Genomic DNA, 47,268 nt, shown 5'->3' with positions numbered 1-47,268 from the left:
GAGCGCCCCGAACACCAGCAGCGCGGCCAGCTTGAACACCTCCGCGATCAGCTCGCCGAAGTGCTCGAACGATGCGCGCTGCCGCTCGCCGAAGGTGGCCACGGTGATACCGGCCGCGAACGCGGCCAGGAACAGGTTGCCGTGGGTGACCTTGCCCAGCGCCAGCACGAGCAGGCCGATGGCCAGGGCGTTGAGCGGCTCGTACTGGGTCGAGGCGGCGAACCAGCGGGTCTGCTCCAGTTTGATCGCCAGCCAGGGCACGGCCACGCCGATCACGATGCCGATGCCCAGCTCCAGGCCCAGTTCGCCGAGATGCAGGTCCGCCGAGCCGGCCGCGACGGCGAGGAAGAGCACGACGAACGGCAGCGCGAGCCCGTCGTTGACGCCGGACTCCACGTTCAGCAACTGGCGTAGCCGCGGCGGCACCTTCTCGTTGCCGACCAAGGCCGCGGCGAACACCGGGTCGGTCGGTGCCAGAACGGCGCCGACCAGCAGCGATTCGACCCACCCGAGGCCGATCAGATAATGGGCCAGCAGCGCGGTGATGACAAGCGTGAGTGGCAGCCCCCAGCCCAGCGCCCGTCCGGGCAGCCGCCAGGCGGTACGCAGGTCCTTCCACCCGACCCGCATGCCGTCACTGAACAGGACGGCGAACAGCGCCAGCTCGGCCAGGCCGCCGACCAGCTCGTCGCCGGGGGTCAGGGACAGTACGCCGAGCGCGCCGTCCCCCAGGACGAATCCGGCGACCAGGAACAACGCCGCGGTCGACAGCACGGTGCGGTGGGCCAGGCTGGACAGCAGCACGGCCAGCAACAGCAGCCCGGCGAAGGCGGTGAGCAAGGTCATCATCATGGCGTCTCCGCGTGATCGGTGCCGGTCATGCGAGGTAGCGCAGCCACAGGTACGGCACGCACAATGCGATGGTCACCGCGGTGACGACCAGGCCGTAGCGGGTGAACTGCCAAAAGCCGATCGGTGTGCCGTTGCGGGCCGCGATGCCCAGCACCACGACGTTGGCCGCCGCGCCGACGGCGGTGGCGTTGCCGCCGAGGTCCGCGCCGAAGGCCAGCGCCCACCACAACACCTGAGCAGGTCCGTTCCCGCCGCCGTCTGCGACGAGTTCGGCCACGATGGGGCTCATCGTGGCGACGTAGGGGATGTTGTCCACGATCGCCGACAGTCCCGCCGAGGCGCCCAGCAACCCCATGGTGGCAACGCCCAGCCGCCCCTGCGTGGCGTCGGCCGCGGCCTGGGAGATCTGCCCGATCACGCCGGTGTGCACCAGCGCGCCGACCATGACGAACAGCCCCGCGAAGAACGTCAGTGTGGGCCATTCGACCTCGCCGAGCGCCTGCGGGGTGGTCACCTTGGTGGCCGCCACCAGAACGCCCGCGCCCAGGATCGCCACCACCGAGGGCTCATAGTGCAGTACCGGGTGCAGTACGAACGCCGCCATCACCAGGGCCAGCACGACCAGGCTTTGGGCCAGCAGCCGCCGGTCGTTGATCGCCTCCCGCTCGTTCAGGCTCATGATCTCCGCGGCCCGGTCCGGGTCGTAGCGGAACGACCTGCGGAACAGTACCCGGCACAGGGCGATGAAGACCGCCATCAGCACGATCACCATGGGCGCCATGTGGATGAGGAAGTCGTTGAAGCCCAGGTTCGCGCGGCTGGCGATGATGATGTTCGGTGGGTCCCCGACCAGCGTGGCGGCGCCGCCGATGTTGGAGGCCATCGCCTCGGCGATCAGGTAGGGGGCCACCGGCAGGGCCAGTCGTTCGCACACCAGGAACGTCACCGGGGCGATGAGCAGCACGGTGGTGACGTTGTCCAGCAGCGCCGAGGCCAGGGCGGTGATGACGACCAGCAGGACCATGAGCGGGTAGGGGCGGCCGCGGGCGCGTTTGGCCGCCCAGATCGCCAGGTACTCGAACACGCCGGTCTGCTTCAGCACGCCGACAATGATCATCATGCCGAGCAGCAGGAAGATGACGTTCCAGTCGATGCCGGTCGCCTCGTCGAAGAACGCGGCGCGGGCGTCGGTTGCGTGGATGAGCAGCATGATGCCCGCGCCGCCGAGGGCGGCGGCCACCCGGTGGATCTTCTCGGTGGCGATCAGCGCGTAGGCTCCCACGAAGACGACCGTGGCCGCCCAGGCGAGCAGGTTCACAGGCTGGTCACCCGGTCCAGCAGCGCCTGGAGGGTGACCGCGCCGAGCAGGCGGCCCTCGTCCATGACCGCGACGAGCGGGCTGTGCGTGCGTGCCATCAGCGCGGCCAGTTCCAGTACGGTCGCGTCCGGGTCGGTGACCGGCAGTTCGCGGGGGCGTGGGGGGAGGGCCTCGCGTACGGTACGGCCGGCCAGCGCGTCAAGGAAGTGGTCGGCGTGTTCCTCGTCGATCACCCGGGCCAGCGCGGGATCGTCTTGGCAGTATCCGGGTACGGCCAGGCGCAGCACCTGTGTGCCGGGCAGGATGCTGGCCGGTCGCCCGTGCTCGTCGATGACGATGAGGCCGGGCAGGTCCTGTTCGGCCAGCAGCCGGGCGGCCTGCGACACGGGGGTGTCGATGGTGATGGTGGGGAAAGCGGCGAGCAGGTCGCGTGCGCGCATGGCGGCGGCCCTTTCCGGGATCGGCGGAAACGACTGCCGACCAGGCTTCCCGGCGCACCTACATGGAACCTATCAAGAACCGTCAAGATCGGGCAGAGGGGAGGGAAGTGGTACCGGCCATCGAGCTGAGAGGCACGGTCAAGCGCCCCTGCGACGTTCGCGGCACCGATGGGCTCGGCCGACGCATCCAGCCGGACGAGGCGCAGCGCATGCAGCCGCTCCGAGGCCGAAGGTGAGCGCTACCTGCTGAGCGACAGGCCGTGCTCGTCGGCGAAGGCTCGGCGGCACAGGCCATGGCAGAAGCCATACAAAACCCCTTCGTGGAACAGGGTGAGGGTGGAGTCGTCGAGATCCACGCCCATGCCGCAGATCGGGTCGATCAATCCGCCCTGCGCCGTCCGCGGTCCCGGCCCCCCGGAGGTCTGGTCACGGTAGGGACGGGAGAGAAGTTCGGTGAGGTCCAGGCTGCTCATGGCCCTGCCCTGGATCCCGATACCACCCTCGGATATCCCCTCCACGAGTATCACCGCGTGTGGTTCGCGCCGCAGTCGTCCGGGCTCGCGACCGGCGGATCGTTCGGTTTCGGTCAGGACGTCGGTGACGATGTCCACGATGTGTTCGCACATCTCCTTACGCCACGACGCGGGCACGGTCACCCGTACCAGGTAGCGCGGCGGGTCGGCGGGGTCCTGCGCCGGGCGTTGGCCGAGAACCCAGGTGGTGGGCTCGTGCAGGAGGACTTGGGTGATGGTGCGCTGGGCGTCGAGGATCTCGATGGCATGGCTGTCGTCTTCGACCATCAGTGTGTCGATGAGGCGGCGTCCCAGTGCTTGGCGTTCTTCTTCGCTCAGTGCTCCCCGGGGAACGAAGACATCGATGAGCAGCATCTTCCGGTCAACCTCTCAGAACCGACTTTCCAGGTGCGTGTCCAGCATGCCCGGGAGGGGTATGGCCGGGCATCCGGCGAGCGGAGGATCTGCTGCCTACCACGTGGGGAGTAGCCCCCGGCGTGATCCCGTGATGTCAGTCGCACCGCTGATCTGTGCAGGGGCGCTGGTGTTTCGTCGCCGACACGGCCGATGATCGCCTGTGCGGGGCATTTCTGATCATCGTCGTTCTTCCTGCCCGGCAGCCTGCCCGGACCGCTGATGCTGCTGCCAGCGGTGCAGCAGGCCGGGCAGTTCGGCGAGCAGGAATTGGTAGAAGTCGCGCATCCGGCTCAGCCGCTCGTGCGCGGGATCGCCGGTCCGGGTGACTGCGATCCCGGCCGCGGCGGCGTCCAGCATGGCCTGGACGGCGGTGTTCTGGCTGGTGAACAGGAGGGCCCAGGCGTCTTCGCGGAGCCGGTAGTGCTCGCGGCGGCTGCCGGGGGCCGGTAGTCGTTCGATCAGGCCGACCGCCAGCAGGGATTTGATCGCGCCGGAGACAGCGCCCGCACTGGCCGCCAGCCGCTCGCCGATCTCACCCGCGGTCACACTGTGCAGGTCGGTGAACAGGAACACCGCGAGCGTCCGTGCGGCCATCCGCTGCAGCCCGCCTTCTGTGAGCACCAGCGCCAGCCGCTCGGCCGCCTCCCACTGTTCATGCTCACCGTCCACACGCCACTCCAAATCACCGAGCCTTCAGGAATTTCTGAAAACATGCTAGCTTCAAGCCATCGGATCCCCCGCCATGCGGGGTGCCGATGGTGTGCCGGGAAGCCTGGTCGGCGATGTGCATCCAGCCCACGCCAACAAGGAGCCCTCCGCGATGACCCTGCTCAGCCGCCTGCTCAGCCTGCGCCCCGCCGTCCGCCACCCGGTCCGGGTCCGGCGCAACGTGCCGATCCCGGCCGCCGACGGTGTGCGGCTCATGGCCACGCACTACTACCCGGCGGGCGTCCAGACGCCGCCGCTGGTCTTGATGCGCACCCCGTATGGCCGGGGCCGCCTGGTCGACGCGCTGCCCAGGCTGCTGGCCGAACGCGGCTACCAGGTGCTGTGTCAGAGCCTGCGCGGTACGGCCGGCTCACAGGGGCGATTCGACGGCTTCGTCATCGACCCCGCGGACGCCGATGGAACGCTGACCTGGCTGCGCTCCCAGCCGTGGTTCGGTGGTGTCCTGGCCACCTGGGGCGCCAGCTACCTCGGATACGCACAGTGGGAACTGGCCGCCCGGCAGATCCCCGAGTGGAAGATCGCAGTGATCCAAGACGCCCCGTCGGCGTTCGCCGGTGGCTTCATGTACCCGGGCGGCGCGTTCGCCCTGGGCAACGCGCTGGGCTGGGTCCAGTTGGTCGACACCATGTTCCGCAGCGACAATTCCATGCTCCGGCAACTACTGGCCGTGTTCGGCGCGAGCCGCCGACTCCACCGCGCCGTACTCACCCTCCCGCTGACCGACGCGGACCGGGCGCTGACCGGACACCGGGTGAGCTGGTACCAGGAGTGGCTCACCAACCCCCCTGGCAGTGAGTCCGGCCAGGAGTACTGGGCGCGCATGGACCAGCGCGGCAACACCGAGCGGATGCCGCCGATCGTGTACCTGCAGGGCGGCTGGTACGACTTCTTCCTCCCCGGCATGATCGAAGACCACGCCAGGCTACTGGCGGCAGGCCGTAGCGTCCGGTTACTGATCGGCCCCTGGAGCCATGGCAAGGGCCTGAACACCCGCGCCGCCCTGAGGGACGCCCTGACCGCGCTGGACGCCGCCCTGGCCGGTCGGCAGGCCCCCACCGGGGTGCGGGTGTTCATCACCGGCGCGAAACAGTGGCGAGACCTGCCCGGCTGGCCGCCCGCCCACCGGCCCACCCCCTGGCACCTGCATCCCGGTGGCGGGCTGAGCCGCGAGCAGGCCGCACCGGGCGCGCCGCCGAGCCACTACCGCTATGACCCCACAGACCCGACCCCCACCGTCGGCGGCACGATCGTGGGGTTTTCCGCGGGCCCTGCCGACAACCGCGCCATCGAGGCCCGGTCCGACGTGCTCACCTTCACCACCGCCCCGTTGACATCGGACGTGGAGGTGATCGGCCCGGTCCGGGTCCGCCTGTACGCCCGCGCCTCCCTTCCGCATGTCGACTACACCGCACGGTTGTGCGCGGTGGACCCGCGCGGCCGCTCGGTCAACCTCTGCGACGGCATCATCCGCCTGCCCGCTCCCGGCACCGGCCAGGAGAAGACGGAAGGCGTGCGCACGGTGGACATCACGCTATGGCCGGTGGCCCACCGCTTCGCCCGCGGCCACCGGATCCGGCTCCAGGTCGCCGGGGGCGCCCACCCCCGCTACGGCCGCAATCCCGGCACCGGGCGGCCCTTGGCCGCAGAACGCGAACTACGTGCATCCGACAACGAGATCCTGCACGACCCTGACCACCCCTCGGCCATCTGGCTGCCCGTTTCGTCGGCTTTTTCGCAGGCGTCGTGAAACCGCTCGCCGCCGGGCCGGCCGGCGGGTGGTGTCAGCTGTGGACCGGTGGGGCCGGCAAGGAGGGGGGCCGCCAGCGCCAAGTGGCGTTGCCGTCCGGGTTCAGGCCCTTGCGCCACACCGGGCCCGGCACCAGGCGGATCATGGTGGTCATCAGCTTGTGTAGGGCAGGGGAGGTGCTGCGGCGGCCATCGGCGCGGGCGCCGCGTACGGTCGCCTGGGTGCGCGGGCGGCGTTCGGCGTCGTAGCGGCGCAGCGCTTCGTCCAGACCCGGTTCGCCGGCCAGCGCGGCGGCGAGTACGACGGCGTCCTCGATGGACTGCCCCGCGCCCTGCCCACGGTCGGGGCTCATCGCGTGCGCGGCATCCCCGAGCAGCGCCACCCGCCCGCGTACGTACGTCGGCAGCGGGTCCAGATCGCAGATGTCGACATGGATCACCGCCTCCGGCGGCGTGGCGGCGATCAGCGCCGGGATCGGGTCGTGCCAGCCGCGCACCCGGTGGGCGGCCTCGGCCTTCTCATCGTCATAGCGGACGGCCGGTTGCGGGCTGGTGGTGACGTAGGCCCAGTAGGCCCGGTCACCACCGAGGGGGTGGATCAGGAAATAGGCGCCGGGGCCCATGGTGATGCTGCCGGGCAGATCAACGGCGCTGGTGACGCCCAGCCAGGCGGTCCGGCCGAGGTAACGCGGCGAAGGCGCGTCCGGCCACAGCAGCCGGCGAACGGTGCTGTGGATGCCGTCGGCCCCGATCACCAGGTCGGCGGTGGCCTGGCCGCCGTTCCAGGTGACGGTCACCGCCCGCTCGTCCTGCCGGACGCCGGTGACCTGCGCGCCCGTGCGCACCCATCCGGGCGGCACCGCCTCCAGCAGCACCCGGTGCAGGTCCGCGCGGTGGAAGGCGAGCAGCGGCGTCGCCTCGCCGGGGCGGGCCCGTTGCAGGTGGCGGCCGTCCGGCAGGAGCAGGTTGGTGGCGGAGTAGGTGGGCACCCCGGCGGCGCGGGCCTGCTCACCGACCCCCAGCGCGTCCAGGGCGCGCATCGCGTTCGGCGCCTGGGACATGCCCGCGCCGATCTCGCGCAGTTCGGGGGCGCGCTCCAGTACGGTGGCCTGCCATCCGATGCGGTGCAGCGCCACGGCCGCGGCCAGCCCGCCGATGCCGCCGCCGGTCACGATCGCCCGCCCGGTCATCGCGTCTCCGTGTCCTGGTGTGGCCCGGCCTGGACGGGGTCCAAGGGCGGCGCGGCCTCGAACACCTCTGCCATCCACTGGAACGCGGCGTGCGCCCGGCGGATACGCGCGGCCCGCTCGTTGTCAGGGCCGATGAGTGTCAGGCCGTCGCGGGTGACGTCCAGGAACGAGGTGATCCCGGCGATCTGGCGTCGCACGACGGCCGCCCAGGCGTCGTCGGCCATCCGGTAGTAGACGGTTCGCTCTCCCGGCCGGGTGCGCCAGGCCAGAAAGCCCATGCTGGACAACAGGCGCAGGTTGGAGGTGAGTGAGGCGCGGCTCGCGCCGATGGCCGCGCTGATCTGCCCGGCGGACTGCTCAGGCGGATCGCAGATCATCAGCCAGCCCAGGACTCGTCCGGCGATCGGCGGCACTCCGTCGCCTGCCAGGTGCATGGCGATGCGCTCTACCCACTCCAGCAGCGGTTCGTGGTCGGTCACACGGCCTCCCTTCTTTCTTACAGTTATTTCAGTATGAGCTAAAACTGGTGTATCGATCAAGACGGTGTGCTGAAGGAGAGCCGGGAGGTCTGGTCGGCCCGTGGCCAAGGCCACGATCCACCGGCTGCCGTCGTGCCGTGACATCCCGCTGTGGGAGAAGGCGCTGTCTATCTGGACTGGTCTGCTGGTTGTCAGGGACGTCAGCCACATGACCGTGTGAGTTGGTCAGGCTTCTGTAAATGACACCTCGCTTTGATCCGTGTTCATGACACGGTTTCTCCTCCTAGTCGGTGGTCCATGGGGGGACTGAAGTGCGCGTACGGCGGGTGGTCGGTAGCGGGAAGAGGCAAGAGACCTATGCCGTCGTGGACGATGACGGACAGGTCGTTGAAATCGTTGACGACTATCTCGCGGTCTGCACGGATCGGGAGTACTCCCCGAATACGATCCGTGCCCGCGCCCACGATCTGAAGATCTGGCTGGTCTTCCTGCGCATGCTGGGCATCGACCTGCTCGAAGCAACGCCCGAGCATGTGGACCAGTTCGCTGGCTGGCTGAGACGTCCGATCCCGGCGGGCGGGCTACGAGCGGTCGAGGCGGATGATCTGCCAGGGCGGGAGGCCTCGACGGTCAATCGAGCCCTCGACAGCGTCTGGATGTTCTACGAGTTCCTGGCCCGCCGGGGTCTGGGCATGGGCCTTCATACGGGTCGTGTCCGGCCCGCACGAACGGGGGATCACAGGGGTTTCCTCGCTGGCATCGCCGCAGGTTCGGTTACCGAGCGCCCGACCAGGTTGAAGGAAACGAAGAGACGGCCCTCCACCCTCACCGACTCCGAGGTGCAGCGGATCCTTGACAGCTGTGCGCATCTGCGGGACCGGCTGCTGATGTCGATGATGTTCGAGACCGGCTGCCGCGTCGGCCAGGCGCTGGGCCTGCGGCACGAGGACGTCAACACCGACCAGCGAACCATCACGCTGCGACCGCGAGACAACAACGTCAACCGGGCCCGAGGCAAGAGCCGTGATCCCAAGCAGATCCCGGTCCGGCAGACCCTTCTCGAGCTCTACACCGACTATTTGTTCACCGAGTACGGGGAGCTCGACTGCGACTACGTGTTCGTGTCCTTGTGGGACGGGAACGGCGCGACCCCGATGAGCTATTGGGCGGTGATGAGCCTGGTCAAGCGGCTCCGCCGCAGGGCCGGTATCGACTTTCATCCCCATCAGTTCCGCCATACGCACGCGACCGCCCTGCTCAGAGCGGGAGTGCGGCTGGAAGTTGCCGCGGAGCTTCTCACACACTCCTCAACCCGCACGACCTCCGACATCTATGGGCATCTGGACACCGACGACGTGGTCGACGAGCTGGAGCGCACGGGCTTCTGGGGCGCGCGATGAGCAGCTCGGCCAGTAGCCGCGTCGCACGCTTGATCCCGGCGGATCCTCGGGTCGCGGCTCTGCTGCGTGTCCTGCGCCCGGAGTTCCGAACCGAACGCTTCATCCCGCCTCCCGGGCATTTCCTCGCCCCGGTCCGATGCCGGGTCGAGGGCTGTCCCCGGGAAGACAGCGCCGAAGGGATGTGTCAGCAGCACCGGCGTGCGTGGCGGCGAGACGGTGTCCCTGAACTGGCCACCTGGGCGGCCGAACGGCGCAATCAGAAGATCGGCCTGCTGGCGGATATCCGGTCGTGCCTGGTGCCGTCCTGCTTGTTCGCCGCCGGGTGGGCTGGTCTATGCGATGGGCACCGCACCCAGTGGATGTCTCGTCCGAATGCCCGCCGCAAGGACACCAGCGTCGCGGAGTTCGCGGCCAACGCCGACCCCGTGGAACGACTGTCGGCTGGTCGCTGCCGGTTTCCTGACGGCTGCGGCTATCCCATCAGCGACGATGATCTGTGTGATGGGCACCGCTTCCGGTGGCAACGTCTCGGCAGGCCGGCGCTGGAGGATCTTCCTGAGGCGCTGAGAACGTGGCTGTCGCCCGGGTTCTCGGTGACGGGCCTGCCACCTCTTCTCACCCTGGAGCTTCAGTACCTGCTGCAGGTTCGCACCGACCAGCGGACCGCGCGGATCCTGCAGTCCACCTGGGGCTGTGCCATCAAAGTCGTCCTTGCCGAGGGCGTGGAGTCCCTGCGGGAGCGAACTCTCGACCAGTGGCGCAAGCGAATTGCCCGGGACCCCACCGTCCGAGCCTTGTTCGGCACCGCTCTCGCGGCGCTCGATGATCTGGACGGTCCTGAGGACGAATACGAGCGGGACGTCTGGCGACCCGAGCGTCTCGGCTTCACTCTCGAGCAGCGGCGGAACGTCTCCCCGCTGAAGTTCACCGCGATCACGCAGGCGTGGCTTCGGGAGCGAGTCAAGCGCTACACCAAAATCACCCTGGGGCGCGTAGAGCTGCGGACCATCGCCAGCGTGCTGCCCGCCTTCGCCTACTTCTCCCGGTTCCTGACCCAGGTCCTTCCAGACCGGCAACACGATCCTCTCCTGCTCGAGCGGGAGGTGCTGGAGGCTTACCTCGGCTGGTTGCAGCGCCAGGTAAACGAGAACAAGGCCGGCCGCAACCGCGGCCAGCCGCTCAGCGTGGCAACCCGCATCCGCCATCTCTCCGCGCTCGCGGGATTCCTCGATCACTGGCACCGCTACGGCTGGGATCCGCTCCTACCGGCCACGGCACGTATCTACACCGAGGACTATCCCCGGCGGAGCGGGCTGAAGGCCAACTTCATCGACGAGTACCTGATGGACCAGATCGAGGCCGAGGAGAACCTGACCCTGCTGGAGCCAGAAACCCGCGTCATGCTGCTCATCTGCCGCGATGAGGGGCTGCGGATCGGGGAAGCCCTGACCTTGAAACTCGACTGCCTTCAGCGAACCCCGTCGGGCCGATGGGCTCTGGTCCACTACAAGAGCAAGGACAAGAGCTACCGGGCGATCCCCGCCTCACGCGTCGTCGTGGAAGCGATTCGCGAGCAGCACCGTCGCGTCACGCAGGTGTTCGGCGACCGCTGCCAGTGGCTGTTCCCCCGCGTCCAGGCCAACCACGACGGCCGCCACCACATGACCTACACCACCATCACCCGACGGTTCGACGCATGGCTGAACGAGATCCGCCTGATCGACGCCCACGGCGCCCCGGCCCGGGTGACTTGGCACCAGTTCCGGCACACCCTCGGAACCCGGATGGCCAACGCCGGCGTGTCCGGACGCACGATCCGCGAAGTCCTTGGCCACACCTCATGGGAGATGCAGGAACACTACTCCCGCATCTCCGACGATACGCTCCGCCGGGAATACGAGGAGAAATACGAAGTCCGTTTCAACCTCAAAGGCCAGGCCGTCCGGATCCGCCCAGACACCGACCTGTCGGCCGTCGAGTGGCTGGCCGAGAAGATCGGCCGTCGTCTCCATGCGGTCTCGGGCGGCTGGTGCGGTCGACACATCTCCCGGCCCTGCCCCAAGACCGCCGCCGACGGCTGCTACACCTGCGAAGACTTCCAGACTGACCAGCAGTTCCTGCCGATCCACGAAGACACCCTCACCCGGACCCGCGACATGCAGGCCGCGGCCCAGGCCGCCGGCCGGTCACGCGCCGCCGAGGTCAACGCTCAGCTCGCCACCAAGGTCGAGCACCTCATCGAGAAGATCACCGACCAGGCAAGCCCCACCCCGGGACCACAGAAGCTCACACACACCGGTGACGGACCGCCAAACGACCAGTACGAGGTCGTCGCCGATGCCAGCTGACAACTCCCATCACCTGATCGAAGCAGCACGCCAACGCCACCTGGCCTGCATCGCCCGAGTCCACCACATCCTGGACAACCTCGAACGCAACGGCGGAAAGATCACCGTCGCTGGCGTCGCCGCCCAGGCTGGCGTCTCCCGCACTTTCCTCTACCATCCCGACCAAGCCGACCTGCTGAAACGACTCCGTGACCTCGCCGAACAGCAGCCCAGCGCCGGCCGTCCCGCCGCTCCCATCCGGCAGCGCCTCAGCACACGATCACACGAGACCATCGTCAAAGCCCTCCGCAAGGCCAACCAGACCCTCCGTGAAGAGAACCAACGCCTCCACAACGAACTCGCTGTCGCTCTCGGACAACTCCGCGACTACCGCAGAGGCATGCAGAATCCGACCTCACCCCAGACACAACCCTTCGTAGCTGACACTGTCAGCCACACAAATAGCCAGGTCAAAGGCCAGAGTTGATCATCAAGGTCCAGATATCGCTGTAGCGGATGCTGTACGAAACGGCGGCCAGAACGGCCGAGATCCTCGCGCTCAACGCCGAAGACCTCGACTTGGAGCATCGGCGCGCCCCGTCCGCTCCGAGGGCGGTGCCATCGAACGGGTGTATTGGGACAGCGGCACCGCCTACCTGCTGCCTCAGCTCCCGGACGGCCGCGCCCGCCCCGGCTATGACCGCGTCCGCGTCCTGCTCGACAAGTACGCCGGCCTCGACCTGCACCAGCTACGCCACAGTGCCGCCACCCACCTCGGCGAGGCCGAAAGAGACCTGATTCGCTTGCTAGTGTCATCCGCCTGGAATTCGTCGGATAGATCCATATGGTGATTGGTATGGCGCACCCAGGCCCGCCCGCGGTCGAGATCCGCTTATCCGAGACCGAGCGTGCTCGACTGGTCGGCATGTCAGCGGAGCCGTCGAGGGTGGCGGCGCGGGCAAGGATCGTGCCGGCGTGTGCCGTGCCAGGGATCGGCACGGCGCGGGTGGCGCGTGATCTGGGCCTTGCCGCCAGCACGGTGCGCAAGTGGCGTGCCGCTTTCGCCCGGGGCGGGCTGCAGGCGTTGGCCGACGAGGCGCGCACGGGCCGGCCCGAAGCGGAGTTGACGGTGTCGGCCGCCGAGCGGGTGGTGCTGCAACGGTGGGCACGAAGGGCCAAATCCGCGCAGGTCCTGGCGATGCGAGCGAAGATCGTGCCGGCGTGCGCGGACGGTGAGGACAACAAGCAGATCGCCGAGCGGTTGCGGGTGCATCCGGACACGGTGTCCAAGTGGCGGCATCGGTTCCTGCGCCTGCGGCCGGCGGGCTGATCGACGAGCGGCGGCCTGGCCGCCCGCCGTCGATCGGGCTGGACCAGGTCGAGCGGGTGGTGGTGGCCACGCTGGAGGAGGCACCGGCCGGTGCCACGCACTGGACTCGCGCCTCGATGGCGCGGCGCAGCGGGTTGTCGGAGTCGACCATCGGCCGGATCTGGCGGGCCTTCGACCTCAAGCCGCACCGCACCACGACGTTCAAGCTGTCGGCCGATCCGTTGTTCGTGGAGAAGGTCGTCGATGTGGTGGGGCTCTATCACGATCCGCCGGAACGCGCGGTGGTGCTGTGTGTGGATGAGAAATCTCAGTTCGTGTGCCACGAACGCTGAAGGAGGCGTTGATGTAGCTGCTTCTGGAAGCGGTGCTGTGCAGGAGATGGAGGTAGGTCCTCCGGGGTCGCCCTGCAGGGGGAGGCTCCAATCCACCACAGGCTGCGTCGGTTAAATGCCGGAATGGTGAGCGCTGCGGGAAAAGGCGCGGCAGCGATCGCGTCAGGAATGGGTCAGGAAGGCGAGCGCGAGCGAACCGCTGATGACGTGTCGTAAATTTTCTCAGTGGCGTCGAAACCGGGGCATGATCTGGGCTCCGGGACAAGTCCGGGGGGAGCCTGCCGACTGCCCGGACGGCGTCCGGCATGGAGGCGGCGCGAGCCTGGCCCGGGCTCTTGCACGGAACGTGGGAACCTGTCGCCCCGATACTGCCAACCGGCCGGTTGAGCCGGCGGCGAGAGAGAACCTCAAGCGGACAAAACCGCGAGGGGCCGAGTACCGATGCGGGGCACGGGGGCGGACCGTCTCGTAGTAGCGATGAGGCCCGGTAATGCGGGTGGAGCGAAGGGGACGGATCGTCCGGATCTGCTTGGTGGCCAACCGGAGTGCCCGGGATGAACCAGACGAGCGGATCGAAGTCGTTCGAGATCTCGAAACACCTCGTGTTCGAGGCGTACTTGAGGGTCAAGGCCAACAAGGGCGCGGCGGGCGTCGACGCGGTGTCGATCGAGCAGTTCGAGGCGGACCTGCGGGGCAACCTCTACAAGCTGTGGAATCGAATGTCGTCGGGCTGCTACCTTCCGCCGCCGGTACGGATGGTGGAGATCGACAAGCCGGGAGGACGCGGGGTCAGGGTCCTCGGTGTGCCCATCGGTCGCGGACAGAATCGCGCAGACGGTGGTGGCGATGGTGCTGGAGCCGCTGGTGGAGCCTGTGTTCCACCCGGATTCCTATGGCTATCGGCCCCGGCGTAGTGCACTGGATGCGGTTGCGGCGTGCCGGGAACGGTGCTGGAGAACGGACTGGGTGATCGATATGGACATCCGGGGCTTCTTCGACAACCTCGATCACGACCTTGTGCTCAAGGCGGTCGCCCACCACACCGACCAGCGGTGGGTCCTGCTGTACGTGGAGCGGTGGCTGAAGGCCCCGCTCCAGCGGCCGGACGGCAGCCTCCTCGCCCGGGACCGTGGCAGCCCGCAGGACTCAGGGGTCTCACCCGTGTTGTCTAACCTGTTCATGCACTACGCGTTCGATGCCTGGATGGACCGGGAGTACCCCGGCATCCAGTTCGAACGGTACTGCGACGACGTGGTGGTCCACTGCCGCAACGAGGTCCAGGCGCATCATGTGCGCCAGGCCATCGCCGAGCGGCTGGCCGAGTGCGGGGGCCTGGAGTTACATCCCCAGAAGACCCGCATTGTGTACTGCAAGGACAGGAACAGGCGCGGCTCGGCTGAGCACACCTCGTTCACGTTCCTGGGGTACGGGTTTCGCGTGCGCAGGCTCCGGACGAAGCGCGGGGAGTACTTCTTCGGCTTCAATCCGGGCGTCAGCGACGAGGCCGCCAAGCTGATCAGAGTGCAGATTCGCCGCTGGCGGCTGCACTTGCGCAGTGACACGACCCTGGAGCAGCTCGCCCGGGAGATCAACCCGGTCGTGCGGGGCTGGATCAACTACTTCGGTCGGTTCCATCCGACCGAAGTAGTTGATCCAGCCTCAACCGCATCAACGACTATCTGGTGCGGTGGCTTGTCCGCAAGTACAAGCGGTTCCGGCATAAGCGAGCGCAGGCGCGAGAGGCGCTGGGCCGTCATGCTAGACGGTTCCCAGGACTCTTCGCCCACTGGAAGCTCGTAAAGCCGTGACCGTGGACGACTGGACGATGGGAGCCGTGTAAGCCGAGAGGTTTACGCACGGTTCTGAGTGAGCGTTTGGGTCGAAAATAGGGCGGCTTGCGCTGTCTTTGGTAAGCGGCCAGAAGCGCAGAGGGTGAGGCGCTCGGGGAAGCTGCTATCTACAGTGACTTTGGGTCGAGTGTGGCGGTACTCGGCGGCTTTCCTCCTGTCTGATTCCAGAGCGCCCTGCTTGATGATGTTCTGGAAGTGGCGGTGGCGTCGCAATTCGCTTCCCTGGCCCGTGGGCTGTAGGCCAGGCAGCCTGGTCGGCGGTAGGCCGGGGCCATGGCAGCATCTACCCCCTACCCCAGTGATCTGTCCGACGCCCGCTGGAAGCTGATCGAGCCCGCCCTGGCCTCCTGGCGTACCCGCCGCCAGGCGACCGCCCCCGGCTTCGGGCGCCCGCCCGGACACGACTTGCGCGCCATCATGAACGCAATCGTGTACGTGGACCGCACCGGCATCGCCTGGCGCTACCTGCCGCACGACTACCCACCCTGGCAGACGGTCTACTGGTACTTCGCCGCCTGGCGCGATGAGGGCCTGTTCACCGAACTGAACGGCCTGCTGCGCCGCCTGGCCCGCGCCGCCGAAGGGCGCAACCCCGGAGCCTCCGCGTGCGTGATCGACTCCCAGAGCGTCAAGACGTCCGCCAACGTGCCCTTGAGCAGCCAAGGTACGGATGCGGCCAAGAAGATCATCGGCCGCAAGCGTCACATCGCCACCGACACCCTCGGCCTGCTCCTGGCCGTTGTGGTCACCGCCGCAAGCGTTCAGGACTCCGCCGCCGGCACCCGTCTGCTCGACCAGGTCGCCACCGGCCATCCCGCCATCGCCAAGGCCTGGATCGACGGCAGCTACCGCCCGTACTTCATCGAGCACGCCGCCGCTCGGGGCATCGATGCCCAGATCGTCCCCCGCGACCCGCGCGTCCGCGGCTTCCTAGTCCTGCCTCGCAGATGGGTGGTCGAGCGGACCTTCGGCTGGCTTATGCACCACCGCCGCCTGGCCCGCGACTACGAGTCCCTGCCCGCCACCAGCGAAGCCGTGATCCATCTCGCCATGATCGACAACATGACCCGCCGACTCACCAGCGAAAACACACCAAACTGGCGCGGAACCTGAAAACAGGAACCAGACAGACCTCTCTAGACCAAACGCTCACTGAGAGCATGCCCCCGCTGAGCCCGGGTCGGCATCGCGTGTGATTCTTCCTTCCGCCGGCATGATCGTGCTGGCGGAAGGCCTCGACAAAACCCGGTCCTCTCGCTCCAGCGCATGCTGTGACCATACTTGCTGTCTTCGGCAGACCCTAGGTCCACGCCACCGAATGCGGTGTGGACCTAGGGTCATCGTTGGCAGAGACCGGCATGTTGCGGCTGTGTCAGAGCCGCTTGCGCCGTCTCTGGCATGACTTCGGTCAGGCTGTTCTTTGCTCAGGGCAGATCACGTGGGTGCACTCTTGCTTGCACCTGAACCAACTGCTGGACGGAGTTCGTCGTATTCGGCTGTGGTGTTGAACGATCAGCCTCCCCACCACAGTGGGTCCGGGAGGTAGTTCCATATGTTCAAGGTGAACAGCGTGATCCATGTGAACATTGGTCGCCTTTCTTCGCGTGTTGGTGATCGGCTGAAGTTATGGGCACGGCTTACGCGATGATGTGCAGAGTGCTAGGGCAGGTGCCGGCCGATCGAGGGGTGCGAGGTTGTGACCAGTGGGTTGAGGGCGAGCTTTGCGTACATGTGAAGCTCCAGGTCCGGAACGAATCCTGCTTGGCTTCTGGTTTACTCGGCGCCTCAGAAACGGCTCAGATGAATCAGGCCGCACGCGCTCAGAAATTTCTTAGACGCCCTTCCGTACGCCTTCGCTGGCCGTGCCGCAGCCACCTTGGTGCCGCGTCAGCCAACGTGGCCGAGCCCAGCTCGCCGACGGGTGGGCGTTGCGGCAGGCATCCTGCCAGAAGGCCGTCAGCGGGTACAAAAGGACCGCTCGCGGGAGCCATGTCTTGTTCGAGGTAGCCGGGCGGGCCGGTACGGCGGCTGTAAAGCGGGCGGCGCGCCCGCGTGGGAATGGCGTGCTCGGCTAGCGGGCCGGGCAGGCGACATGCTTTGTGGTCATCTGGCCCACTGCGTGGCGAACCCCTGATCCTGCCAGCCGAGCTGGTTCCAGGCCTGCTGGTCGAGGTGTCCGGGGGCGCAGGCCGGTCTCGGAGAACCGCATCGGCGGCGCGCCTAGGTTCGAGCGGCGGGCGGTGGTGACTGATGACCTCGTTGTGCCGGGCGTTCAGGTGGCGGTGCGGGGGAGTTTCGCCGAGTGCAGCAATGGCCGGTCCTGGATGGTGATGGTGATGTGCTCGCGTGGGAGGCCGAGGTATTCGGCGGCGTGGTCGGCCAGTGCGTGGGTGGAGGGAGGGCTGATGGGAGTGAGGAGGTGGACGGTGGCCTGGTCGGGGGATGGGTGGCGGATCATGGCACAGTGGTGCCCGAGGAGCGGTCCGAGTGCGTTGGGGTGTCGCGTGGCCACCGGCCTGCGATGGGGTGATCGTCGATGCGGCCCAGAAGGCGGAGGCGACCATTGTGGTCGATCTGGCCGAGGTCGGTGGTGCGCAGTACCGGACCTGGGAGAGGTTCGGCAAGGTCGAGGGGGACGGCCAGGGCCGGGGTGTTCCATGGTCCTCCCGAAAGGCGTCCAGGGTGACGGTGGAAGGGCCGAGTGGCGCGAGGTCGAACGCCGGAGACGGGAGCACCGTGGTCGTCTACAGGCAGCGATCCGGCAGCAGTTTAGGAATCAGGGTTGGGGACGGGTCCCGGCCCGTCGGCGGCGCGCGCAGGGTCTTCGTGAAGGATGTCGCGGCCGGACATCCGCTCGCCGGGTGGTATCGATGTGAAGTGGTGGTCCTCGCGGGCCTGCTCGCAGTGGTGGGTCTGAGCTGTGTTCTCGGTTTGGTTTCGTCCCTGGAGCCCGGGGAACTGCGACCGAACTCGCGTGGCAAAGCGGATCTCGGGTGCCGTCATGCTCGCCTGCCGCAGTTTTGACCTCTCCGGCGGAAGGGCTGAGACTTCCGGGCCAAAGATCATGGCAGCGCAGGCTGTGCCAGTCGAGTGAAGGCCGAGCTTCACTTGACAGCAGGAGACTTGGTCCCGCAGAAAGTGATGGGCTGATACTTCTAGGGAGGGATCAAATGTGGGCCTTAATGGTGTAAGCGGTCGAATGGTGGCACAGAAGTAGGTTAATTCTGATTTCGGTTCGAAGGGGTGATGATGAGCATCGACGCGTTGGCGGGCGCTCGAAGGCTGTGATAGGAGGGATGTGCCATCGCGAGCAAGATCATTGCCAGACTCCTCTTTGATAAGGGCAAGGGCCGAAGTGAACCATCCCTGGCTGAGTTATCTGCAAGCGCTCCTCGGCGTGCATGTCAACCGTGCGCGTACCGCCCCCACTCGTGGCGCGTCGGCGGTCGAGTGGGTGATTATCACAGCCATCATCGCCGGTGTTGCTATGGGACTCGCCACGCTGATAAAGACGCTGGTCGAGCAGGAGCAGGCGGACATAGAGAAGTCTTTCGGAGGCGGAAGGGGGTAACCTCTCCTTTGGAGAAGGTGACCCCCGGTCGGGATGTTGTCATCCCGACCGGGGGTCACAATCGCCCTATTCTTTAGTTCGGGATAACTAGGGCGGCTTGGGTCGGTATCGGTGGGCTATTTCACCCAAACGCTTGCATTACATGTCTTCAAGACTATGTTGCCTCCGCCGTCTACTCGCCCGTAGCAGAGCTTGAAGACCTTAACGGATCCGAACAGAGAACTATCAGTGGCGCAGCCTCCTTGGGGCGCCTGCACGTGGAATGCGGGACGGGCATCCATGGGGTTATTGTTGTGCCATATCGCCTTGTAGGCGATGTCGTCGTTCTTGTTGTCGCATACCCTGATTCGGGCGCGATCGGCGGATACGGTCGCGCTTCCATCGCCGTATACGTCTCGCCAGCCCGAGTTCGGCGCCGAGGCTGCTGCTGGTGAGATCGGCATTGTTCCTACGGCCAGCCCGACGATGAGCATCCTGGCGATCTTGTACGCGTTTGACACCATTGCGTGTCCTCTCGATGATCGACTGATCGCAGAGAGTAGCGCCAAGAGCACGTAAAGTGAAACCGTCGGCGCTGGTGTGGTGGGCCGTCGCGCCGGCCGGGCGACGGTGTGCCCGCCACCCACGGCGCAGGGGTGTCTGGAGCTCCCCGCTGCCCCTGGGCGGGCCGCTGATCGGGTGGTCGCATGAGCTCTGGGGGCCGTGGCGCGGGCTTGGCACGGGATCAAGCCGGTTCGGGTGTTCGCGATCCACCGACTCGCTGAGCCCGACCCCTCCTCTCTCGGTATTTGTTGAACTATCTGGCTCAGTGCCACGAACCGATTGAATATGCAGGATTTGAAGCACCCCGTAAAGTCCATTTTGGGATCTATGTATTAACTTTGGTTACTATATTACGCACTGTGATCAATTGGTTGGGTGGGTGATGCTTTTCTGTCTTGCTTGGCCGGTAGGTAAGAATGCTGTGTCCAAATCGACAGGTGACTTGGCTGCAATCTTCCCTCTAGCCTGTCGAACCGCCTTATTGTTTTAGTTGTGAAGGTTGCTTCTTGGTGAGGGATCAGCTAACAGGCCGTGCCCGGATTGCCCTTTATTTCGGGGTCCTTGTGGTTGCCGCCCTGGCACTCACTGCATGCCGGGCGAATCATTCGTCCAGCGGGCAAGCGTCGTCAAGTGGACACCCGACACCGACGGCTTCGCGTGCCACGCCAACGCCCGAAGAAGCGATTGCCGCGGCTTATCGCGGGATTTACACCGCCGGCCGGCGTGCTGAGCAGTTGGCTGCCGAGGAGCGCAAGTCGCTCCTCGCTGACCATGCCACGCAGCCGCTGTTGGACCGTATGATGCGCGGCATCTTCGCACTGCGAGCCAGTGGCCGCGTGACGTGGGGAATGCCGGCCTTTCACCCCTTCGGCGTGCGGATCGAGAAGAACAAGGCGACCGTGCATGACTGCCAGGACGCCCGAGAGACGGGGCAGGCCGACGCCAAGACCCTCAAGCGGCTGACGTACGGCAGTGAGCGCACCCACCTCGTCGCCACCCTGCTCAAGGGTGAGGACGGAGTGTGGCGCGTCTCCACCCTGGAACAGGCGGACAAGCCATGTACGCCGTCGGCCTGAACCTCATCGTGGCGGCGGGCCTGGCGACCCAGGCGTACGCGTCGCCGCCAGATGACAGAGTCAACGTTTCTACCGAAGCCTGGGGATATCTCCTCACAGGATTGAAAAGCGGACGTTCTGGAAGCGCCACGCCGGGGAGCGCCTCGGCCTCGAGGTTGCCGGTGACGTGTTCTTACACAAGGTCGCCCATCCGGATGCGGCACGGCGGCCTCGGGGACATCACGCCAGGCAGCCGCGCAAGCAATACCAAAGACTCAAAGAAGGGTGCGTACTACCTGGTTCAGTGCTCCGATGGCTTTCGTGACGTTATCTGGCTGAAGGATAATGAAGCAGCCGGTGTCACGCCGTACGAGCTTGCCCGCAGAGCATTCGCGTCGATCCCCATCGAACGCCCCAAAGTAAGCACTGCGCCCCCTCGAGGCTCTGACGGCGTTGTCGGGATAGCGCACTGGTTCTACCTGCCAGAGGGCGTATGGAAAGCGCGCTCCAAGCGCCTGGAGGTCGGCGGCGTTTGGGCGGAAGCGACGGCTGCTCCGCTGAAGATGACCGTCAGACCGGGGGATGGCCGGACGATCGTCTGTAATGGCCCGGGCACCCCCTATAACGTCACCGTGTCCGCCGATCAGCAGCGCTCCGCCTGCTCCCACCGATTCGCCGGCCCCAAGGACTCTTACCAGGCCACCGTCACCGTGGACTGGGGCGGGACCTGGCGTGGGTCAGGTGGGACCGGCGGCGACCTGCCCGCCATCAGTCGATCGGTGACCTTCCCGATCCGCGTCATCGAAGCCCAGTCACTCGTCACGAAGGGATAGGCCCGTTGCTTCAGCGTGCCGCGCCGGGTAAGAACCAGGCCCCGCCGCCCCCCCCGTCCGCTACCCGGCAAGCGGCGCCCGGTGATGCTCTCCGCAGGAGTGGCGCTGACCGGCCTCGGCGCCTTGATCGGCTGGGAGGTCTACGCCGCCGCGACCCGGCACACCCCGGTGCTGGTCATGGCGCGAGATGTGTCCGTGGGCCAGGTGTTGCAGCTACAGGACCTCAGAACCGTCTCCATGGGCATGGATCCTGGCGTCGCTCGCTTCGATGCCTCCGACAAGCCCATGGTGATCGGAAAGCGGGCCGCAGTGGGCCTGAAGTCCGGCACCCTGCTCGCGCCGAGCCAGGTGACCGATCAGGTCATTCCCGGCCCCGGAGAGGTGGTGGTGCCGCTGGCGCTCAAGCCCAGCCAGCTCCCCGCGCGGGGCCTGCGGCCAGGTGATCAAGTGACCATCACAGTGGCGGCGGACGCCGGTGCTCAGCGCGAGGTCCTTTACCACCACGGCCGCGTCGACCGGGTCAGTCCGATCGACGCGGACGGGTTCGTCGTCGTCGACGTCATCGTTCCCGCGGCGGACGGCCCTGCCCTCGCGCGCCAGGCGGCTGCCGGAAAGACCGCCTTGGTCCTGCGGTCCGCGGTGGGGTGAGGAAGGTGATGATCGTACTGTGTTCCGCAGGACACAGCCCCGGTGTGACCGTGTCCGGGCTCGCACTCACGCTGGCCTGGCCGCGGCGGATCCTGTTCGCCGAGTGCGATCCGGCAGGTGGCCAGGTGCTCTCCGGCTACCTGGTCGGGCAGCCACGGGGTCGAGGGCTGGCGGAATGGGCGGTACAACTCCGACGCGGCGTGGACCCGCAGCAGGCTCTGCGCACGCAGATACTCCTGTTGTCCGATGTCGAGTCGCGTGCCGTGCTCGCGGGCCTCGCCGAACCCGCGCAGTTGTCGTCTGTCGAGCCGCTGTGGCCCTCCGTCGCGCAGACCTTCGCCGGCATCAGTGATGATGTGATCGTCGATCTCGGGCGGGTGGGCGGCTCTGACACCGCGCTTCCGATCCTGAACCGCGCCGACCAGGTACTCATGGTCACCCGCCCCAACCTGCCGGAACTGGCCGCTGCCGCGCCGCGCCTGAAGAAGATCAAAGAACTGCGTGGCCCGTTGCCCGGGCCGCGGATCCTGCTGACCGGACGCGGTCCCTACAGCCGGAAGGAGGTCGCCCGGACATTGGACACCGAGGTCGCCGCCCACCTGCCGTATGACCCGCGCGTCGCGGCGGTCCTGTCACACGGGACCGGAAACCCCCGCAACATCGGGCGGTCCCTCCTGATCAGGGCGGCGCGCTCGGTGGCGGGCGGACTGCTGGCGTATGCCGAACGAGACGAGGTGCCCACGCCATGAACTGGCGGCATACCGTGCAGGAGATCCTCCCGAAGGTCACCGCCGCGTTGGATCGTTCCGAGGTGGGCGGGGATGACGCGGCCCGGGCGTACGCGCAAAACGTGATCACCGAGCAGGTCCGGGAACATGTCGATGCGCGCTCCCTGGCCGGAAAGGGCGTGCCCGACCTGGCGGAGGAACGCGCGCTGGCCGAGGCCGTGTTTGATGAGATCTTCCGGCTGGGTTCGCTGCAGCCGTTGGTGGACGACCCCGACGTCGAGAACATCGATGTCAACGGATGTGACCAGGTCTGGATCACCTACGCCGACGGCAGCAAGACGCTCGGCCCGCCCATCGCCGACAGCGATGAGGAACTGGTGGAGAAGGTACGGCGCTGGGCCGCCTATCAAGGCCAGACCGCCCGCGACTTCTCCGTCGCCCGGCCCCGCCTGCACATCTCGATCGCCGGTGGACAGAGCCGGACCAGGATGGGCGCGCTGATGGGCGTGACTCCCCGGCCGTGCCTGTCCATCCGCCGTCACCGGCTCCTGGACGCCGACCTTGACGACCTCGTCTACAACGGCACCCTGGACCGGGGCATGCGGGCCTTCCTCGGCGCCGCCGTGCGCGCCAGGAAGGACATCGTCATCACCGGCGGGATGGGCGATGGGAAGACCACCTTCGCCCGGGCTCTGGCCGGTGAGATCCATCCTGACGAGCGGATCGCCACGGTGGAGAAGGAGTTCGAGCTCCTGCTGCACGAGCAGCCCGACCGGCATCGTGACGTGCTCGCGATGGAGGCCAGGGCGGAGAACTCCGAAGGGCTCGGCGCGATCACCCTGCACCAGCTCATCGAGGACGCATTGCGCTTCAACTGCCGACGGATCATCGTCGGCGAAGTACGCGGCGACGAACTGGTGCCGATGCTGGAGGCGATGAACACCGGCGGAAACGGGTCGATCTGTACGCTGCACGCCGACTCGGCCGATCAGGTGTTCCAGCGGATGCTCATCCTGGCCGGCTCCGGCGGGCTGGACATCGCGGCGGACACCCTGTTCCGCACCATCGGCATGGCCGTGGACTTCGTGGTGCACCTCGGCCATGAACTCCGCCACGATGCCGACGGGCCGGTCAACCGCCGCTACGTGTCCGCTATCAACGAGGTACTTCCGCCCGGTGACACCACAGAACCTGCGGTGAACCGCGTTTATGTTGCCGGGCCGGACGGGCGTGCCGTACCGAACACCATCCCGCAGTGCATCGACGACCTCATCAGAGTCGGATTCGATCCCGGCCACCTGACCGGACACGCCTGGACGGGAGGGCGCACGTGATCACCTGGCTCGCCGCGCTGGCAGGAGCCCTGCTGGTCGCCGGGCCGCTGGTCGCCGTCGCAGGGTTTCGCGCGATGCCACCGATACGGCTGCCGCGGCCGGCGAGGCTGCGCCTCCCGGCGATCTCCCGGTTGCAACTCGTGTGCGCCCTCCTAGCGTTCGCCGCGAGCTGGTGGCTCACCGGATGGCCGGTCACAGCGGTCGGCGCGGCCGTTGCGGTCGTGACCCTGCCGCGCATGCTCGCCGGGCGGGATGTGGTGCGGCAGGTGCAGCGGCTGGAGGCGTTGGAGGCATGGACACGCTACCTGGCCGACGTGCTCGGCGGCAGCGCCGGCCTGGAGGAAGCCCTGCAGTCCAGCGCCCAGGACCCGCCGCCGCCGATAGCCACGGAGGTCCGGGCGCTGGCACGCAGGCTCGCCTTCCGGGTGCCGACCGAGCAGGCATTGCGCGCCTTCGCCGACGACCTGAACGATCCCATCGGCGACATGATCGCCGCCGCGCTGATCCTGGCCTGCCGTGCCCGGGGGAAAGGGCTGCGCGAAGTACTGCGTGACCTAGCCCGCACCGTCGCGAAGGACATCGCCGCGCGCCGGGAGATCGACGCCGAGCGCGCGACACACCGCACCACCGCCCGCTGGGTGGTCGGGGCACTGCTGGGCTACAGCGGCTTCGCGTTGTTCAACCAGGAGTACGTCGCCCCGTTCGGCAGCTTGAGCGGCCAGCTCGTGCTCGCCGTCGTCATCATGCTGTACGCGGGCGCCTTCACCTGGCTGCATCGGCTGTCCTGCCCGCCGAAACGCCACCGCTTCCTCAACGCCGAGGCGGGCACGCGGTGACCGGGCTCGTCTTGGGCGGTGGCGCGGCGCTGGGCCTGGGCGCGTTCCTCATGGTGGCTGCCTTCCTGCCTGCGCCTCCGGCGCTCGGCCCGGCGATGGAGCGCCTGCGCCCCGGAGCTGGCGGTACTTCGCGCGAGCGGCTGAGCGCTCGCGCGCGTCTCGCGGGAAGCCTCATCGGTGCGCGTGTACCGCGCGCCGACCTTGCGATGATCGGCAAGACCGCCGACGATTACCTGGTCAAAAAGGGCCTGGTGATCGCCCTCGGCGCGGCCGGGCCGCTCCTGCTGTGGGCGTGGTGCGGCGTGCTGGGCATCGCGCTACCGTGGCCGATCACCTGGGGAACGTGCGCGGCCTTCGCGGTCGCGGTGTTCTTCGCGCCCGACTTCTCCATCCGCAAGGACGCCGCCGACGCGCGTAAGGCGTTCAGGCAGGCCATTGTCGCCTACCTCGACCTGGTCGCGCTGGCTCGCGCCGCCGGATCGGGCCCTGCCGAGGCATTGGAGGCATCCGCGAAGATCGGCGACGGCTGGACGTTCCAGCGGCTCGCCATCGCCCTGGACCCGACGCGGCGTGGTGCCGGCAGCGCCTGGGACGAACTCGCCCGCCTGGCCCGCGAAATCAACGTTCCCGAACTCGGAGACCTGGCCTCCATCGCCGCGATCGCGGGAACACGCGGGGCGGGGATCCTCGACACCCTCATGGCCAAGGCGCAGTCGCTGCGCGAGGTCGAGCTGTCGCGGGAGATCGCCAAAGCGAAATCGCGCACGGAGACCATGACGGTCCCCATGGCCCTGTCCGTGGTCGGGTTCCTGCTCCTGCTCGGCTATCCCGCCTTCGCCCGGATGGCCGGCGGCTGAATCACCATCAATGACGGAGGACTCTCGTGTCGATCTATCGGTTGTGGCTTGCGATCGATGCCTCGCTGTCCCGTTCCTGGGTCGCCCAGCGGCTTCGGCTGTGCCGTGACCAGCCGCCGGAAAAGGGCGGCGGAACCCTGGAGTGGGTGGTCATCGCGGCCATCGTCTTCCTGCTCGCGGTGGCGGTCGGAGCGAAGATCACCCAGGTGGTTAACGAGAACATGAACAAGATCGGGTGACCATGAGCCGTGATCGTGGCTCGGCGACGCTGGAAGCGACGGTGATCTACCCGGGGATCCTGCTGCTGCTCCTCCTGGCGATCAACACGGCGCTATGGTTCCACGCGCGCAGCGTCGCTCTGGCCGCAGCGCAGGAAGGGCTCAGAGCCGGACGGTCCTACGGGGCCGGAGCGGTGGCCGGGAAAGCCGTGGCCGATCGCTTCATCAAGAAGGCGGGTGGAGCCTTCCTGAAGTCGCCGGTGGTGCGGGTGACCCGAGCCGGCAACACGCTGGTGGTCACCGTACGCGGGGACGCGATCAGCCTGGTTCCGCTGATGCCGAGGACGGTCGAGCAGGTCGCCCGGGCACCGGTGGAGAGGTGGACGACGGGGTGAGCGACCGCGGCTCCATGACGCTGGAGACGGCCATCCTGGGACCCGCCCTGATCGCGATGTTCGTCGTAATGATCGCGGCGGGGCGGATCGCCATCGCCGCGGGCAGTATCGACGCCGCTGCGAGGGACGCCGCACGGCAGGCGTCCATCGCGCGAGGTCCGAACGCGGCCCACCGGGCCGCGCTCTCCAGTGCACGCCAGGCCCTTGTGAGGGAGGGACTGAAGTGCTCGCCGTCGGTGACGGTGAGCACCGGTGGATTCTCCCGGTCCGTCGGTACGTCGGCGAATGTGTCGGCGACCGTGGTCTGTGACGTGGCCTTGGCCGATATCGCGCTGCCCGGTATGCCCGGGTCCAAGACACTCAGGAGCACCTTTGTCAGCCCGCTTGATCCTTATCGCGGACGTGACGACTCGTGAGGCCGTCGGGGATCGGTGAGAAGGGTTCCATCACGCTGTTCGTGGCGGTGTTCGCCTTCGCGCTGCTGGTCTGTGCCGGGTTGGTCGTGGACGGCGGCGCGAAGATCCAGGCGTATCGCGAGGCGTACGCAGTCGCGGAGGAGGCCGCGCGGGCGGGCGCGGGCCAGGTGAGCCTGGATCACGCCTACCGCCACGGGGGACGCCTTCAGATCGATCGGGCCAAGGCGATGGCAGGCGTACAGGCCTACCTCCGATCGGTCGGTCATAGCGGCGACGCGTCCATGCCCGCGGGCGGAGCCGTGCAGGTCTCGGTCACCGTCTCCCGGCCCACCGTGCTGCTTTCCATGATCGGAATTGGCGAGGTGACGGCGACGGCCACCGCCACAGCCGCACTGCTTCAGGGAATCGACCAGGGAGAACAATGACGACCTTCGAGGTGCGCCACCCGGTTGCCGCCGCGATCGCGGCGGGAGTGGCTCTGGTCACCCTGCTCGCCGGGATCCCGGCCGTGCTGCTGACATTCTTCTGGCCGATCGAACTACCGAGGGTGGAAGACCTGGTCACCCCGGCGGAGCCGCAGGTGCTCAAGCCGCTGCTGCTACTGGTGGTGTGGGGCTTCTGGGCATTGTTCGCCTGGGCGGTTCTGCTGGAACTGGTCGCCATGGCACGGGGAAGGACGCGGCAGGCCGGCCACGCGCCATTCCAGCGCTTCGCCGCCTATCTGGTCGCCATGCTCACCATTACGACCGCCTCGCCGGTCGCAACCGCGAGCATCGCGAACGCGGCCACGGTGTCCACTGCCGATGTCTCGTTCACCGGCGGGGAGGAGGCCGCGGCGGAGTCCGTCGAAACCGCCCCCCAGCCGTCTGGAACGTACGTGGTCAAGCCGCGCGACACCCTATGGTCGATCGCCGAGCGGCATCTGGGCGACCCTTCGCGGTACCAGGAGATCGCCCGGCTCAACGCCGGGCGGGTGATGACGGACGGGCACACCTTCGCGGAAGGCGACTGGTTGCGTCCGGGCTGGGTGCTTCGTATGCCGCCGGACGCCATCGAGTTGGATGCCGGAGGCAAGCCGTCCGGCACCATTCACACGGTGGCCGACGGTGAGACTCTGTGGGATATCGCTGACAGATATCTGGGGGATGGGAAGCGGTATCGGGAGATCATCAAGTTCAACAAGGGGCGGGTGCAGCATGACGGTCGCCGCCTGACCGATCCGCGTACCATTGTGCCGGGGTGGCGGCTGGCCATTCCCGATAAGTCCGCGGGCAAGCCGGTCTTCCTTGAGCCGGCGATGATGCCGCCCATGCGGTTCGCCGCGGCCGACGCGAGCGAGCTGACGGAGATCGCCGCGGTCGCACAGCAGGCCGATTGCCCGTCGTCCGCCACCAGTTCTCCTGCCCTCGTGAAGCTTCCCGGCAACGGCTTGGTGGCCCTTTCGTTCGCCGGTGGAATCGTGATCGCGCTCGCCTCCGCGCGCTTGTACTACCGGCGTCGCCTCAAAGCCCCTGAGGTTGACGAGCGCGTGAGCGTACACGCGGAGCAGCCGCTTCCCCCAGCGGTGCAGGCCCTGGTGCGGGCACATACAGAAGGGAGCACACCTCACGGCGAATCACCGCCGGATGACTTCAGCCTCGTCAAAGGCGCCTTCTCTGTCACACCACCAGGCAACGTGCGAATCAGTGAGCATGTAGAGCTGGAACTGTCGGGACTGAGCCTGGGACTGACCGGAACCGGGGCCGCCGGCTGCGCCCGGGCGATGATCCTCGATCTCCTGACAAAAGCCGACCAGCACCGCGCCGAGATCATCATCCCGCGAGACGACTGCGTGGAGCTGTTCGGCGAGCCGATCGAATCGCTGTTGGACCAATTGCCCGGCCTGCGACTCGTCCCGTCGGTGAGCGACGCGATCGACCGGCTGGAGGAGCAGTTCGTCACCCGGCGCCGGTTGCTTCGCGACTACGACGCCGAAGACATCCCGGCACTACGCACCGCCGAACCGGACGAGCCGCTGCCCGCTCTCCTGCTGGTCGCCCGGCTTCCGGAGGGCGATCACTCCTACCTTTCCACGCTGATGGAGCTGGCTCCTCGATTCGGGATCGGAGCGCTGGTGCTCGGTGAATGGCCACCGGGCTCTACCTGCCACCTCGATGGAAACGGCAAGGCCGAACGTACTGTCGGCGAACAGAGCGAACGCCTCGATGGGGCGTCCCTGATCCGTGTGTCGAAGACCGATGCGACGTCCCTCCTGAGACACCTGGCCGCGGGAAACGGCCTCGCCGACAATCGGCCGCAGCGGAACGCGGACCTGCCGTTGCCAAGATATGTGTCCGACGGGCGGCCGGTACGGTTCGGCATCCTCGGCGAACCGAGCATCGAGGCGAACGGCGAAAATGTTGATATCTCGGGGCGCACCAAGGCGTTGGAGCTTTTCGTCCTTCTCGCGCTGCGCCCCACGGGACTGGAACGACAGGAGATCTGCGCCTACCTCTGGCCTGATGTGGATGAGCCGCTGGCCGGCTATCGGTTCCACAGTGCGCTGAAGGACATCCGTGCGGCCTTGCGTGAGGCAACGGGAATGAGCGACAAGGAGGCGACCTTCATCGAACTCGAAGGCAAGACCTATCGCATCGAAGCAAAACAGGTGACGGTCGATCTTTGGATCTTCGAGCGGGCGATGACAGCCGCCCGCGAAGCTCCTGACGAGGAGGCCAAGGTCGCAGCGTTGGAGGCGGTGGCCGGGCAGTGCCGGGGGATTCTCGCGAACGGGCTGAAGTACTGGTGGATCGACCAGGAGTTCCGCTGGCCGATGACGGTCGCCAGCGTACGCGCGCTACTGCAGCTCGGACGGCTCCATGAGAATGCGGGCAGGACCGAACGCGCGCTGGATGTGTACGAACAGGCCGGCACACTTGACCCGGACATAGAGCAGGCGGCCACAGCGGCGATTCGGCTCCTGCTTCAACTGGGACGCCGTGATGAGGCCCGCCTACGGGCCCGCCACTTCAAGAGCCGGCTCGCAGCCTTGGGAGCCGCTCCTTCGGCGGAGACCATAGCGATCATCAACAAGGCCCTTCCACGCAGCGTCCGGGCGGCCAAGTGACTGTCATGAGGTGAGGTCGAGGAAGTCCCTGATCACACCTGCGTGCCGGTGGACGGGCCAGTTTGCCCCGCAGATCATCCAGAGTCGCCGAGGATCTGGCCGATTCCACCCTGCTGAGGCAAGGTGAACTCAGCCATGGCCAGGTCGCGCAACTGGGCGCTACCGAGGGCGTCGTTAAGGCGGTGTTGGACGACAGGACCGTGACAGCGCTTCGCGACATGAAATGTCAGTAACGCTATGTGACGGGCAATCCGCTGACAGGGTCGAGTAGGCCCTTCGCTCGCAACCGAACGTGTCCCCAGCCGCCGACTAGTACTCCAGTGACATACGACCGCCACGTCCCGACCCTCCGCTCCGATCACGCTCGGATACGCCCGCACCGTCCTCGGCCAGAGCCCCGCCCCGCAGATCAACGCCCTCATCGAGGCCGGCGTCCCAGCAGAGAACATCCGAGCCGAACGAGCCAACGGCCACAAAGCGATCTGGCCCGAACGCGACCTCATGCTCAAAGACCTCCGTCGCGGCGACACCCTGAAAATCACCCGGCTCGACCGGTTGTTCTACTCCCTCCAGAACCTCGTCGTCCTTGGCACCGAACTCACCCATCGCGGCATCCGACTCCAGGCCATTGAGCAGAACATCGACAGCGAATCCTTCGAAGGCCGCGACCTGTTCACCATGCTCAACGCTCTCGCCGACCTCAACAAGGACTTCGTCATCGCCAACACCAACGACAGCCTGCTGATGGCCAGAGCCCGTGGAGGGGCATGGGTGGCCGTCCGCCAGCCCTCACTCCCCAGCAGATTGAGCAGGCCCGACAGCTACGCGACTCCGGCATCTCGATGACCATCATCGCCAAGAGATTCAAAGTCTCCCGCGCCACCCTCTACCGTCACCTCGACTGGAACGGCGAACCGACCGCCGCCAACAACGTCAAGTGAGACAACCAGCCCGAAACCGAGCTGGCCGACAACGTCAAGTGAGACCACCGCCGCCAACGGTCTCACTTCACATTCCATCGCCCCAGCTCACAGCCCACCACCGGAAGAAGATCGTTTGAGACGGGACACTGGTCAATCGAGCAGGTGCAGAATTCTCTCGGCCTGCCGCTCCAGGGTGCCGGCTGGGTTGTGAGGTGTCGCCGGCCCGCCGGGGCCGAGCTGGAGGAACCAGCCCAGCGCGATCAGGAGACGGAAACTGCGCACCCGCTCGGCTTCTACCGGGGTCAGTTCGAGGTGAGCCAGGAGTTGCTCGGCGTCCAGGATGCCGTCGAGGCGGGAGATGTGCTCGCAGACCTCGCCGAGCTCGAAGGCTCGGTCATTGCGGCCGGAGTCTTCCCAGTCGATCAGCCGTACCCGGCGCTCGTGCTCGTCCCACAGGTAGTTGGCGCGGTTGCCGTCCGCCAGTCCGAGGACGGGCGGCAGCGGATTGCTGATCAGCTCGTCGGGGGCGGTGGAGGCCAGCCAGGCGGCTCCCGCGCGGAACGCCTCCTGCGCGAGGGGATCGTCGCCGAGGTCGGGCTGTTTGTCGGCCCAGGCGCGGGTCTTTGCCACGGCCGCCGCCGGCCCCCAGGGGGCGGGCTCGACTTCATCCACCACACGGGCCGGGATCTGGTGCAGCCGGTTCAGGGCGGCGGCCATGGCTTTGATCTGCTCGCCGGTGGCGTGCCGACCGCGCAGAACCGTACCGTGCAGCCTGCTCATCACGATCATGGGCGGGTCCGCGTCGAGTGCGGCCTCGACGGGCGCGGGCGCGAGATCGGGCGCGTGCTCGGCGAGCAGGATGAGCGCCGCCCACTCCCGGTGGGGCTCTCCTCGTCCCCAGGAGGTGTAGCGCTTGATCACGACGTCGTCTCGAATGTCGAGGCTGTGGGTGCATCGGCCAGCCGTCATGCGTCCGCTTCGCCCTTTCTGTGCCTTGGCCGCTGGGCGGCATGTCCTGCGGCCACGTCCCTGGTGAAGGGGAAGGAAAGGGCTGAGACTATCGCAGGCCGCGGCCTGTTCTCAGGGCGAGCGGAGATCGGGCGCGGGAGTTAGTGGTTGCGTCGTCGTCCGGTGTCGGCGGCTGCGAAGCGGGCGTGGCCCAGCGCGGTGTCACGCAGATCCGACAGGCGTGGCACCAGGGTGAGCGGCAGTTCCTCGGCGGGGTGAAGCAGCCCTTGACTGATGTCGGCGGTCCAGACGCGGGCGCCGGCGGGCCAGGCCATGTTCAGGCCGATCTCTCCCTTGGGGATCACCCCGTTGAACGGCGCGGGGATGCCGTGGGCGTTCCAGTAGGCGGATGCGCCGCTCGCCTTGGGCTGCTCGAAGGCCGGGTACAGCTGCGGGTAGCGGGGGTTGGCGCGCAGCATCCGAAACAGCATCTGGCCCAGCAGCCCGGGGGCCGTGCAGGCCAGCGTGTCGAACGTGGTCTGGGCGAAGGTGACGGCGGCGGCGTCTTGGGAGGTGTCCAGCGCCGCGCAGGCGAACAGGTGTGCCAGGCGGCGGCGGACGTATTCGGCCGCGCCGTCGACCAGGCCGGGTTCGACCTGCCCGATGAGCTCGCAGAGCCGGGCGTGGCCGGGCCGGAACAGCGCCAGGTCGAACAGTTCTCCCATGGTGTCCACCGCGGCGAACGCCAGGTCCTTGGACAGCAGGGTGTTCATCTCCCCGGCCTCGGCGCAGGCGCGGGTCTGCGGGCCGGTCGAGTGCAGCATCAGGTACTCCGAAGTCGCCTCGAAGTACAGGTAGCCCAGGAACGGCACCAGCGGCACCGCGGCGGCGAGTTGGTCGAGGAACATGTCGGCAGGCGTGTCGGCCCCGCACGCGACGCCGAGCAGCATGTCCAGGACACTCGCGGCCTGCCGTACCCGCTGTACTGCGGCCCCTCGAAGCTGGTTGTCCTCGGCCGGGGTGAGGAAGGAGCGGTGGCCCAGGTAGGCGGTCAGGTGCACGGTGCCCAGCCGCAGGTAGTCGATCCCCTTGGCGGGGACCGGCCCGCCGGGGGTGACCTCGATGATCAGGATGTCCCGGTGGGACTTGTTCTCCAGCAGCCAGGCGCCCAGGTTGTGCGGCCGAAGCCCAGAGGGACCGGGGGTGAGCAGGACGCAGTACAGGGCGCCGACCATGCAGCCGGGGGCCTGGTAGAGCTGGCCGCTGGCGCGGATGGCCTCCAGGTAGGCGGTGGTGTGCATGAGGTAGATCGGTCGGCCGTCGGCCAGTGTCTCCAGCAGCGAGCCGGCGCGCAGCAGCCAGCCGTTGGGGGTGTCCTGCTGGAGGTAGGTGCGCCATTCGGTGTCGTCGGCGACCAGGCCGCGCGGGGCCGGGCGCGGCCGGTGGCCGGGGCTGTAGTCGGTGTGCGCGTTCTCCCAGAGCGGGTCAGTGGCGACCGGCGCGGCGATGGGGGAGGCGTCAGTGTCCATGAATGTGCTCCTAGCGCAGGTGGGAGATGGTGTGGCGGGCGTGGGTGAGGGCTTGGTGGTGTCCGGCGCCATCCAGCCGTGCCTGCTCGCTGGCCAGCATCAGGTCGAAGGCGATGCCGTACATCCAGGCGGGCACATCCACGCGCAGGCGAGCGAGATCGGGCCACCAGCGGTCCAGGGGCAGCCGGTAGCGGTCGAGGCAGTCGGCGGCCTTGAGCAGGTCGGTCAGGCGCGGGGCCCGCGCGTACGCCTTGCGCTGAGCTGCCGAGAAGGCGGTGTAGTCGATGTTGTGCAGGCTGATGGCGGCGCAGGCGGCCGTCACCGCCCCGGCTGGCAGGCTCATGTGGAAGGAGGCGGTGACGGCCTGGTGGTGGCGGGCGAGCCAGTGGGCGGCCCGCTGCCCGTGCTCCGGATCGGTCTGATCGTTGTGGCGGCGGCAGTCGTGGACGGCCGCCGCCAGACGCAGAGCGGCACGCTGCTCGTCGTGCAGGCCGTAATACCGGGCCAGCAGATCGGCCAGAAGGTAGACGCGCGCGTTGTGCCGTACGCCGTGGATGCCGTCGACGGCCTGCTCGCGGGCGAACCAGCCGGGCTCGGGCAGCAGCGGGATCGGCGGATCGGGCACGGCCACTGTGCGGGCTGCCTCGGCGGGCCGGTTGGCCGCGATCCAGGTGAGGGTGGGCTGGTCCATGACCTGGTGCGGCGGCAGGCGCCGCTGCAGGGCCGACTCCCGGAGCGAGACGGCAGGCTGCGAGCGTGCTGGCATGGGCTTCTTCCCCGGGCAGGGGGCCGCCCGGGGCGGCCGGTTGGAGGGGACGGCTCAGGCGGCGGCCGGCTGACGCAGCCAGGAGGGGACGGCCGAGGGGGTGTCTTTCAGCCATGCCGCGTATCGGGCGACGCCCTCGGTGACCGTGATGCCGGGCTGCCAGCCGAGCAATGCGGTCATCCGTCGGGTGCAGGCGTAGCCGCCCAGCGGGTCGCCGGGCGGCCGTGGCGTGTCGATGACGGTGGCGTCCGGGTAGTGGCGGCGGACCAGGTCGGCGACCTGCCGGATGGTGGTCCCGGTCCCGGTGCCGATGTTGAGGGTCTGGTTGTGCGCGGCGGGCACAACCAGGGCGTGCAGGGTGCCGGTGGCGATGTCATCCACGTGCACCAGGTCGCGTACCTGGTGGCCGCCGCCGTTGAGGTGCAGCGGCAGCCCGAGGGCGGCGCGCATGCAGAACCAGGCCACCACCCACGAGTGGCTGTTCTCCTTGACGACCTGCGGTTCGCCGTAGACCGAGAAGTAGCGGACGATCACGTACGAGGTGCCCGCCTCTCCCAGGACGGTGGCGGTCTGGAACTCGCCGCACGCCTTGGTGCTGCCGTAGATCGACACCGGCTGCAGCGGCGCGTCCTCGGCGAACGGGGCGTGCCCGTCCTCGCCCGGCGGCTGGTTGCCGTAGACGCTGGCAGAGGAGACGAACACCACCCGGCGCACGCTCGGCGTCGCGGCGGCGGCATCCAGCACCCGTTGCGTGCCGACGATGTTGGTCTTGATGGCGTCCACGGAGCGCCTGGTGCAGGCGGCGACGTCGGCCAGGGCCGCGGCGTGGATGACGTAGTCGCAGCCGTCGATGAGCTTGTCCACCACGCCGGGCTCGGCGATGTCGCCGACATGGAAGTCGGGGTCGTCCAGGCTGATTCCGAAGTGGTCGTGATACACCTGCCGGGGATAGGCGTCGATCTTGCACAGGGACAGCGGGCGCGCGCCGATCCGGCGCAACTGCGCCGTCAGGCGGCTGCCGATCAGTCCTCCGGCTCCCGTGACGAGCACGGTCATGCCCGTCAGCTGGTGCAGGGACATGCGCGCTCACCTCCTCGCTTGTGACGCCGACCGATCCGGGGTCGGCTGGTGCCTTCCACGAAACCGGAGAGAAGGGGTCGGCCGGGAGGGCGCATGAGGGGGCGCACAAATCGCCGATCAGGTTCACCGGCTGCTCCGCCGACGTTACCGTATGTGGCATTCGCGGGAGCGCATCGCCGAGCCTCCAGGAGGCGTCGTGGCCGCATCGGGACACCCCCCGAACCTCGCGCTGGAGAAACTGATCGCCGAATCCGGCGCCAGCCACAAGGCGCTGGCCGCCCGGGTCAATCAGCATTGCCAGGCCCAAGGCAAGGCCGCCCGCTACACCCACACCTCGGTCGCCAACTGGATCTCCGGGATGATCCCACGCTGGCCCACCCCGAAGGCGATCGCGGCCGCCCTGTCCGAACGGCTCGGCCGACCCGTCAGCGTGGCCGAAATCGGCATGCCGCAACCGGCGACAACCTCCCCCGAGATCGGGTTGGATTTCCCTCGTGAGCTTCCCCGCGCCATCGATGTCGCCGCCGCCTGGTGGATCCTGGGAGACCAGGTGAACCGCCGCGCGTTCGGCCGCCTCGCCTTCGCCGCAGCGGCCTTCACCACGCCCAGCACCCGGTGGCTGATCCAGCCCGCCGACGCCGACGCCGCCCTCCAGCCCCCGCGGTCGCGTGGCCGCCGCGTCGGCACCGCCGACCTCGCCGAACTCCGCGACGCGGTCGAGCACGCCCGCCACATCGACTCCAAGTACGGCGGCGGCTCCTTCGGCTCCTGTCTGGTGGCCACGTGCCTGCGCGAGCGCGCCGTCCCGCTGCTGAAGGGCAGCTACACCGACGCCGTGGGCCGCGAGTTGTTCTCCGCCACCGCCCAGCTCGGCCGCCTGGCCGGATATGCGGCCTGGGACGTCGGCGACCAGGCCGGCGCCCAGCGGCACTACATTCAGGCCCTGCGTCTGGCCCGCGCCGCCGGCGACGTGCCCCTGGGCGGCTACGTGCTGGCCTCGATGTCGCTGCAGGCCGGACTCAACGACCATGTCGAGGACGCCATCGACATGGCCCAGGGCGCCTACGAGCGCGCCCGCGACCAGGCCACCCCGCGCACGCTGGCGTTCTTCAAGCTGGTCGAGGCCCGCGCCCACGCCCGCGCCGCCCGCCGGCACGGGCGCGCCTGCGCACGCCGGGCCGCCGCTCTGGCGCTGGCCCACTCCGAAACCCTGCTCGGCCAGGCCCATCCCGACGACGGCGACCCCGTCTGGATCGACTTCTTCACCCACGCCCGGCTGGCCGCCGACGCCACCGAGATCCACCGCGACCTGCAGATGCCGCACATGGTGATGCGGTTCGAGGAGATGGCCACCATGCCCGCCCTCACCTACACGCGCTCGGCCGGCATGCGCAACGCCATCGTCGGATCCGCCCACCTGCAGGCCCGCCGTCTCGACGAAGGGCTGGAATACGGCCACCGCGCCGTGGACATCCTCTCCCGCGTCGCCTCCACCCGATCGCTCACCTACGTCAACGACCTCCTCCACGCTCTGACCCCATGGGATGCAGAATCCAGCGTGCGCCAGTTCCGCCGCCGCGTACGCCAAGAGCTCCGCACCCCCGCATAGAGCCACGCCCGCAAGCACGCCCCCGATTCCCCGGCCGGAAGGACCGTGCGTCCATGAGCAACGGCAAGCGCCTGCGCCGGCAAGCAGGCGTCGAGGAGAGGAGAAACGGTCACACCCGCCAGTTACGGTGAAGGCCAACCCCACCGTGTGGCCTGAAGGGCTCGTGACGTGACCAGACAGCGCACCCCGGTCGAGCAGGACGCGTTCCAAGCATGGATCTATTTCCCCGTCAAGTCTGCGTGTTGAAGTTTTTTAATGCTGTCTTCCCGACGTCCAGATGTCCGGCGGTGCCCGGCCGGATGAGGGGCAAGGACGCGACGGAGGCGCTCGGCCATCCCTCGGTGTGAGGCGTGTTCCTCCAGTGAAGTTGTCCGGGGAAGCGGAAGGAAAGGCTCAACAGCTGCCGGTCAGTACCAGTGACTACGAGGCTCCACCAGACGTGTCGCTGGCGGCGAGGTGGTCATGCAGGGCCGCGTGGCGGAACTGGTAGACCGGGCCGACGGCGCGCAGCAGCCCCAGGCGGTGGGCGTCGTCGAGGAAGTCCATGACCCGCCAGGGAAGCCGGTGTTGGAGGGCTAGCTGGGTCACCGCGATGGTGCAGACCAGCCACGCATGATGGTTGCCCATCACGAGCCCGGTCCCGAGCCCGGTCCCGAGCCCGGTCCCGAGCCCGAACGTGAGCCCGACCGTGAGCACGATCATGAGCACGATCACAAGGTCCGCCCAGATCTCGCCTCGGGCTCCGATCGAAGGCCCGATCCAGAGCCCGACCCGAAGCCCGGCCAGGAGCCCGACCGTGAGCCCGGCCACGACCATTCGCAGAAGGGATAGCGTTCTGTCGGCTCGCCAACTGGTGCGGGGTGTGCTGGTCGATGCGAGTGTGGGTTGTTCCGCCCGGGTGATCAGCCCGTATGGCAGTGTGGTCCCGAGCCAGACGAGGAGCCCGACATCGAACGCGAATTCGAAATTTAACTCATCGAGATGGAACTCGTAATCGAAATAGAAATACATCTGTACGAACTCGCCCGCGAGCCCGGACAGGAACCCGATTGCGAGCCCGGCCGTGAGCCCGAACGTGAGGGTGCCTTTTAGAGAGCGGAAGAGAAGGGATGTTCGTCCGCGCAGGCTCGGGTCTGCGTAGCCCGGTTTTTCGTTAACCCAGGACCTGGCGCGCACAAGCCCGCTCGCGAGCCCGAACGCGGTGCCGAGCACGATCCCGACGAGCCCGAAGAGCCCGAACACGATCACGGGCGCGATCACGGGGGTGGTCCCGCGCCAAATCGCGAGCGCAATATCGATCATCCCGGACACGGTAGGGAACGCGATCCCGACGAGCCCGAACGCGAGCCCGAACGCGAGCCCGAACGCGATCCCGAACGCGATCCCGAACGCGATCCCGAACGCGATCCCGGTCGCGATCCCGACTGTTGATCGGATGTGCGGTGTGGTGCGGGCGATGTGCCACCAGGTGATGTCGCGGGTGGTGGATGGGGGGAAGGCGTGGGCCAGGTAGGTCAGGTGGCGGCAGGTGGTGTCGGGGTCGAGCCGGTGGCGGGGCCGGAAATGGTCGGCGGGGTCGGTGCTGGGCGGTCGGGCGGCGATGACAGCGGGGATGACGTGGTCGAGCAGATGGGCGCGCAGCGCGTCGGCGTCGCCGCCGAGCGGGCCGGTCAGCGGGCTGGGGTCGGTGCCGGGGGTGACGTAGACGGTGCGGATCAGCCACAGGCCCAGCGGGGTGGCGGCGAGCTGGGTCAGGCCGGGGACGGTGCGGGAGCGCAGGGCGGTCAGGGTCTGCTTCCAGGCGTCGGTGGGGGAGGCGGGCAGGCAGGCGGTCAGGTAGTCGGCGGCGGCCTGCGCCGCGACGGGCGTGGGGACGATGACCGCCGCGGCGGTCATCGGGCGGCCGGCCTCGTGGACGGCGGTGGTGAACTCGGTGCGGCGGCTGGTGAGGATGAGTTGGTCGCGGGCGGTGAGCGAGGCGTTGAGCGCGGCGATCACCTGGGCGCGGGCGGGTGCGGGGATTTCGTCCAGGCCGTCCAGGACGGGCAGGATGTGGCCGCCGGAGACGAGCGCGGCCGCGGCGCCGGCGCCGAGCTGCGGGGCGGCCAGTGCCGGGTAGTCCTGGGCCAGGCGGACGGTGAGCCAGTCTTGCAGCAGGGGGTGGGTGCTGGTGTCCCAGCCGGAGACCGGCAGCAGCACCGGCACCGGCACGATCTCCCCCTCGCCGACGCCGGTCTGGTCGGCGGCGCGGGTGGCCAGCAGTTGCAGGAGCAGTTGGATGGCCAGGGTGGTTTTGCCCATGCCCGCGCCGCCGGTGATGACCAGCCGCCGCCGGGTCAGGGCGCGGAAGTCGCGCGTAAGGGCGGCGATGTCGTCGCTGCGGCCGTCGAAGGTGAATGCGGTCGCGGTGCTGATCAGCCGGGGGGTGCTCATCACTGTCTCGTTGGTGGTGAGGTGCCAGCGGACCGGGATGGGTTCGGGGTCATCCAGCAGCCGGTTGCGGGCTTCGTCCTGCCATTGCTCGCGCACCAGATCGGCCAGCGCCTCGGCGGCTCTGGTCACATCGGCCGGATTTCCTGCGGCGGCGGTGCGGCGTTTGGCCCACGCCACCACGGCGGCCACGGCCACCGCCGCGGCAATCGCGACCGCGGCCAGATCAGCCGTATTGACCGGGTCTGCTGGATTCAGCACGCGCCATACCAGGACCACCGTCGCGACCAGCGCGACGATGGCCAGCAGAGCGACTGGATTCCACCAGCGGATAGGGCGTCGGCTCACACCGATATGTTCGCCGCCGACCGGCACCGGCGGCAGGCATCACGACCCATCTCGGTGCCGAATCGTGATCACCAACAGCCGGCAGCGATCATCATTGACGCCTCCTCAGCGGCGACGGTGCAGCGGAGTGACGTTCGGTTCTGGCAGCTCCAGCTGCTTGCGCAGTTCCTGGTTCTCCAGGGTGAGCTGGTGAACAGCCCGGACCAGAGCAGGAACGTCCTCCCGAATCTGCTTGAGTTCCTTGTTCTTGTTCGCGATCGTCTTCTTCAGCTTCTTGATCGTCTCGCGCAGCCGCACCTCGACGTCAGGGGTGGCCCCGCGGGCTTGCACCCGCTGATAGAACTCGTTCTTCAGGTCCGTGTGGCGCTGCGTGAGCGCGTTCCGGGGGACGTCGGCCTCCTGGGCCAGCGCGACGATCGTGAGCGCGCCGGTGGAGTTCTCCGGCGCGCCTGCCAGGATGCGGTCCATGGCGGCGCGGATGCGCTCACGTTCGTCGAGGGCGGGGCTCACGTCGTCGTCTCCTGCAGGGTGATCCGGGTGCGGTCATGATCCTCGGCCAGGCCGCGCAGCTGGGCGGCGCGGGCCCGGAGCCGATCGCCGACCGGCTGAGGAGCGTGCGCGGCCGTTGCGGGCCGGTCGGGCAGGTGGGCCATGACGGCGGCGGCTTGGTTCCGGTCCCGAGCACCCAACAGCGCGCCCAGCACGTCATCCACTCGAACCCGCACGACTCCATCACCGCCGCCCCCATCTCCAGAGCCGGTGCCGCCGCGGGTCAGCACCGCGACCAGCGCGGTGGTGTGCAGGTCCAATACCCGCCGCGGCCCCTGGCCCAGCTCGATCTCCACTCGTTCCGGGTCAGTCAGGCCGAGTTCGGCAGCGAAGTATGGAATCGCCTTTGCCGCCAGTGCCCGGTCGGGGGTACCGAAGGTCACCTGCTCGGACAGGGTGATGCCCGCCCGGCATCGTAGATCAGGCGGCGCACTGCCGCGCTCTCTCCGCCGAGGCGCTGCCACCATTCCCCGGCCGAGCGGGCCAGAAGCAGCACACGAACCCGCCCAGTATCGTCGGCAGCGACATCGACAAGCAGTCCTGGCAGGTCAGCGCGGGTCTCGGCGTAGTCGTTGACCAGCAACACCGGCCTGTCCCACTCGCCTCGCCCGGCTCGCCACTCCGACAAAGCCTGGACCTCGCGGTCGTCTGCGACGTGGATCACCTGCCAGCCATGCTCGCGCAGGCGCAGGCCGAGCTCGATGGCCAAGCGGGACCTGCCGATCCCACCCGCCCCGATGACCAGCCGAAACCACCCGGCCTCGCCAGTACCGGCGTCATCGGCCCGACACCAGGCCGCCAACTCGGCCAGCTCGTGTTCGCGGCCTTCGAAGGGCACCACCCGCCGCCAGGGCCGGAGCAGATCGGCCGGACTGTCGGCAGGTAGTTGTTCGGCGACACCGTCGGAGCACTCGATCGCGGCTCTTCTCTCCCGCAGGCGATCCAGGACGGTGGGTGCGAACCCGCCTGCCACTGCCGCGAGTGCAGCTGACAATGCGACCGGCAACGTCTTGCCGTCCGCCAAGGCAGCCGCCAGCGTCCCCATGGCGACAGCCGAGACCACTGTGGTGGGCACTGCTGCGCGGAACCGTCCAGGCACACTTCCTGTGTAGCGCGGCGTGGCTCAACGGGGCAGCGGTTTGAGCGAAGTTATTGGATTGCCGCGCATCGGCAACTTTAGGCGGCTCATCAGTGGACCAGCGCGATAGCGTGCTGGTGTCCCGCTGAGGGCGAAGCCTGGTACGGCTGCCTTGCAGCCGACTGGATTACCGAGGGACCGGAGGTCATGTCGCCGTGAGCGGCATAAGCGTTAAGCTGATTCCGAGGAGTAAGGCTTAGCCATTGAGTGAGCCAGTCGTACGCCGATGTATGGCCGCTTGAGAGTGGTCGGTCTGGTTGTGAAAGAGCGCCTGGCAGACGCTGCGTCGCCTTAGCCGCTCGCGGCCCCGACTGTTTAAACAAACCTAATTATTAGAGGTGCTGGATGGTTGGCGCGGACTGTGTATTCGAGCGCCACCTCAACTAGCTAGTACTTACGCAACTTGCTCCCTCCTTTTCTTTTGATGCTCTGTGCTGTAATTGGATCGCTTGCGCGCTTGATCAGGGGGGGCATATTTAGGTAAAGCCTCACGGGAATCGTTGCTCTAGCTTCCGCTTCGTGATTTAATTGAAGTGACCAAAGAAAGGAGTGGCTCGCACTTGTGGGCCACAAAGGAGCGGAGCAAACATGGACAAGGCGGTTTTCGGAAAGTACGTCCCTACGACCGTGCCGGGAGCCACTCTCGCGCCGGAGGACATGGCGCGCGTGACGGCGGATGACTGGATGGACATCCGGAAGCTGGCGCGAGGCTACTGCCGGACCGTGGACGCGACCCGACCGCGGAAGCGGATGGACGGCAGCGCGACGGTGGTACAAGCCGGCTACGCCCCCTACGGCACGGACGACGTCTCGGACGACGTCACGCAGGACGCGGCGCTGATGTTCGCCCAACGACTGCGCGACATCACCGCGTCGTACCGACCGGCGGACGAGGCAACGCCCACAGAGGGAGCCTGGATCTACGTCCGCCGCGACGGCGGGCAGATGGTCATCACCCGAACGACGCTCAAGCGGTGGGCCGTGCGTGATGCCGCCGCGCGGAACGGCTACCGGGCGGACGTCGCGCCTGAGCGGCCCGAGTCGGCTCCGGGTGATCACGCCACGAGCGCTCGGCCAGACGCCGGGAGCGCCGCACAGGTGGCCGTGGCCACCAGTGCCGCGCAGAACAGCGAAGCCATCTTCCGCACGGCCTTCGGGGACGGCAGTGAATTCCCCATCATCACGAACACCCTCAAGATGGCGTCTCAGGCGGACGACCTGGGGCGTGCGGGCTTTCTCAACTCACTCGCTCAGCAGATGCACGGCGGCGCGTACGGTTCGCGCTACAACGTGATCAGAGCGCGTAACGCAGGACGGGCCGAATGGCGCGAACTCTCGGAGCGTCTCGACGAGGCCAGAAACACACTCGTGTACGGCGGTACGGAACCGGCTAGCGACTGACCATACGCCAAAATAGGGCCTCAGAGCCAATCTGAGGCCCCTATTCGTTGCCGCGATTCCATCGGGCCTGGGTCTGAAGAATCTTGTGCTGCTAAGACGGTTCGACCTGCATACGCACCGTATTTAAGTAGGGACGGAGCGCGCTCTCGCCGAACTGACATACCGCGCTCGCAATGTATTTACCGGCTCTGGATGTCATGTGTCGGTACTCGCCAGGCCGGTGCCATTGCCGCTATGGCGCCATCCGGTCGCCGTGATTTCCCCCTGCTCGCTCATGGCGCGCATGCCGAGTTTCCATTCGTCCTCGACGGGTCCAGCCCGGCCTCTTCAGCCCCACATCCCCTGGAAAGGAGGAACCATGGACAACACTTCCCCCAACCGTGGCACGCGCCCGCCACGGCCGATCAGTTTGGATGATCTGATCGTGTCTCGGGGGCGGGTGATGCGCGTGGTCGCGGTCGGCCAGATCGCCCCCCATACTCTGACGGTCGTGTCCGAAGCCGATCACGGCGCCGATCTGGAGTACGTGATCCCCGCCTTCGTCGATCCGCTACCCCAGGACGGTGAGCGGATTCTCTGCTGGCGCTGCCTGCGCTGGACGCACCTGTGGATCGATGCCACACACATCAGCCGCAGTTCTGGGCAGCGCATGCGCCTGATCTGCTGCTCGCGCTGTTTCATCGAAGGTCGAGCCGTCCGCGACTGCGAGATCCACGCGATGAGTTCCGCAGTGCGGCCCGAGCACCTGCAGTACCCACGATGGCCCAGCGAGCGGCCTTCCTCCTCGTAGCGGACGAATCACCTACCGCGCTGGTGATCAGGCCACGCGCGGTGGCGGGCCAGGAGGCGGATGCGCGCCTCCGCTCCCGTCCTGCATCCGCCCTGGCCCCTATCTGACTCTCACCACCCCAGCTCAAACGCGCACAGGTTCGCCTCTGCCTCGCTGCCGTGGACTCCACTTCCCCGCCTCCGGCCGTCGGGCCGGGGCACACGCATCTCTGGAGGTCGATCATGTCCGAGCCCAACCGAGTTGTGCGGCTGCAGAACGCCGCCGACCTCATCGCGATCGTGCCGTACCTGCTGGGCTTCCACCCGGCGAGGAGCCTTGTCGCTCTTACGATCATTCCTCAGGAGGAGAACACTCCTGGATACGGTGGCCTTCGCAGCGTCGTCTGGATCGACCTCCCGGCCGATCGTGGCAACGCGCCGAACGTCGCGAACCGGCTCACCACACTGCTTGCAAAGGAGCCGCTCGGGTACGCGGTTCTCATCGGGTACGGTTCCGGTTCACAGGTCACACCAACGATGGACGCCGCCTCGGGCGCGCTCACCACGGCCGGGTTTGACCTACTAGAAGTGCTCCGGTGCGACGAAGGCCGGTACTGGTCCTACATTTGCACCGAACCCGCCTGCTGCCCGCCCGACGGCGTACCGTACGACATCACAGCCTCCCCGGCGGAGGCCCACGCGATCATGGAGGGGATGGTCGCACTGCCGGACCGCGGAGCCTTCGACGCCAGCCTGGATTGGATCGACGGCCCGCTCCGGGAAGCGATGCGGGAAGCCACAAGGACAGCCCGCGATCGCGCCGAAATGCTGCTCGCCACAAAGGATGGCCGATTCTGGTGGCAGGAGGGAACAGAGCGCATCAGCGCGGCGCTCGAACGCACCCAGGACGGCGACGACCTCACACCCGCCGATCTCGCATGGCTCGGCGTACTCCTCACCTCAAGGCTCATTCGCGACGCGGCCATGACCTACCTGGGGAAGTTCCCCGATCGGGTACACAGTCGGCTCTGGCACCTGCTCACGCGCATGGTGGAGCCCGAGTACGCCGCAGCACCGGCGACCTTGCTCGCGTACACCGCAGCACGGCGCGGAGAGTTGCCGCTGGCGCATCTCGCGACCTCCCGGGCTTTGAGCATCGATCCGGACTACCGGTTGGCGACCATGATCCGCTATGCGTTGACCAAGGGACTGACCCCGCCGAACTTCGCCGCCATCGACTGGGGCTCACGAGCGGAGCAGATGGCTTCCGAAGCGGAGATGAACTCCCCGCTGAGCCGCCCGATCCTGCCGGACGGGCGGTGAACGGCATGAGGTAAGCACGATGCGGCTCCGCCGCCGTGGTCGGCGTGATCGCGCACCTTCTGTCCATCCAAGCGGAGGTGGCACGGGAGATCGGCGATTTCCGGCTGATCGGTCCCCCCGAGCCGAGCCGCAACTGAGCCGGATGGCACGGCTACTGAGCCGAATCGACGTTTGCGCGAAGACACATCCGCTTTCGCAGTCCGTACACGCGGGAGAAGGCAGTAGCGCCGTCGCTCGGGTCCTCGCGGTCTGCGAGCGAACGGCCGAGCGGCTGGCGGGCACACCGTGGTGGACCAATGCCGATGTTCCCGCCTCGGAACTGCACATGACCTACCGTGCCACCAGCGAGGCCATCGACCTGTTGGCCGGTCACGCTGCTACCGGAGTCCTCACTGTCGCGGCGGTCGCCCCGGTTCTCCGGGCGGTCTGGACATTGGCCGACCTACGCAGGGTGGACCGTCCTACCGCCGAGGAGGCGGCAGTAGCGCTGGATCTGCGGAACGGCGGCGGTGCCCCGGCGTGAGCCGTGCGTGCCGTGGCGGAGTTCTCACCGCTCCCCACGGCACTGGACGCCATACGCTCAGGTGCGACGTCGGGTACCGCAATGGCGGCTGCTGTACGGTTTCGCTGACGCGGTGGGCGCGACGCCTTCCCCTCTGCCGATCGTGGCCCTGGACGGATATGGCGAATGAGAGCGGGTGAGCCGATGAATCAGGCGACCGCAGACCTGCTCTTCGACGTGGTCCGACGTCTGGAGCAGAGCATCATCGCCCGCGACTGCCCGGCGATTGTGGCAGTGGAGGGGCAGCGCAAGCTCGTACTGAGCGACTACGACTACCTGCGCGACCGGGACGCGTCCTCGGCCTTCGAGGAACGGGCGGCGGCGAAGGGCTGCGAGGTCGCCGCCGTACGCTGGGCCTTGGCCGTCCCTCAGGTATGGATTTTCAAGCCGCCGAGCACGATCGCCATGCGCGCCGTGTCCAACCATCCGCTCAGGGAAGGCGAGCAGGAAGCGATCACCTGGATGACCTTCGACCAGGCCGACGGCATCGACTACGGCCGCGTGGCCTACGTACGCCGCCCGAGCGGGGAACCGATGTTCGAGGAGCCGGAGATCTTCGAGGTGGGCATCCAGCCGAGCGAGGAGATGCCGGGCTATGTCCTGCTCCAAGCGTTCCTTGGCGCGGACGATTAGAGACGATACGAGGGCCGGCCCATGCGGACCGGCCCTCTGACCGGACTTCTATCTCTCTGACCAAAGAAAGGACGGAAGCGGTCTCGACCAGAGTATGCCTCCGTGCGCCCCTCGCGGACATGATCCGATCCCTAAGTTGCCCAACCGGAGATGTGCAGCACCGGTGCCCGGCTGCGGCGTGCTGTGCCTGCCAACAGCTGCGACCTGCGATGTGCCGCGGAGGACGTGGACATCGACTATTGACGGCGAGCAGCCCAGGAAGGCGGCGATCTCGGCGTGGGTCCATCCGCTGACAGGTTGGCGATCGCGTCCACAACGGTTCGCGCGGTGAAGGCATCTTCGGGACGGGCTTTGGAGGTGAGTGAGGCCCAAACGGCCGTGCCGGTCTCGATGTGATCTGCCCAATCACCGCCGGTGGTTCGTTGTGCTCGGGTCGCGGTCTTGTTCACCAGGTTGCGTGCCCCGGCACTACGCCCGGACGCGGGCCGCTACGGGCGGTTGCCGTCCAGGAAGTAGGCGATCGCCAGCAGCAGCGCCACGGCGGCGCCGAACCCTCCCGCGCCGGTCAGCATGGCGCCGGGCGCCGTGGTCCCGCCGATAAGGGCCAGTGTCCCGCCGGCGATGCCGATGAGCGCAGCGGCGAGGATGATGATCGCCATCCAGATGGCGCGGGGATTGCTCATCAGTCGTGTCCCTCCTGATCCCCTGCCCACGTTCGAGGCCGGGAGCGGATCGATGACCTTTCCGTGAGTTCCCTGGACGCGTCCGGTCCGAGGGCCTCTGAGCGCAGGTGGTCGAAGACCAGCGCATAGCCGTGGACCTGTAGCGGCTCTTCGACCCTGCGGGCGCTGTGCAGATGCTCCAGGTAGACGACGTCTTGGAACTCCGGGAGTCTCAGGTGGATGAACGAGCTGGTGTTGACCGGATGCTGGGCGTCCTGGGGGAGCGCTTGCACGCGGACATACGGCAGTTGACTGACCTCGATCAGTCTTTCGGTCTGCTCGCGCATCACCGTTGCGCCAACGAACTGACGCAACAGGGCCGACTCGTCGAGAACGCCCCAGGTGGTCGGCGGCTCCGGCTTGCTGATCAGCCGATGGTAAGCGGTGCCGTATGGTGGAGAGTGATCACTGGCGCCCGCAGTGCCACCATGTTCTGCCAGCATGCTTACCCCGCTGGCGAGCTGGTCCACGCTACCTAGTGTCGGACCTCCATGATCAGGCAGGGGAAGCACGAACCACATCAGCCCGACAGTTGCCAGGCACACTCCGGCCAGCGCGAACACCAGCGACACGGCACGGCGAGATCGCGAGCCCCGGCTACGCGGCGGCTCATTGTGAGGGACATGGACGCGGCGCGGAGGGGGCCGACCACTCTCCACTCAAAGGCACTGTGGCCCGGGTTCGACATAATTCGGCGCCCTGGAGGCACGGATTTGGTGTCTGAGCTGGGCGGATATGGGTGTGGCCCGCCTGGAGGCGTTTCTCTAGGCGGTCGGGTTTGTGCTGGTCAGCGGGCTGCGGGCTGGAGGTCGATGACCTGCGTGGGACGGGGGATGTCGAGCTTGGCCAGGAGATCGGTCTGTGGCTTGGTGAGGGCGGTGATCTGGCGGAACAAGCCTGCGGGGCCGGTGAAGGTGCCCAGGTGGAGCCGGTCGAGGTCGCGGCGGCAAGCGGGCCAGGTGCTGCCGGTGGTGGTCTCGATGATTCGGATGAGTAGCAGGGCGAGCCAGCACAGGATGACGTGGGCGCGGATGCGTTCTTCGAGCCGGTGATAGACCGGCCGCAGATCGATGATCT

48 protein-coding genes and 3 pseudogenes are annotated in these 47,268 nt (G+C 67.6%); 31 read left to right on the top strand and 20 right to left on the bottom strand.

From position 1 onward, the window contains the following. The 5 genes from DP939_RS43180 to DP939_RS43160 form a co-directional block, all read right to left on the bottom strand. Positions 1-852 (bottom strand): cation:proton antiporter domain-containing protein (locus DP939_RS43180; RefSeq protein ID WP_225878905.1); only part of this gene is annotated, 852 nt, incomplete at its 3' end. A gap of 25 nt (positions 853-877) precedes the next feature. Continuing rightward, positions 878-2,170, bottom strand: coding sequence for an ArsB/NhaD family transporter (locus DP939_RS43175; protein WP_113986648.1), 1,293 nt, complete (start codon positions 2,168-2,170; stop codon positions 878-880). Continuing rightward, a complete protein-coding gene (locus DP939_RS43170; RefSeq protein WP_113986647.1) occupies positions 2,167-2,610 on the bottom strand; it encodes a CBS domain-containing protein in 444 nt (147 codons plus the stop codon). Before DP939_RS43170 ends, DP939_RS43175 begins: the two co-directional genes overlap by 4 nt. Before the next feature lie 239 nt (positions 2,611-2,849). After that, a complete protein-coding gene (locus DP939_RS43165; protein ID WP_113986646.1) occupies positions 2,850-3,497 on the bottom strand; it encodes a hypothetical protein in 648 nt (215 codons plus the stop codon). Positions 3,498-3,716: 219 nt separating this feature from the next. Continuing rightward, the gene (locus DP939_RS43160; protein WP_225878903.1) at positions 3,717-4,208 is read right to left on the bottom strand and encodes a GbsR/MarR family transcriptional regulator; all 492 of its coding nucleotides are present in this window, start codon (positions 4,206-4,208) and stop codon (positions 3,717-3,719) included. A gap of 151 nt (positions 4,209-4,359) precedes the next feature. Between DP939_RS43160 and DP939_RS43155 the strand changes: the two genes are divergently transcribed. Continuing rightward, positions 4,360-6,015: a CocE/NonD family hydrolase gene (locus DP939_RS43155; RefSeq protein ID WP_158578990.1), complete on the top strand. Its 1,656-nt coding sequence runs from the start codon at positions 4,360-4,362 to the stop codon at positions 6,013-6,015. 34 nt (positions 6,016-6,049) lie between these two features. On the opposite strand, the gene DP939_RS43150 is transcribed toward DP939_RS43155, so the two are convergent. After that, positions 6,050-7,204 (bottom strand): FAD-dependent monooxygenase, encoded by a 1,155-nt coding sequence (locus DP939_RS43150; RefSeq protein ID WP_113986644.1) that lies wholly within the window; start codon positions 7,202-7,204, stop codon positions 6,050-6,052. Continuing rightward, positions 7,201-7,683, bottom strand: a complete 483-nt coding sequence (locus tag DP939_RS43145; RefSeq protein ID WP_113986643.1) for a GbsR/MarR family transcriptional regulator — start codon at positions 7,681-7,683, stop codon at positions 7,201-7,203. The genes DP939_RS43150 and DP939_RS43145 overlap by 4 nt, the downstream gene beginning before the upstream one ends. Positions 7,684-8,048: 365 nt before the next feature. Between DP939_RS43145 and DP939_RS43140 the strand changes: the two genes are divergently transcribed. The 3 genes from DP939_RS43140 to DP939_RS43130 are packed head-to-tail and all read left to right on the top strand — an operon-like array spanning position 8,049 to position 11,897. Next, positions 8,049-9,083 carry a tyrosine-type recombinase/integrase gene (locus DP939_RS43140; protein WP_199565801.1) on the top strand — a complete coding sequence of 345 codons (1,035 nt, stop codon included), beginning with the start codon at positions 8,049-8,051 and terminating at the stop codon, positions 9,081-9,083. Further along, on the top strand, positions 9,080-11,431 hold the full coding sequence (locus DP939_RS47400) for a tyrosine-type recombinase/integrase (protein ID WP_199565800.1): 2,352 nt from the start codon (positions 9,080-9,082) through the stop codon (positions 11,429-11,431). Before DP939_RS43140 ends, DP939_RS47400 begins: the two co-directional genes overlap by 4 nt. Beyond that, positions 11,421-11,897, top strand: a complete 477-nt coding sequence (locus tag DP939_RS43130; protein WP_199565799.1) for a DUF6262 family protein — start codon at positions 11,421-11,423, stop codon at positions 11,895-11,897. Before DP939_RS47400 ends, DP939_RS43130 begins: the two co-directional genes overlap by 11 nt. Here DP939_RS43130 and DP939_RS48425 read toward each other — a convergent pair. Then, complete coding sequence (locus tag DP939_RS48425; protein ID WP_225878898.1) at positions 11,881-12,156, bottom strand: hypothetical protein; 276 nt, start codon at positions 12,154-12,156, stop codon at positions 11,881-11,883. The two genes, DP939_RS43130 and DP939_RS48425, sit on opposite strands and share 17 nt — an antisense overlap. 110 nt (positions 12,157-12,266) lie before the next feature. Here DP939_RS48425 and DP939_RS49550 point away from each other — a divergent pair, with 110 nt between their 5' ends. From DP939_RS49550 to DP939_RS43105, 5 genes are all read left to right on the top strand, one after another. Further along, complete coding sequence (locus tag DP939_RS49550) at positions 12,267-12,740, top strand: helix-turn-helix domain-containing protein (RefSeq protein WP_113986641.1); 474 nt, start codon at positions 12,267-12,269, stop codon at positions 12,738-12,740. Beyond that, positions 12,701-13,072, top strand: coding sequence for a helix-turn-helix domain-containing protein (locus tag DP939_RS49545; RefSeq protein WP_113986640.1), 372 nt, complete (start codon positions 12,701-12,703; stop codon positions 13,070-13,072). Before DP939_RS49550 ends, DP939_RS49545 begins: the two co-directional genes overlap by 40 nt. Positions 13,073-13,626: 554 nt before the next feature. Then, positions 13,627-13,986, top strand: coding sequence for an RNA-dependent RNA polymerase family protein (locus tag DP939_RS47395; protein WP_199565798.1), 360 nt, complete (start codon positions 13,627-13,629; stop codon positions 13,984-13,986). Beyond that, the gene (locus DP939_RS43110; RefSeq protein ID WP_263972391.1) at positions 13,919-14,872 is read left to right on the top strand and encodes a reverse transcriptase domain-containing protein; all 954 of its coding nucleotides are present in this window, start codon (positions 13,919-13,921) and stop codon (positions 14,870-14,872) included. The genes DP939_RS47395 and DP939_RS43110 overlap by 68 nt, the downstream gene beginning before the upstream one ends. A gap of 323 nt (positions 14,873-15,195) precedes the next feature. Continuing rightward, complete coding sequence (locus DP939_RS43105; protein ID WP_113986639.1) at positions 15,196-16,035, top strand: IS5 family transposase; 840 nt, start codon at positions 15,196-15,198, stop codon at positions 16,033-16,035. A 1,159-nt stretch (positions 16,036-17,194) separates the two neighbouring features. Here DP939_RS43105 and DP939_RS43100 read toward each other — a convergent pair. Further along, entirely contained in the window at positions 17,195-17,380 is a 186-nt protein-coding gene (locus DP939_RS43100; protein WP_113986638.1) for a hypothetical protein, read from the bottom strand. A gap of 29 nt (positions 17,381-17,409) precedes the next feature. On the opposite strand from DP939_RS43100, the gene DP939_RS43095 reads away from it, so the two are divergent. The 16 genes and pseudogenes from DP939_RS43095 to DP939_RS48980 all read left to right on the top strand — a co-directional run bounded on the left by DP939_RS43095 (position 17,410) and on the right by DP939_RS48980 (position 30,403). Further along, positions 17,410-17,946 carry a hypothetical protein gene (locus tag DP939_RS43095; RefSeq protein ID WP_147268380.1) on the top strand — a complete coding sequence of 179 codons (537 nt, stop codon included), beginning with the start codon at positions 17,410-17,412 and terminating at the stop codon, positions 17,944-17,946. Positions 17,947-19,545: 1,599 nt separating this feature from the next. Beyond that, positions 19,546-20,112 carry a hypothetical protein gene (locus tag DP939_RS45770; protein ID WP_147268379.1) on the top strand — a complete coding sequence of 189 codons (567 nt, stop codon included), beginning with the start codon at positions 19,546-19,548 and terminating at the stop codon, positions 20,110-20,112. Continuing rightward, positions 20,094-20,924, top strand: a complete 831-nt coding sequence (locus tag DP939_RS45765) for a hypothetical protein (RefSeq protein WP_147268378.1) — start codon at positions 20,094-20,096, stop codon at positions 20,922-20,924. The genes DP939_RS45770 and DP939_RS45765 overlap by 19 nt, the downstream gene beginning before the upstream one ends. Positions 20,925-21,023: 99 nt before the next feature. Then, the gene (locus DP939_RS43070) at positions 21,024-21,572 is read left to right on the top strand and encodes an SAF domain-containing protein (RefSeq protein ID WP_158578989.1); all 549 of its coding nucleotides are present in this window, start codon (positions 21,024-21,026) and stop codon (positions 21,570-21,572) included. A gap of 50 nt (positions 21,573-21,622) precedes the next feature. Then, the gene (locus tag DP939_RS43065; RefSeq protein WP_147268376.1) at positions 21,623-22,321 is read left to right on the top strand and encodes a P-loop NTPase family protein; all 699 of its coding nucleotides are present in this window, start codon (positions 21,623-21,625) and stop codon (positions 22,319-22,321) included. After that, positions 22,318-23,634, top strand: coding sequence for a CpaF family protein (locus DP939_RS43060; protein WP_113986630.1), 1,317 nt, complete (start codon positions 22,318-22,320; stop codon positions 23,632-23,634). Before DP939_RS43065 ends, DP939_RS43060 begins: the two co-directional genes overlap by 4 nt. Then, positions 23,631-24,470, top strand: a complete 840-nt coding sequence (locus DP939_RS43055) for a type II secretion system F family protein (RefSeq protein ID WP_113986629.1) — start codon at positions 23,631-23,633, stop codon at positions 24,468-24,470. The genes DP939_RS43060 and DP939_RS43055 overlap by 4 nt, the downstream gene beginning before the upstream one ends. Beyond that, the gene (locus tag DP939_RS43050; protein WP_113986628.1) at positions 24,467-25,327 is read left to right on the top strand and encodes a type II secretion system F family protein; all 861 of its coding nucleotides are present in this window, start codon (positions 24,467-24,469) and stop codon (positions 25,325-25,327) included. Before DP939_RS43055 ends, DP939_RS43050 begins: the two co-directional genes overlap by 4 nt. Before the next feature lie 26 nt (positions 25,328-25,353). Beyond that, positions 25,354-25,566 carry a hypothetical protein gene (locus DP939_RS43045; protein WP_113986627.1) on the top strand — a complete coding sequence of 71 codons (213 nt, stop codon included), beginning with the start codon at positions 25,354-25,356 and terminating at the stop codon, positions 25,564-25,566. A 2-nt stretch (positions 25,567-25,568) separates the two neighbouring features. Further along, positions 25,569-25,940, top strand: coding sequence for a TadE/TadG family type IV pilus assembly protein (locus tag DP939_RS43040; protein WP_113986626.1), 372 nt, complete (start codon positions 25,569-25,571; stop codon positions 25,938-25,940). Next, the gene (locus DP939_RS43035; RefSeq protein ID WP_199565796.1) at positions 25,925-26,356 is read left to right on the top strand and encodes a TadE/TadG family type IV pilus assembly protein; all 432 of its coding nucleotides are present in this window, start codon (positions 25,925-25,927) and stop codon (positions 26,354-26,356) included. The genes DP939_RS43040 and DP939_RS43035 overlap by 16 nt, the downstream gene beginning before the upstream one ends. Further along, positions 26,353-26,781: a pilus assembly protein TadG-related protein gene (locus tag DP939_RS43030; RefSeq protein WP_113986625.1), complete on the top strand. Its 429-nt coding sequence runs from the start codon at positions 26,353-26,355 to the stop codon at positions 26,779-26,781. Before DP939_RS43035 ends, DP939_RS43030 begins: the two co-directional genes overlap by 4 nt. Beyond that, complete coding sequence (locus tag DP939_RS43025) at positions 26,778-29,462, top strand: LysM peptidoglycan-binding domain-containing protein (protein ID WP_113986624.1); 2,685 nt, start codon at positions 26,778-26,780, stop codon at positions 29,460-29,462. The genes DP939_RS43030 and DP939_RS43025 overlap by 4 nt, the downstream gene beginning before the upstream one ends. Positions 29,463-29,819: 357 nt before the next feature. Further along, a pseudogene (locus DP939_RS43020) lies at positions 29,820-30,215 on the top strand (recombinase family protein); the annotation flags it as partial. A 14-nt stretch (positions 30,216-30,229) separates the two neighbouring features. Next, positions 30,230-30,301 (top strand): annotated as a pseudogene (locus DP939_RS49540) (hypothetical protein); the annotation flags it as partial. Between the two features lie 3 nt (positions 30,302-30,304). Beyond that, a complete protein-coding gene (locus DP939_RS48980) occupies positions 30,305-30,403 on the top strand; it encodes a helix-turn-helix domain-containing protein (protein ID WP_263972389.1) in 99 nt (32 codons plus the stop codon). Positions 30,404-30,535: 132 nt separating this feature from the next. On the opposite strand, the gene DP939_RS43010 is transcribed toward DP939_RS48980, so the two are convergent. The 4 genes from DP939_RS43010 to DP939_RS42995 form a co-directional block, all read right to left on the bottom strand. After that, the gene (locus tag DP939_RS43010; RefSeq protein ID WP_113986621.1) at positions 30,536-31,354 is read right to left on the bottom strand and encodes an aminoglycoside phosphotransferase family protein; all 819 of its coding nucleotides are present in this window, start codon (positions 31,352-31,354) and stop codon (positions 30,536-30,538) included. A gap of 140 nt (positions 31,355-31,494) precedes the next feature. After that, positions 31,495-32,862, bottom strand: coding sequence for a hypothetical protein (locus DP939_RS43005; protein ID WP_113986620.1), 1,368 nt, complete (start codon positions 32,860-32,862; stop codon positions 31,495-31,497). Positions 32,863-32,872: 10 nt separating this feature from the next. Then, positions 32,873-33,628 carry a hypothetical protein gene (locus DP939_RS43000; RefSeq protein WP_199565795.1) on the bottom strand — a complete coding sequence of 252 codons (756 nt, stop codon included), beginning with the start codon at positions 33,626-33,628 and terminating at the stop codon, positions 32,873-32,875. Between the two features lie 54 nt (positions 33,629-33,682). Then, the gene (locus DP939_RS42995; protein ID WP_113986619.1) at positions 33,683-34,708 is read right to left on the bottom strand and encodes an NAD-dependent epimerase/dehydratase family protein; all 1,026 of its coding nucleotides are present in this window, start codon (positions 34,706-34,708) and stop codon (positions 33,683-33,685) included. Between the two features lie 196 nt (positions 34,709-34,904). Here DP939_RS42995 and DP939_RS42990 point away from each other — a divergent pair, with 196 nt between their 5' ends. Beyond that, positions 34,905-36,317, top strand: a complete 1,413-nt coding sequence (locus DP939_RS42990) for a sporulation protein (protein WP_113986651.1) — start codon at positions 34,905-34,907, stop codon at positions 36,315-36,317. A 420-nt stretch (positions 36,318-36,737) separates the two neighbouring features. On the opposite strand, the gene DP939_RS42985 is transcribed toward DP939_RS42990, so the two are convergent. The 4 genes from DP939_RS42985 to DP939_RS42970 all read right to left on the bottom strand — a co-directional run bounded on the left by DP939_RS42985 (position 36,738) and on the right by DP939_RS42970 (position 40,689). Then, positions 36,738-39,095: an NACHT domain-containing protein gene (locus DP939_RS42985; RefSeq protein WP_113986618.1), complete on the bottom strand. Its 2,358-nt coding sequence runs from the start codon at positions 39,093-39,095 to the stop codon at positions 36,738-36,740. Positions 39,096-39,200: 105 nt separating this feature from the next. After that, on the bottom strand, positions 39,201-39,605 hold the full coding sequence (locus DP939_RS42980) for a kinetochore Spc7 family protein (protein ID WP_199565794.1): 405 nt from the start codon (positions 39,603-39,605) through the stop codon (positions 39,201-39,203). Further along, entirely contained in the window at positions 39,602-40,027 is a 426-nt protein-coding gene (locus DP939_RS42975; protein ID WP_147268375.1) for a hypothetical protein, read from the bottom strand. Before DP939_RS42975 ends, DP939_RS42980 begins: the two co-directional genes overlap by 4 nt. After that, positions 40,024-40,689 (bottom strand): hypothetical protein, encoded by a 666-nt coding sequence (locus tag DP939_RS42970; protein ID WP_147268374.1) that lies wholly within the window; start codon positions 40,687-40,689, stop codon positions 40,024-40,026. The genes DP939_RS42975 and DP939_RS42970 overlap by 4 nt, the downstream gene beginning before the upstream one ends. A gap of 681 nt (positions 40,690-41,370) precedes the next feature. Here DP939_RS42970 and DP939_RS42965 point away from each other — a divergent pair. From DP939_RS42965 to DP939_RS42945, 5 genes are all read left to right on the top strand, one after another. Next, positions 41,371-42,183 carry a hypothetical protein gene (locus tag DP939_RS42965; protein WP_199565793.1) on the top strand — a complete coding sequence of 271 codons (813 nt, stop codon included), beginning with the start codon at positions 41,371-41,373 and terminating at the stop codon, positions 42,181-42,183. A 358-nt stretch (positions 42,184-42,541) separates the two neighbouring features. Beyond that, the gene (locus DP939_RS42960; protein ID WP_147268373.1) at positions 42,542-42,973 is read left to right on the top strand and encodes a hypothetical protein; all 432 of its coding nucleotides are present in this window, start codon (positions 42,542-42,544) and stop codon (positions 42,971-42,973) included. Positions 42,974-43,194: 221 nt separating this feature from the next. Next, on the top strand, positions 43,195-44,274 hold the full coding sequence (locus tag DP939_RS42955) for a DUF4192 domain-containing protein (RefSeq protein ID WP_113986614.1): 1,080 nt from the start codon (positions 43,195-43,197) through the stop codon (positions 44,272-44,274). 142 nt (positions 44,275-44,416) lie between these two features. Next, on the top strand, positions 44,417-44,797 hold the full coding sequence (locus tag DP939_RS42950) for a magnesium chelatase subunit ChlI family protein (RefSeq protein ID WP_158578987.1): 381 nt from the start codon (positions 44,417-44,419) through the stop codon (positions 44,795-44,797). 183 nt (positions 44,798-44,980) lie between these two features. Continuing rightward, positions 44,981-45,469, top strand: coding sequence for a hypothetical protein (locus tag DP939_RS42945; protein WP_113986612.1), 489 nt, complete (start codon positions 44,981-44,983; stop codon positions 45,467-45,469). A gap of 488 nt (positions 45,470-45,957) precedes the next feature. On the opposite strand, the gene DP939_RS42940 is transcribed toward DP939_RS42945, so the two are convergent. The 3 genes and pseudogenes from DP939_RS42940 to DP939_RS42930 all read right to left on the bottom strand — a co-directional run. Further along, positions 45,958-46,152, bottom strand: a complete 195-nt coding sequence (locus DP939_RS42940) for a hypothetical protein (protein WP_113986611.1) — start codon at positions 46,150-46,152, stop codon at positions 45,958-45,960. Continuing rightward, positions 46,152-46,661, bottom strand: a complete 510-nt coding sequence (locus tag DP939_RS42935) for a DUF5753 domain-containing protein (protein WP_113986610.1) — start codon at positions 46,659-46,661, stop codon at positions 46,152-46,154. Before DP939_RS42935 ends, DP939_RS42940 begins: the two co-directional genes overlap by 1 nt. 317 nt (positions 46,662-46,978) lie before the next feature. Beyond that, positions 46,979-47,268, bottom strand: a pseudogene (locus DP939_RS42930) (IS1634 family transposase); the annotation flags it as partial.

It is taken from the genome of Spongiactinospora rosea (assembly GCF_003315795.1).
Lineage (GTDB): Bacteria > Actinomycetota > Actinomycetes > Streptosporangiales > Streptosporangiaceae > Spongiactinospora > Spongiactinospora rosea.
The sequence above is the reverse complement of the archived record's forward strand: the minus strand, read 5'-3'. Positions and strand labels throughout refer to the sequence as shown.

Excerpts from the sequence above, each read along its gene's own strand:
- DP939_RS43170 (WP_113986647.1), bottom strand. The coding sequence starts at position 2,610 with ATGCGCGCACGCGACCTGCTCGCCGCTTTCCCCACCATCACCATCGAC.
- DP939_RS43165 (WP_113986646.1), bottom strand. The coding sequence starts at position 3,497 with ATGCTGCTCATCGATGTCTTCGTTCCCCGGGGAGCACTGAGCGAAGAA.
- DP939_RS43155 (WP_158578990.1), top strand. The coding sequence starts at position 4,360 with ATGACCCTGCTCAGCCGCCTGCTCAGCCTGCGCCCCGCCGTCCGCCAC.
- DP939_RS43150 (WP_113986644.1), bottom strand. The coding sequence starts at position 7,204 with ATGACCGGGCGGGCGATCGTGACCGGCGGCGGCATCGGCGGGCTGGCC.
- DP939_RS47400 (WP_199565800.1), top strand. The coding sequence starts at position 9,080 with ATGAGCAGCTCGGCCAGTAGCCGCGTCGCACGCTTGATCCCGGCGGAT.
- DP939_RS43130 (WP_199565799.1), top strand. The coding sequence starts at position 11,421 with ATGCCAGCTGACAACTCCCATCACCTGATCGAAGCAGCACGCCAACGC.
- DP939_RS49550 (WP_113986641.1), top strand. The coding sequence starts at position 12,267 with ATGGCGCACCCAGGCCCGCCCGCGGTCGAGATCCGCTTATCCGAGACC.
- DP939_RS47395 (WP_199565798.1), top strand. The coding sequence starts at position 13,627 with ATGAACCAGACGAGCGGATCGAAGTCGTTCGAGATCTCGAAACACCTC.
- DP939_RS43110 (WP_263972391.1), top strand. The coding sequence starts at position 13,919 with ATGGTGCTGGAGCCGCTGGTGGAGCCTGTGTTCCACCCGGATTCCTAT.
- DP939_RS43105 (WP_113986639.1), top strand. The coding sequence starts at position 15,196 with ATGGCAGCATCTACCCCCTACCCCAGTGATCTGTCCGACGCCCGCTGG.
- DP939_RS43100 (WP_113986638.1), bottom strand. The coding sequence starts at position 17,380 with ATGATCCGCCACCCATCCCCCGACCAGGCCACCGTCCACCTCCTCACT.
- DP939_RS45765 (WP_147268378.1), top strand. The coding sequence starts at position 20,094 with ATGTACGCCGTCGGCCTGAACCTCATCGTGGCGGCGGGCCTGGCGACC.
- DP939_RS43060 (WP_113986630.1), top strand. The coding sequence starts at position 22,318 with ATGAACTGGCGGCATACCGTGCAGGAGATCCTCCCGAAGGTCACCGCC.
- DP939_RS43040 (WP_113986626.1), top strand. The coding sequence starts at position 25,569 with ATGAGCCGTGATCGTGGCTCGGCGACGCTGGAAGCGACGGTGATCTAC.
- DP939_RS43025 (WP_113986624.1), top strand. The coding sequence starts at position 26,778 with ATGACGACCTTCGAGGTGCGCCACCCGGTTGCCGCCGCGATCGCGGCG.
- DP939_RS48980 (WP_263972389.1), top strand. The coding sequence starts at position 30,305 with ATGACCATCATCGCCAAGAGATTCAAAGTCTCCCGCGCCACCCTCTAC.
- DP939_RS43010 (WP_113986621.1), bottom strand. The coding sequence starts at position 31,354 with ATGACGGCTGGCCGATGCACCCACAGCCTCGACATTCGAGACGACGTC.
- DP939_RS43005 (WP_113986620.1), bottom strand. The coding sequence starts at position 32,862 with ATGGACACTGACGCCTCCCCCATCGCCGCGCCGGTCGCCACTGACCCG.
- DP939_RS43000 (WP_199565795.1), bottom strand. The coding sequence starts at position 33,628 with ATGCCAGCACGCTCGCAGCCTGCCGTCTCGCTCCGGGAGTCGGCCCTG.
- DP939_RS42995 (WP_113986619.1), bottom strand. The coding sequence starts at position 34,708 with ATGTCCCTGCACCAGCTGACGGGCATGACCGTGCTCGTCACGGGAGCC.
- DP939_RS42970 (WP_147268374.1), bottom strand. The coding sequence starts at position 40,689 with ATGGGGACGCTGGCGGCTGCCTTGGCGGACGGCAAGACGTTGCCGGTC.
- DP939_RS42965 (WP_199565793.1), top strand. The coding sequence starts at position 41,371 with ATGGACAAGGCGGTTTTCGGAAAGTACGTCCCTACGACCGTGCCGGGA.
- DP939_RS42960 (WP_147268373.1), top strand. The coding sequence starts at position 42,542 with ATGGACAACACTTCCCCCAACCGTGGCACGCGCCCGCCACGGCCGATC.
- DP939_RS42955 (WP_113986614.1), top strand. The coding sequence starts at position 43,195 with ATGTCCGAGCCCAACCGAGTTGTGCGGCTGCAGAACGCCGCCGACCTC.
- DP939_RS42950 (WP_158578987.1), top strand. The coding sequence starts at position 44,417 with ATGGCACGGCTACTGAGCCGAATCGACGTTTGCGCGAAGACACATCCG.
- DP939_RS42945 (WP_113986612.1), top strand. The coding sequence starts at position 44,981 with ATGAATCAGGCGACCGCAGACCTGCTCTTCGACGTGGTCCGACGTCTG.
- DP939_RS42940 (WP_113986611.1), bottom strand. The coding sequence starts at position 46,152 with ATGAGCAATCCCCGCGCCATCTGGATGGCGATCATCATCCTCGCCGCT.